At 63.7% G+C, this 54,938-nt stretch carries 52 protein-coding genes, 1 pseudogene and 1 riboswitch (2 of these 54 only partly in view); of the genes and pseudogenes, 19 read left to right on the forward strand and 34 right to left on the reverse strand.

Annotated features, from left to right (window positions below; genetic code table 11):
* From glcF to PspTeo4_RS03715, 10 genes are all read right to left on the reverse strand, one after another.
* Window positions 1-293 carry the beginning of a glycolate oxidase subunit GlcF gene (gene glcF, locus PspTeo4_RS03670; protein WP_322362366.1) on the reverse strand. It extends 943 nt beyond the left edge of the window, so 293 of the gene's 1,236 nt are visible here — the first part of the coding sequence; the start codon lies at window positions 291-293; its stop codon lies beyond the left edge, outside the window.
* A gap of 9 nt (window positions 294-302) precedes the next feature.
* Window positions 303-1,355: a glycolate oxidase subunit GlcE gene (gene glcE, locus PspTeo4_RS03675; protein WP_322362367.1), complete on the reverse strand. Its 1,053-nt coding sequence runs from the start codon at window positions 1,353-1,355 to the stop codon at window positions 303-305.
* Window positions 1,355-2,854: a glycolate oxidase subunit GlcD gene (gene glcD / locus PspTeo4_RS03680; RefSeq protein ID WP_322362368.1), complete on the reverse strand. Its 1,500-nt coding sequence runs from the start codon at window positions 2,852-2,854 to the stop codon at window positions 1,355-1,357. The genes glcE and glcD overlap by 1 nt, the downstream gene beginning before the upstream one ends.
* Window positions 2,855-2,957: 103 nt before the next feature.
* On the reverse strand, window positions 2,958-3,599 hold the full coding sequence (locus tag PspTeo4_RS03685; protein WP_322362369.1) for an RraA family protein: 642 nt from the start codon (window positions 3,597-3,599) through the stop codon (window positions 2,958-2,960).
* Window positions 3,596-3,985 carry a RidA family protein gene (locus tag PspTeo4_RS03690; RefSeq protein WP_322362370.1) on the reverse strand — a complete coding sequence of 130 codons (390 nt, stop codon included), beginning with the start codon at window positions 3,983-3,985 and terminating at the stop codon, window positions 3,596-3,598. Before PspTeo4_RS03690 ends, PspTeo4_RS03685 begins: the two co-directional genes overlap by 4 nt.
* A 58-nt stretch (window positions 3,986-4,043) precedes the next feature.
* Entirely contained in the window at window positions 4,044-5,351 is a 1,308-nt protein-coding gene (locus tag PspTeo4_RS03695; protein WP_322362371.1) for an OprD family porin, read from the reverse strand.
* Between the two features lie 66 nt (window positions 5,352-5,417).
* A complete protein-coding gene (locus tag PspTeo4_RS03700) occupies window positions 5,418-6,743 on the reverse strand; it encodes an MFS transporter (RefSeq protein ID WP_322362372.1) in 1,326 nt (441 codons plus the stop codon).
* Between the two features lie 140 nt (window positions 6,744-6,883).
* Window positions 6,884-7,813 carry a glyoxylate/hydroxypyruvate reductase A gene (locus PspTeo4_RS03705; RefSeq protein ID WP_322362374.1) on the reverse strand — a complete coding sequence of 310 codons (930 nt, stop codon included), beginning with the start codon at window positions 7,811-7,813 and terminating at the stop codon, window positions 6,884-6,886.
* A complete protein-coding gene (locus PspTeo4_RS03710; protein WP_322362376.1) occupies window positions 7,810-8,565 on the reverse strand; it encodes a class II aldolase/adducin family protein in 756 nt (251 codons plus the stop codon). The genes PspTeo4_RS03705 and PspTeo4_RS03710 overlap by 4 nt, the downstream gene beginning before the upstream one ends.
* 13 nt (window positions 8,566-8,578) lie before the next feature.
* Window positions 8,579-9,874: an MFS transporter gene (locus PspTeo4_RS03715; protein WP_322362377.1), complete on the reverse strand. Its 1,296-nt coding sequence runs from the start codon at window positions 9,872-9,874 to the stop codon at window positions 8,579-8,581.
* A 153-nt stretch (window positions 9,875-10,027) separates the two neighbouring features.
* On the opposite strand from PspTeo4_RS03715, the gene PspTeo4_RS03720 reads away from it, so the two are divergent.
* Window positions 10,028-11,011: a LysR family transcriptional regulator gene (locus PspTeo4_RS03720; RefSeq protein ID WP_322362378.1), complete on the forward strand. Its 984-nt coding sequence runs from the start codon at window positions 10,028-10,030 to the stop codon at window positions 11,009-11,011.
* 372 nt (window positions 11,012-11,383) lie between these two features.
* Here PspTeo4_RS03720 and PspTeo4_RS03725 read toward each other — a convergent pair whose 3' ends face one another.
* Window positions 11,384-11,701 (reverse strand): DUF2388 domain-containing protein, encoded by a 318-nt coding sequence (locus PspTeo4_RS03725; protein WP_322362379.1) that lies wholly within the window; start codon window positions 11,699-11,701, stop codon window positions 11,384-11,386.
* 100 nt (window positions 11,702-11,801) lie between these two features.
* Window positions 11,802-12,332, reverse strand: coding sequence for a GNAT family protein (locus PspTeo4_RS03730; RefSeq protein ID WP_322362380.1), 531 nt, complete (start codon window positions 12,330-12,332; stop codon window positions 11,802-11,804).
* A gap of 174 nt (window positions 12,333-12,506) precedes the next feature.
* Between PspTeo4_RS03730 and PspTeo4_RS03735 the strand changes: the two genes are divergently transcribed.
* Window positions 12,507-13,142 carry a glutathione S-transferase gene (locus PspTeo4_RS03735; RefSeq protein ID WP_322362381.1) on the forward strand — a complete coding sequence of 212 codons (636 nt, stop codon included), beginning with the start codon at window positions 12,507-12,509 and terminating at the stop codon, window positions 13,140-13,142.
* Here the strand turns inward: PspTeo4_RS03735 and PspTeo4_RS03740 are convergent.
* Window positions 13,132-13,383 (reverse strand): hypothetical protein, encoded by a 252-nt coding sequence (locus PspTeo4_RS03740; RefSeq protein WP_322362382.1) that lies wholly within the window; start codon window positions 13,381-13,383, stop codon window positions 13,132-13,134. The two genes, PspTeo4_RS03735 and PspTeo4_RS03740, sit on opposite strands and share 11 nt — an antisense overlap.
* A gap of 158 nt (window positions 13,384-13,541) precedes the next feature.
* On the opposite strand from PspTeo4_RS03740, the gene PspTeo4_RS03745 reads away from it, so the two are divergent.
* The 3 genes from PspTeo4_RS03745 (at window position 13,542) to PspTeo4_RS03755 (ending at window position 16,662) form a co-directional block, all read left to right on the forward strand.
* On the forward strand, window positions 13,542-14,204 hold the full coding sequence (locus PspTeo4_RS03745) for a VIT1/CCC1 transporter family protein (protein WP_322362383.1): 663 nt from the start codon (window positions 13,542-13,544) through the stop codon (window positions 14,202-14,204).
* 134 nt (window positions 14,205-14,338) lie between these two features.
* Complete coding sequence (locus PspTeo4_RS03750) at window positions 14,339-15,781, forward strand: DUF3300 domain-containing protein (RefSeq protein ID WP_322362384.1); 1,443 nt, start codon at window positions 14,339-14,341, stop codon at window positions 15,779-15,781.
* Complete coding sequence (locus PspTeo4_RS03755; RefSeq protein WP_322362385.1) at window positions 15,778-16,662, forward strand: DUF2950 domain-containing protein; 885 nt, start codon at window positions 15,778-15,780, stop codon at window positions 16,660-16,662. Before PspTeo4_RS03750 ends, PspTeo4_RS03755 begins: the two co-directional genes overlap by 4 nt.
* 36 nt (window positions 16,663-16,698) lie before the next feature.
* Here the strand turns inward: PspTeo4_RS03755 and PspTeo4_RS03760 are convergent, their stop codons facing one another.
* The 3 genes from PspTeo4_RS03760 to PspTeo4_RS03770 form a co-directional block, all read right to left on the reverse strand.
* Window positions 16,699-17,655, reverse strand: a complete 957-nt coding sequence (locus tag PspTeo4_RS03760; protein WP_322362386.1) for a helix-turn-helix domain-containing protein — start codon at window positions 17,653-17,655, stop codon at window positions 16,699-16,701.
* Between the two features lie 147 nt (window positions 17,656-17,802).
* Window positions 17,803-19,887, reverse strand: a complete 2,085-nt coding sequence (locus PspTeo4_RS03765; RefSeq protein WP_322362387.1) for a hydantoinase/oxoprolinase family protein — start codon at window positions 19,885-19,887, stop codon at window positions 17,803-17,805.
* Window positions 19,888-19,900: 13 nt separating this feature from the next.
* Complete coding sequence (locus PspTeo4_RS03770; protein WP_322362388.1) at window positions 19,901-21,646, reverse strand: hydantoinase B/oxoprolinase family protein; 1,746 nt, start codon at window positions 21,644-21,646, stop codon at window positions 19,901-19,903.
* A 347-nt stretch (window positions 21,647-21,993) separates the two neighbouring features.
* Between PspTeo4_RS03770 and PspTeo4_RS03775 the strand changes: the two genes are divergently transcribed.
* Window positions 21,994-22,887 (forward strand): PA4780 family RIO1-like protein kinase, encoded by an 894-nt coding sequence (locus tag PspTeo4_RS03775; RefSeq protein ID WP_322362389.1) that lies wholly within the window; start codon window positions 21,994-21,996, stop codon window positions 22,885-22,887.
* Between the two features lie 31 nt (window positions 22,888-22,918).
* On the opposite strand, the gene PspTeo4_RS03780 is transcribed toward PspTeo4_RS03775, so the two are convergent.
* The 4 genes from PspTeo4_RS03780 to lpxO all read right to left on the reverse strand — a co-directional run bounded on the left by PspTeo4_RS03780 (window position 22,919) and on the right by lpxO (window position 27,451).
* Window positions 22,919-25,039, reverse strand: a complete 2,121-nt coding sequence (locus tag PspTeo4_RS03780; protein WP_322362390.1) for a TonB-dependent receptor — start codon at window positions 25,037-25,039, stop codon at window positions 22,919-22,921.
* 108 nt (window positions 25,040-25,147) lie between these two features.
* A riboswitch (cobalamin riboswitch) is annotated at window positions 25,148-25,354 on the reverse strand.
* Between the two features lie 50 nt (window positions 25,355-25,404).
* Complete coding sequence (locus PspTeo4_RS03785; protein WP_322362391.1) at window positions 25,405-25,974, reverse strand: N-acetyltransferase; 570 nt, start codon at window positions 25,972-25,974, stop codon at window positions 25,405-25,407.
* 78 nt (window positions 25,975-26,052) lie between these two features.
* Complete coding sequence (locus PspTeo4_RS03790; protein ID WP_322362392.1) at window positions 26,053-26,397, reverse strand: carboxymuconolactone decarboxylase family protein; 345 nt, start codon at window positions 26,395-26,397, stop codon at window positions 26,053-26,055.
* Window positions 26,398-26,551: 154 nt separating this feature from the next.
* Window positions 26,552-27,451, reverse strand: a complete 900-nt coding sequence (lpxO, locus tag PspTeo4_RS03795) for a lipid A hydroxylase LpxO (RefSeq protein ID WP_322362393.1) — start codon at window positions 27,449-27,451, stop codon at window positions 26,552-26,554.
* Between the two features lie 169 nt (window positions 27,452-27,620).
* On the opposite strand from lpxO, the gene thpR reads away from it, so the two are divergent.
* A complete protein-coding gene (thpR, locus tag PspTeo4_RS03800; RefSeq protein ID WP_322362394.1) occupies window positions 27,621-28,163 on the forward strand; it encodes an RNA 2',3'-cyclic phosphodiesterase in 543 nt (180 codons plus the stop codon).
* Window positions 28,164-28,420: 257 nt separating this feature from the next.
* Here the strand turns inward: thpR and PspTeo4_RS03805 are convergent.
* A pseudogene (locus tag PspTeo4_RS03805) lies at window positions 28,421-29,325 on the reverse strand (AraC family transcriptional regulator N-terminal domain-containing protein).
* Between the two features lie 179 nt (window positions 29,326-29,504).
* Here PspTeo4_RS03805 and calA point away from each other — a divergent pair.
* A complete protein-coding gene (gene calA / locus PspTeo4_RS03810) occupies window positions 29,505-30,557 on the forward strand; it encodes a vanillin reductase (RefSeq protein WP_322362395.1) in 1,053 nt (350 codons plus the stop codon).
* A gap of 187 nt (window positions 30,558-30,744) precedes the next feature.
* Here the strand turns inward: calA and PspTeo4_RS03815 are convergent, their stop codons facing one another.
* Complete coding sequence (locus PspTeo4_RS03815) at window positions 30,745-32,061, reverse strand: hypothetical protein (protein WP_322362396.1); 1,317 nt, start codon at window positions 32,059-32,061, stop codon at window positions 30,745-30,747.
* 212 nt (window positions 32,062-32,273) lie between these two features.
* Here PspTeo4_RS03815 and PspTeo4_RS03820 point away from each other — a divergent pair, with 212 nt between their 5' ends.
* Window positions 32,274-33,473, forward strand: coding sequence for a sugar transporter (locus PspTeo4_RS03820; RefSeq protein WP_322362397.1), 1,200 nt, complete (start codon window positions 32,274-32,276; stop codon window positions 33,471-33,473).
* 112 nt (window positions 33,474-33,585) lie between these two features.
* Here PspTeo4_RS03820 and PspTeo4_RS03825 read toward each other — a convergent pair whose 3' ends face one another.
* The 3 genes from PspTeo4_RS03825 to PspTeo4_RS03835 form a co-directional block, all read right to left on the reverse strand.
* Entirely contained in the window at window positions 33,586-34,170 is a 585-nt protein-coding gene (locus PspTeo4_RS03825; RefSeq protein ID WP_322362398.1) for a LysE family translocator, read from the reverse strand.
* 49 nt (window positions 34,171-34,219) lie between these two features.
* Complete coding sequence (locus PspTeo4_RS03830; protein ID WP_322362399.1) at window positions 34,220-35,050, reverse strand: AraC family transcriptional regulator; 831 nt, start codon at window positions 35,048-35,050, stop codon at window positions 34,220-34,222.
* An 84-nt stretch (window positions 35,051-35,134) separates the two neighbouring features.
* On the reverse strand, window positions 35,135-36,025 hold the full coding sequence (locus PspTeo4_RS03835) for a LysR family transcriptional regulator (RefSeq protein ID WP_322362400.1): 891 nt from the start codon (window positions 36,023-36,025) through the stop codon (window positions 35,135-35,137).
* Between the two features lie 104 nt (window positions 36,026-36,129).
* On the opposite strand from PspTeo4_RS03835, the gene nfsB reads away from it, so the two are divergent.
* Window positions 36,130-36,783 carry an oxygen-insensitive NAD(P)H nitroreductase gene (gene nfsB, locus PspTeo4_RS03840; protein ID WP_322362401.1) on the forward strand — a complete coding sequence of 218 codons (654 nt, stop codon included), beginning with the start codon at window positions 36,130-36,132 and terminating at the stop codon, window positions 36,781-36,783.
* Window positions 36,784-36,872: 89 nt separating this feature from the next.
* Here the strand turns inward: nfsB and PspTeo4_RS03845 are convergent, their stop codons facing one another.
* The 3 genes from PspTeo4_RS03845 to PspTeo4_RS03855 all read right to left on the reverse strand — a co-directional run bounded on the left by PspTeo4_RS03845 (window position 36,873) and on the right by PspTeo4_RS03855 (window position 40,429).
* On the reverse strand, window positions 36,873-38,114 hold the full coding sequence (locus PspTeo4_RS03845; protein ID WP_322362402.1) for a hypothetical protein: 1,242 nt from the start codon (window positions 38,112-38,114) through the stop codon (window positions 36,873-36,875).
* Between the two features lie 71 nt (window positions 38,115-38,185).
* Window positions 38,186-39,340 (reverse strand): cysteine desulfurase family protein, encoded by a 1,155-nt coding sequence (locus PspTeo4_RS03850; protein ID WP_322362403.1) that lies wholly within the window; start codon window positions 39,338-39,340, stop codon window positions 38,186-38,188.
* Between the two features lie 162 nt (window positions 39,341-39,502).
* Window positions 39,503-40,429: a LysR family transcriptional regulator gene (locus PspTeo4_RS03855; protein ID WP_322362404.1), complete on the reverse strand. Its 927-nt coding sequence runs from the start codon at window positions 40,427-40,429 to the stop codon at window positions 39,503-39,505.
* Window positions 40,430-40,570: 141 nt separating this feature from the next.
* Here PspTeo4_RS03855 and PspTeo4_RS03860 point away from each other — a divergent pair, with 141 nt between their 5' ends.
* The 4 genes from PspTeo4_RS03860 (at window position 40,571) to PspTeo4_RS03875 (ending at window position 44,554) form a co-directional block, all read left to right on the forward strand.
* Window positions 40,571-41,791, forward strand: coding sequence for an acyl-CoA dehydrogenase (locus PspTeo4_RS03860; RefSeq protein ID WP_322362405.1), 1,221 nt, complete (start codon window positions 40,571-40,573; stop codon window positions 41,789-41,791).
* A 185-nt stretch (window positions 41,792-41,976) separates the two neighbouring features.
* Entirely contained in the window at window positions 41,977-42,630 is a 654-nt protein-coding gene (locus PspTeo4_RS03865; RefSeq protein WP_322362406.1) for an HD domain-containing protein, read from the forward strand.
* 144 nt (window positions 42,631-42,774) lie between these two features.
* Window positions 42,775-44,175 carry a PAAR domain-containing protein gene (locus PspTeo4_RS03870; protein ID WP_322362407.1) on the forward strand — a complete coding sequence of 467 codons (1,401 nt, stop codon included), beginning with the start codon at window positions 42,775-42,777 and terminating at the stop codon, window positions 44,173-44,175.
* A complete protein-coding gene (locus PspTeo4_RS03875) occupies window positions 44,168-44,554 on the forward strand; it encodes a hypothetical protein (protein ID WP_322362409.1) in 387 nt (128 codons plus the stop codon). Before PspTeo4_RS03870 ends, PspTeo4_RS03875 begins: the two co-directional genes overlap by 8 nt.
* Before the next feature lie 61 nt (window positions 44,555-44,615).
* Here PspTeo4_RS03875 and PspTeo4_RS03880 read toward each other — a convergent pair whose 3' ends face one another.
* From PspTeo4_RS03880 to PspTeo4_RS03890, 3 genes are all read right to left on the reverse strand, one after another.
* Window positions 44,616-45,968 (reverse strand): SPFH domain-containing protein, encoded by a 1,353-nt coding sequence (locus PspTeo4_RS03880; RefSeq protein WP_322362410.1) that lies wholly within the window; start codon window positions 45,966-45,968, stop codon window positions 44,616-44,618.
* Between the two features lie 196 nt (window positions 45,969-46,164).
* Complete coding sequence (locus tag PspTeo4_RS03885) at window positions 46,165-47,226, reverse strand: TerC family protein (RefSeq protein ID WP_322362411.1); 1,062 nt, start codon at window positions 47,224-47,226, stop codon at window positions 46,165-46,167.
* A 157-nt stretch (window positions 47,227-47,383) separates the two neighbouring features.
* Window positions 47,384-48,160: an IclR family transcriptional regulator gene (locus tag PspTeo4_RS03890; RefSeq protein WP_322362412.1), complete on the reverse strand. Its 777-nt coding sequence runs from the start codon at window positions 48,158-48,160 to the stop codon at window positions 47,384-47,386.
* A 165-nt stretch (window positions 48,161-48,325) separates the two neighbouring features.
* On the opposite strand from PspTeo4_RS03890, the gene PspTeo4_RS03895 reads away from it, so the two are divergent.
* From PspTeo4_RS03895 to PspTeo4_RS03915, 5 genes are all read left to right on the forward strand, one after another.
* On the forward strand, window positions 48,326-49,084 hold the full coding sequence (locus PspTeo4_RS03895; protein ID WP_322362413.1) for an ABC transporter substrate-binding protein: 759 nt from the start codon (window positions 48,326-48,328) through the stop codon (window positions 49,082-49,084).
* 63 nt (window positions 49,085-49,147) lie between these two features.
* Window positions 49,148-49,804, forward strand: a complete 657-nt coding sequence (locus PspTeo4_RS03900) for an amino acid ABC transporter permease (RefSeq protein WP_322362414.1) — start codon at window positions 49,148-49,150, stop codon at window positions 49,802-49,804.
* A complete protein-coding gene (locus tag PspTeo4_RS03905) occupies window positions 49,801-50,544 on the forward strand; it encodes an amino acid ABC transporter ATP-binding protein (RefSeq protein ID WP_322362415.1) in 744 nt (247 codons plus the stop codon). The genes PspTeo4_RS03900 and PspTeo4_RS03905 overlap by 4 nt, the downstream gene beginning before the upstream one ends.
* Window positions 50,541-51,827 carry an FAD-binding oxidoreductase gene (locus PspTeo4_RS03910; protein WP_322362416.1) on the forward strand — a complete coding sequence of 429 codons (1,287 nt, stop codon included), beginning with the start codon at window positions 50,541-50,543 and terminating at the stop codon, window positions 51,825-51,827. The genes PspTeo4_RS03905 and PspTeo4_RS03910 overlap by 4 nt, the downstream gene beginning before the upstream one ends.
* A gap of 18 nt (window positions 51,828-51,845) precedes the next feature.
* The gene (locus tag PspTeo4_RS03915; protein ID WP_322362417.1) at window positions 51,846-52,193 is read left to right on the forward strand and encodes a cupin domain-containing protein; all 348 of its coding nucleotides are present in this window, start codon (window positions 51,846-51,848) and stop codon (window positions 52,191-52,193) included.
* A 9-nt stretch (window positions 52,194-52,202) separates the two neighbouring features.
* On the opposite strand, the gene PspTeo4_RS03920 is transcribed toward PspTeo4_RS03915, so the two are convergent.
* From PspTeo4_RS03920 to PspTeo4_RS03930, 3 genes are all read right to left on the reverse strand, one after another.
* On the reverse strand, window positions 52,203-53,510 hold the full coding sequence (locus PspTeo4_RS03920) for a phosphate ABC transporter substrate-binding/OmpA family protein (protein WP_322362418.1): 1,308 nt from the start codon (window positions 53,508-53,510) through the stop codon (window positions 52,203-52,205).
* A 167-nt stretch (window positions 53,511-53,677) separates the two neighbouring features.
* Window positions 53,678-54,826, reverse strand: coding sequence for an ABC transporter ATP-binding protein (locus tag PspTeo4_RS03925; RefSeq protein ID WP_322362419.1), 1,149 nt, complete (start codon window positions 54,824-54,826; stop codon window positions 53,678-53,680).
* 19 nt (window positions 54,827-54,845) lie between these two features.
* Window positions 54,846-54,938: the end of an ABC transporter permease gene (locus tag PspTeo4_RS03930; protein WP_322362420.1), read on the reverse strand. It continues 717 nt past the right edge of the window; 93 of the gene's 810 nt are visible here — the last part of the coding sequence; the start codon falls outside the window, past its right edge; the stop codon is at window positions 54,846-54,848.

Consider the following 54,938-nt stretch of genomic DNA (forward strand, 5'->3'; position numbering starts at 1 on the left):
CCGATGTCCAGCAGGTCGTGGTATTTCACCCCCGAGGGGCAGGTGGTTTCGCAGTTGCGGCAGGTCAGGCAGCGGTCCAGGTGCTGTTGCGTGTGGGCTGTTACCGGGGCGCCTTCGAGCACCTGCTTGATCAGGTAGATACGCCCGCGCGGCCCGTCCAGCTCATCGCCAAGCAACTGGTAGGTGGGGCAGGTGGCAGTGCAGAAGCCACAGTGCACGCACGAGCGCAGGATGCTTTCGGCCTCATCGGCGCGGGCCAGGCGTTTGGAGGCTTCGCTCAGATTGGTTTGCATGGCGTGGCCTCACAGGTTCGGGTACAGACGGCCAGGGTTGAACACCCCCTGAGGGTCGAGCTGTTGCTTCAGGGCGCGGTGGTAGCGCATCAGCGCAGCCGGCAGTGGTGCGCTGCTGTCATCGCCCGTTGCATAGCCGGTGGCATGGCCGCCGACCTTGGCCACCTGCTCACGAATCAGCGCCGCTGGGGCGGTGGATTTGAGCCAGCGCTGCGCACCGCCCCAGTCGATGAGCTGCTCGCCCGGCAACTGCAGTTCACCAGTGGCAGTGGGCAGCGACAGGCGCCACAGCGGTGCCGGGGCCTTGAAGAAGGCCAGGCGCTGCTCACGCAGGTCGCTCCAGAACCGGCTGTCGAGCACCTCGCCACCCAGGCGTTGGCGGGCCGACTGCACCGAGCCTTTGCCGCCTTCCAGGCGCAGGTACAGCGCGTCGCCGTCGTGGCAGGCGGCGCTGATCGGCAGCGGTTGCTGGCCCCATTCGGCCAGTTCCGCCAGGGCCTGGTGGCGCGTCATGGGCAGGCGCAGGCTCAGGCATTGCCGAGGGCGTGGCAGCACTTTCAGCGACACCTCGGTAAGCAGGCCCAGGCAACCGAAACTGCCGGCCATCAGCCGTGAAACGTCGTAACCGGCAACGTTCTTCATCACTTCGCCACCAAAGCGCAGCAGCTTGCCGTGGCCGGTGATCACCCGTGTGCCCAGCACATAGTCGCGCACCGAGCCGGCCCACGGCCGCCGTGGCCCGGACAGCCCCGCCGCGACCATGCCGCCGAGGGTGGCTCCATCCCCCAGATGGGGCGGTTCGCAGGGCAGCATCTGCCCGGCTTCATGCAGCGCCGCCTCGATCTCGCGCAGTGGTGTGCCGGCCCGGGCGGTGAGCACCAGTTCGGTCGGGTCGTAGCTGACGATGCCGCGATGGCCACGGGTGTCGACGATTTCCCCGGCCACCTGGCGGCCAAGCATGGCCTTGCTGTTGCCGCCCTGGATGCTTAGCGCGGTGCCCAGGTTAAGTGCCTGGTTGACCTGCTCCAGCAGGTCCTGGCTGAGGTCGCGGTCCATGCTCATCAGAAACGCTCCAGTTCGGGGAAGGGCAGTTGGCCATGGTGCACATGCATCGCGCCGAATTCGGCGCAGCGGTGCAGGGTGGGAATGTTCTTGCCGGGGTTGAGCAGGCCCTTGGGATCGAACGCGGCCTTCACCGCATGGAACAGGGTGATTTCGTCGCTGTTGAACTGTGCGCACATCTGGTTGATCTTTTCCCGGCCCACACCGTGCTCACCGGTGATCGAGCCGCCCACCGCCACGCACAACTCCAGAATCCGTCCGCCAACGGCCTCGGCGCGCTCCAGCTCGCCCGGCAGGTTGGCATCGAACAGAATCAGCGGGTGCATGTTGCCGTCACCGGCATGGAATACGTTGGCCACGCGCAGGCCATACTCCCGCGACAGTTCGGCGATGCCCTTGAGTACCCGTGGTAGCTCGCGGCGCGGAATGGTGCCGTCCATGCAGTAGTAATCCGGCGAGATCCGCCCCACCGCCGGGAAGGCGTTCTTGCGCCCGGCCCAGAAGCGCACCCGCTCGGCCTCGTCACAGGCCAGGCGCACCTCGCGGGCACCGGCTTGTTCCAGCACGGCAGCGACGCGTTCGCAGTCGTCGTGCACGTCGGCCTCGACCCCATCGAGCTCGCACAGCAGGATCGCAGCCGCATCCACCGGGTAGCCGGCATGGATGAAGTCCTCGGCGGCGCGAATCGCCAGGTTGTCCATCATTTCGAGGCCACCAGGGATGATCCCGGCGGCGATGATCTCGGCCACCGCCCGGCCGGCGTCCTCGACGCTGTCGAAACTGGCCAGCAGCACCCGCGCCACCTGGGGTTTGGGCAACAGCTTGACGGTCACTTCGGTGACGATGCCGAGCATGCCTTCGGAGCCGGTGAACAGCGCCAGCAGGTCGAAGCCCGGGCTGTCCAGGGCATCGCTGCCCAAGGTCAGGCGCTCACCTTCGACGGTGAGGATTTCGACCTTGAGCAGGTTGTGCACGGTCAGGCCGTATTTCAGGCAGTGCACGCCACCGGCGTTTTCAGCGACATTGCCGCCAATGGAGCAGGCGATCTGCGAAGACGGGTCTGGTGCGTAGTACAGGCCGTGGGGCGCTGCCGCCTGGGAAATCGCCAGGTTGCGCACCCCGGGTTGGACCCGGGCAAAGCGGCCTTGGGGGTTTATTTCAAGGATGCGATTGAAGCGTGCCATCACCAGCAGCACCCCCTGGCTCAAGGGCAGGGCGCCCCCGGACAACCCGGTGCCCGCACCCCGTGCCACCACCGGCACACCCCGTTGGTGGCAGAGTTTGAGCAAGGTCTGCACCTGCTCCAGGCGCTCCGGCAGCACCACCAGCAGCGGTACGGTGCGGTAGGCCGACAGGCCGTCGCATTCGTAAGGTTTAAGGTCTTCGGGCTGGTGCAGCACCTCGAGGTCCGGCAGTGCCTCGCGCAAGGCCTGCAGCAGGGCCGGCTTGTCGATGACGGGCAGCGGGCCGTCGAGGCGTTCGTCGTAGAGGATGTTCATCGAGCGTACCCTGCGCAGTGCTTATTATTATGCCCGGTGTAGTGTGCGCATCCGGGGGGCTTGGCCCGGGGGTAAGGGTAGCTGCTCCTGTCCGTTGCTGGGTTTATGTGCGCCCCAGGTTTGGGCCGGGTGGCTGCGTCATTAGCACTTCAGCCAACGGGACTCCTGACCGAAGCCTCTGCAACAGTGCAGGTTCTGTCAGGTCCGACGCCAGCGCCCGTTCAATGACCGCAGCCAATGCGTCGGCGGGCAACGCCACCACACCATTGTCATCCGCCAACACCAGATCCCCCGGGCTCACCACCACATCCCCACAGTTGACCGGCACGTTCAGCTCGCTGGCCGTGCCGCCCACCAGCTTGGTGGTCAGCTGGCTGGTGCCTCGGGCAAACACCGGCAATTGGTCAGTGCGCAGTTCGTTGAGGTCGGTGACCACCCCATCGACGACGATGCCCACGGCCCCCGCACAGCGCGCTGCACATTGGGTCACAGCGCCGACACAGGCATGGGAATGGTCGCCGGCCATGTCGATCACCAGCACATCGCCCGGCACAAGGCTGATCAGCGCGCGGTTCACCGCACAGGCATCGGCTTCGGCCAGGCGCAGGGTCACGGCACGGCCGACAATGCGACCGCCCGGGACCATGGCGCGAATCTCATGGCTGACGAACCCACGTTCAAGAAAGTGCCCGAGGGTGGCAAAGCTCACTTCACGCAATTGGGCCATCAGGTGGTCGAGGTTCATTGTCCATTCTCCTTGGCGATCAGTTCGGCAACGCAGTCGATTTCCAGGCTCACGCCCCACAGTTGCACGCACACAGTGGTGCGGGCGGGCGGCGCGTGGCCGAGGATTTCGCGGTACACCTCGTTGAACGGCTCCAGCTGGGCCGGGTCGGTGAGGTAGGCGTTGACCTTGACGATGTGCGACAGGCTGGAGCCGGCGGTTTCCAGAATGGCGGCGAGGTTGGCAAAGGTCTGGCGCACCTGGCCCTTGAAGGACTCTGGTTGTTCGTCAAAGCTGCCAAGCGAAGGGATCTGCCCTGCGGTGAACACCAGATGGCCGCTGATGACTGCTTGGGAATAAGGCCCTACAGGGCTGATGGTACCGGGGGCTGCGTGGATGCGTTTCATGGTTTCTCCTTGTGTGGGTAGGGCGTACCGCCGCGCGCGACGGCGGCACGCGGCAGGGTCAGAACAGCGCCAGGCTGTAGCTGACGATCAGGCGGTTCTGTTCCTGGTTGGGGTCGATCTGCGAGTGCAGCAGGCCTTGGCGCCAGGCCAGGCCCAGGCCTTTGAAGGCGCCACTCTGGATCACGTAGTCCAGGCCCAGGTCGCGCTCCCACTCGGAGGCGTCATGGCCCGAAGTGGTGCGAATGTCGTCACCCTTGAGGTACATCAGCGAGAACTTCAGGCCCGGCACACCGGCTGCGGCAAAGTCGTAGCTGTACTGGGCGAAGGCGGTACGCTCGCCGGCGCGGTTGAAGCTGGCGAGCATGCGGTCGGTGTGCAGGTACAGGCTGGCGCCGCCCGAGCCCTTGCCGGCCAGCGAACCCTGGTTCGGCTGCACGAAGTTGCTGGCATCGGACACTTCCTGATAGCCCGCCATCAGGGCATGACCCTGAACGGCGTAGGTGAGGGCCGCGCTCCAGGTGTGGTTGTCGAGCTTGCCGTCACCATCGTCGGTGAAGCCGCCCACCCGGTAACCGGCCGCACGCCCGGCAGCGCTGTCGTTGGCGCCGTCGGCGGTGGTGCGGAAGTAGCGCAGCTCGGTTTTCAGTGTCTGCCCTTCGGCGAGGGGCAGGGTATGGATCAGGCCGAGGAAGTGCTGGTTGTAGTAGTCCTCGAGATTGGCGAAGTAGTACTGGGCGGTGAGCTGTTTGCCGATCTGGTAGTCGCCGCCGGCGAACAGGAACTGGTCGCTCTCGCGGCTGCCCCCGGCAATCGCCAGGCCCGTGCGGTCGCTGGAACCTCGCCCGGTGGCGCGGTTCAGGCGCCCGCCGGTCAAGGTCAGGCCGTCGAGCTCGCTGGAGGTCAGCTGGGTGCCTTCGAAGGTTTGCGGCAGCAGGCGGCCGTCGTTGTAGGTCAGCACCGGCAGCTTGGGCAGCAACGTGCCGTGGCGAAGCTCGGTGTTGGACACCTTCAGCTTGGCGGTCAGGCCCAGGCGGCTCCACTGGTTGGCGGCGCCGTCGCCGTCATCGGGGATCATGCTGCTGCCGCGATGGCGGCCTGCGCCGCTGTCGAGTGTCACGCCCATCAGGCCCAGGGCATCCAGCCCCACGCCCACGGGGCCGTCGGTGTAACCGGACTTGAAGTCGAGCACGAACGCCTGCGCCCATTCCTCGGTCTTGCTCTGCCCAAGGCTGCCGGCCTGGTCGCGAAAGTCGTTGCTGAAGTAGAAATTGCGCAGGCCCAAGGTGGCATGGCTGTCTTTGACCAGCTCGGCCTGGGCGAACGGGGACAGCGCAAGCGCGCCTGCGGTGATCAGGTACTTGTTCATCGATAAACTCTGCAAACGGAAAGTGAAGGGGCCCGCCCGCACGACGGGCACTCGGTTCGGGGCGGCTCAATGCCGCGCGGTGTCGATATCCCGCTTGAAGGTTTCGGTGAGCAGCAGCAGGGCGATCAGCGAGACGACCGCCGAGCCGATCATGTACCAGGCGATGGACGAGCCCTTGCCGGTCATCGACAGCAGGGCGGTGGTCACCAGCGGCGTGGCTGCGCTGCCCAGAAGGCCCGAGAGCATGTAGCTGATCGACAGCCCCGAATAGCGCACCCGGGTGCCGAACAGTTCGGCCAGGAAGGTGGCGATGGGGCCGTAGTTGGCGGCGAAGGCGGTCATCAGCAGCAGGTAGCCGGCGAACACCAGGCCCAGCACTTTGGTGTCCATCAGCCAGAACATCGGGAACGCCACCAAGGCTTCGGCGATGATCCCGCCGATGATGATCGGCTTGCGCGCGACCCGGTCGGACAGCGCGCCGAAGAATGGCAGCAGGGCGATGCAAGCCGCGCAGGACACCAGCACCACCGTGAGCATTTCGCCGCGGCTGAAGCCCAGGGTCTGGGTGCCGTAGGTGAGGCCGAAGGCCACGATCAGGTTATACGAGGTGCCGGTGGACATGGTCGCCACGCCGCCCAGCAGCACTTGCTTCCAGTACTTGCGCATCACCTCCAGCAGCGGCACCTTGACCTGCGTGCCTTTGTGTTCCACCGCCTTGAACGAAGGTGTTTCATGGATGTTCAGGCGAATGTACAGCCCCAGCGCGATCAGCAGCACACTGAGCAGGAACGGCACGCGCCAGCCCCAGTCCAGCAACTGCTCGTTGCTCAGGGTGGTGGCGAACAGCAGGAACACCAGGTTGGCCAGCATCGTGCCCGCTGGTACGCCAATCTGTACCCACGAGCCATACAGCCCGCGCTGGTGTTTCGGCGCATGCTCCACCGCCATCAACACCGCGCCGCCCCATTCGCCACCCAGCGCCAGGCCCTGGATGATGCGCAGGGTCAGCAGCATGATCGGCGCCCAGATGCCCACTGACTGGTAGCTTGGCAGCAGGCCGATGGCGAAGGTCGCCGCGCCCATGGTCAGCAGCGAGATCAACAGCATCGACTTGCGCCCCAGGCGGTCGCCGAAGTGGCCGAACAGCGCCGCGCCGATGATCCGCGCGCCGTAGGCCGAGGCGAAGGTGCCGAAGGCCAGCAGGGTGCCGACCAACGGGTCGAAGCCTGGGAAGAAGATCTTGTTGAACACCAGGGCCGAGGCCGTGGCGAAGAGGAACAGGTCATACCACTCGACGGTGGTACCGATTACGCTGGCCACCGCGACTTTTTTCATATCGGCGGTGCGTTGTGGTTGCACGTCGGCAACCTCGGTGTACGCAGGACTGGTCATTGCCATTTTCTCCCGAATGATGGGTTCTCGTTGTTCTTGGCAGTTGAAGGTGTCGCGTGTAGTTGTTGTTTTTCGGGCAAAGCGTGCCCGGGACGCCCGACGGTTCACGTTGTCGGGCGCCTGGGGTAGAGCAGGGGCGGTCAGTAACCTAAGGTGGGGTCGACCCGGTTCAGCAGCGGTTCGCCGGCCTCCAGGCGGCGAACGTTTTCAGCGACCTGCTGGGCGATGCAGGCGTGGGAGGCGCAGGACGCCATGTGTGGGGTGATGACGATGCCTGGGGTGGTCCACAGGCGATTGTCCAGCGGTAGCGGTTCCTTCTCGAACACATCCAGCACTGCGCCGCGCAACCGGCCGCTGCTGACTGCCGCGATCAGGTCGTCGGCCTGCAGGTGCTGGCCGCGCCCGCAGTTCACCACTGCCGCGCCCGGGGCCAGGGCCTGGAACGTATCGCGGCAGAGAATGCCGCGGGTGGCAGCGGTGAGTGGCAGCAGGTTCACCAGCAGGTCGAGGCCATCGAGGAAACCGTCGAACTCGGCCGGGCCGGCGAACGTGCGCACGGCATCCAGGCGTTTTTCGCTGCGTGCCCAGCCGCGAACCGCGTAACCGGCGGCGGCCAGCTCGGTGGCGATCGCACCGCCCAGCGAACCCAGGCCCATGATGCCTACATGGAAGTCGCCGGCCGGCCGTTGCGGGTGGCGCAACCACTGTTGGCGTTGCTGCTGCGCCATGGCCAGGTCGAAGTCGCGGTGGTAATGGGTCACGGCCCAGCGTACGTATTCGGCCATGCCCTGGCGGTGCGCCGGGTCGACCACGCGGCAGATCGGCAGCGCTGGCAGATGCGGGTCGTTGGCCAGGTGGTCTACACCGGCGGCCACCGAGTGGATCAGCTTGAGGTTGGGCAGCGCGCCCAGGCTGCCGGCCGGTGGGAACCAGCAGGCGGCCACTTCGGCCTCGCACGCAGCCGGGTCATCGGCCAGCACCACCGGCACCTGCGGGGCGCTGCGGGCGAAGGCCGACTGCAGTTGGCCGAGCAGCACCGGGTCGGTCGAGAGCAATACCAGCGGTTTCATGAGCAATACGACTCGCGTTGGTGTTCGATCAGGGTCAAAGCAGCATTCCAGCTCAAGTCGACGATCTGCGCCGACTCGTCGCGTTCAAACTGCGCAGCGGTGTGGCGGCACACTTCTTCGGACGGGTACACCAGCTTGCTGTTGCCAGCCAATGCCTGGATCTGCGCCTGGCAGGCGCGTTCGAGGAAGTGGATTTCATGAAACGCCGCCGCCACGCTGCTACCGCCGGCCAACAGGCCGTGGTTGCGCAGGATCATCGCCTTGTGTGGCCCCAGGTCGGCGATCAGCCGTTCGCGCTCGTCCAGCGACAGGGCAATGCCCTCGTACTGGTGGTAGGCCAGCTTGCCGTAGAACTTCAGCGCATGCTGGCTGATCGGCAGCAGCCCGTGCTCCTGGGCCGACACGGCGATGCCAGCGGCGGTGTGGGTGTGGATCACGCAGTGCATATCGGGGCGGGCCATGTGGATCGCCGAGTGGATCACGAAGCCTGCGGCATTTACCCGACGCTCGCCGAAGGCCTCGTCCACCACGTTGCCATGCTGGTCGATGCGCACCAGGTCGCTGGCCCGCATGCGGTCGAAGATCACTCCATAGCGGTTGATCAGAAAGTGATGCTCAGGCCCCGGAATACGCAGGGTGATGTGGGTGTCGATCAGGTCGGTCATGCGAAAGTGCGCGACCATTCGGTACAGCGCGGCCAGTTCGCAACGTGCCTGCCATTCGGCATCGCTGATGTTGTGTGGCTTGCTCATGAAAACTCCTGGTTTAGCGAGCGATGACGGCTTCGGGCTGTTGGCCTTCGCCGCGCAGGCGCGCGAGGCCACAGACACCGATCAGAGAAAGGGCGGACAAGAAGGTGAAGAACAGCGCCAACGGCATCCACTGGCCGGCGAAACGGTCCGCCAGCAAGGTGCCGATGATCGGCGTACTACCACCGGCCAGGGCGCAGATCAGCTGGTAGGCCAGGGAGATGCCCGAGTAGCGCAGGTGCGCCGGGAAGGCTTGGGACATGTAGCCGGCAATGACCGCGTACAGCGCCGAGAGAGTGACCACCGCCAAGGCGATGCCGAGGGTCATCAGCACCAGGTTCTGGGTGCCGACCAGCAGGAACATCGGGTAGGGCACGGCCATGCACAGCAGCGCCACCAGCTTGAGGAAGCGGCCCTCGCCGAGGCGCTCGGCCAGCAGCGCGGCCAGCGGCTGGGTCAGGAACTGCAGGATGGTCACCAGGAACAGGCAGTCGAGGATGGTCGACCGAGGGATACCCTGGTACGTGGTGACGTAGGTGATCATGAAGGTGTTGGTGAAGAAGAACCCGGCCGAACCGATGGTCACCGCCAGGGCGGCGAATACAATCTGCTTCCAGCAATCACGTACCACTTCCAGCACCGGGTACTTGACCACTTCCTGCTTGGCCTTGGCCGCCTTGAACTCAGGCGATTCTTCGGCACCGAAACGAATGGCCAGGCCGACCAGCATCAGCACACCGCTGGCCAGGAACGGCAGGCGCCAGCCCCAGCTGAGGAAGTCGTCCTGGTCGAGCATCGACACCAGGCGAAATGCGATCAGTGCCAGCAACAGGCCTGCCGGGCTGCCCAGCTGGGCGAACGAGGCGTAGAACACCTTGCGCTTGGCCGGGGCATGTTCGCTGGCCATCAGCACCGCGCCGCCCCATTCGCCGCCCACCGAAATACCCTGGATCAGGCGCAGCACGACCAGGCCGATGGGGGCCCAGATGCCGGCAGTGGCGTAGCTGGGTAGCAAGCCGATGCCGGTGGTGGCAAGGCCCATCAGCAGCATGGTCACCAGCAACATCTGCTTGCGCCCCAGGCGGTCGCCCAGGTGGCCGAACACCATGCCGGCCATTGGGCGGGCGATGAAGCCCACGGCGAAGGTGCCGAACGCCGCCAGGGTGCTGAGCAAAGGGTTGCTGCTGGGGAAGAAGACCTGGCCAAGCACCAGCGCCGCCGCCGTGGCGTAGATGTAGAAATCGTAGAATTCGATGGTGGTGCCGACGAACGCGGCCGCCGCCGCACGACGCGGCTGGTTGGAGGTTTGCATGCAAGGCCCTTCTTGGAGTTATAGGCAGGGTTCTGGTCTGGCTAAGCCGGTCGCGCTCTCTGGCGCTTTCGGGTTTTATCGCCCTGGGGCTATGATTAGTCAATTTGCTAATTCTTATCCGTGGTATTAGCAGCGCTACTACTAGAGGCCAGGATGAACCCACCGAACTCGCGATCTGACGCTTTGGTCAACAAATGGGAGGGCCGGCGATTTCTCAACGACCGCCTGGATTGGAACCTGCTGCGCACCTACCTGGTGATTGGCCAGGAAGGCAGCATCAGCCGGGCTGCGGCACGCCTGCACATTACCCAGTCGGCGGTGAGCCAGGCGCTCAGGAGGCTGGAGGAACAGCTGGAATGTGCGCTGATTTTGCGCCGTGGCCCGCGCTTTGACCTGACGGCGGCGGGCGAGGAAGTGCTGCGTATCGCCACCGACATCTATGGCGATGTATCGCGCATCAGCGCGGCGGTGGAGCAGCGCAGCGATGCCGTGGCGGGTAAGGTAAGGCTGCTGACCATCAGTCGGGTGCAGTCCGCGCTTTACGACGAGTTCCTGGCCGACTTCCACGAAGCCCATCCACGGGTGGAGCTGGAAATCGAGGTGCTGCGCAGTGCCGACATCATCAGCTCGCTGTTGCAGAAAACCGCTACCGCCGGCCTTGGCCTGTGCCGCATTCCCCAGCCCAAGTTGGAGCAACGCCAGTTGCTGCGCCAGCGTTACGCGTTCTACTGCGGCCGCCGCCATCGCCTGTTTGGCCGCACCGATGTGGCGCTGGAGGACATGCAGGGTGACAGCTTCGTGAGCTTCGTCAGTGATCAGCTGGGCGGCAACCTGTCGCCCCTGGCCATGTTCAGGGACCAGCAGGGTTTTACTGGGCGTATCGTGGCATCGTCGTCCAACTTCGAGGAAATCCACCGTTTGGTGTGTGCCGGTTTCGGCATTGGCTGCCTGCCCGAGCACCTGGTGCAGCGCGACATCGAGCAGGGGCTGCTGTGGCGTTTGCCGCCTGCCGAAGGCATCGTCGATGTGGATTTGCTGCTGCTGTGGAACCGCGAGCAGCGGCTCACGGTGGCTGAGAGCGTGTTTCTGGAAAGTTTCCAGCATCGGTTGGCGACGCTGGATGGCGGTACGGCCTGAAAAAACGCGGGGCTTGTCACACCATATTCGGTGCTTGGCAGATCGAGCGCCGCCCGCGCGGCGCATCGCGAGCAAGGCTCGCTCCTACGTTTGTTTCGGGCCAGTTATGCCTGCGCCAAATGCGCGCGAACGCTTTCGCGCATGGCGCGATATCGCGTCGTACAAACAAGGCGGTCGCGCGCGCCTGTCACAGGCGTTATTGGCCGTAAACAAACGTAGGAGCGAGCCTTGCTCGCGATGCGCCGCGCGGGCGGCGCTCGATCCACGCATCACCTCCAAACCCAAGGCAGGCACTTCGAAGCCCCTCCCAAGACTCCGTGAAGAACCTTTTTTGCGGACCACCGCTACCCAGTGTGATCTCGCCCGCGCCGGTCAATGATCGGCGACCGGGTCATCCTGGGACAGAATGGCGCGCGCCAGCTCTTCATCGCTGGCCTGCAGGCCAGGATGGTCCTTGCGAGCCTGTTCCAGCGCCGACTCCACATAGGCGCCGCGAATCGCGCCACCGCTGGCGACGAAGGCAGAGAGCTCGTCGCGGGCAGGGATGATCCGTTTGTCATCCTTGAAGGTCGAGTACAGCGAAGCGGAAATACCGGCCGAGGTGGCGACATCACCCGCATCGACTTTGGCCAGGGCGGCTCCGGCAGGCAGCAGGAGCAGCAGTGCAGGGGCAAGGAGTAGTTTGCGCATAGCGTGTTCTCCAAAAGCTTGAAGCCCAAAGGGATTGGCACTCAATCTTTAAGAGGGTTCAGGACCGGCAGTAGTTCCATCGCCCAGCGTGCCGAGCGATTCAGCGGCAACCGCTGCGCAGGCGTCGGTAAAGCGCGTGTGGCGTGCCCGGGTCCTGCCCGACGAGCACATCGCCTTCCCGTGTGAACCCCACGCGTTCGGCCAGCCGCTGGCTGGCGCTGTTGGCCAGGTCGGTGGTAAGCCAGACAGGCGAGTCCACTGCCTCCAGCAGGCCCGTCAGTGCCTCGCCCATCAAGCCTTGCCCGCAGTAGTCCTGGCTGGCCCAGTAACCCACTTCGTACCCATCCTGGCCTGGGCGAAGGCCGATGCAACCAACCACGTCGGCGCTGTCCGGGGTCAGCACGAAGTAGCGCTTTTCGGCAGCAGGGTCGAGAAACTGTTCAGCGCTCACCTCAAGGCTTTCGCGCACTTCCTCCAGCGTCCAGTCAGGCTTGGCCCAGGCCAGGAACGTCTGGTGCAGGGCGTAGCTGCGCAGCAACGCCTTGTGCAATTGGGGCGCGATGTCCGGTATCGGGCGGCAGAGGCGGGTGCGTTCGGTGGCAACGGTGCGGGGTAAAGAAGGGTAGGGCATGGGGCCATCCTGGCAGTGTGTGACGGTGAATCTAACCACAGCGTGGCGGTGCTTTTCACGTGGAGGTTCGCGAGCGCCACCGAGCATTGACGCTGGCGATCTGGACGTGATTTGCTCGCAAGCCTGGGTGCAGGCCCGGATCACCGATCATTCAAGGGAAAATGAAGGTCCGCCATGTCCGAATACAAGTTGCACTGCTTCGCTGAATCCGGCAACGCCTACAAGGTGGCGTTGATGCTTGAGTTGACCGGCCAGGACTGGCAACCGGTGTTCGTCGACTTCTTCAACGGCCAGACGCGTGACCAGGTCTGGCGGGACGAGGTCAACGAGCAGGGCGAAGTGCCCGTTTTGGAGCACGCTGGCCAGACGTTTACCCAATCGGCCCTGATTCTGGACTATCTCGCCCAACACACTGGCCAGTTCGGCGGCCAGGACGAAGACGAAAAACGCGAAATCTGGCGCTGGATGCTGTTCGACAACCACAAGTTCACCAGCTACTACGCGGCGCTGCGTTTTCTGTTCTGCCTGAAGAAAACCGGCGAAACGGACGTGACCCGGTTCCTGCGCGAGCGGGCAACGGCGGCGTACAAGATCGTCGATGCGCACCTGGCCACGACCCCGTTCATGGTGGGCGCACGCCTGACCATCGCCGACCTGTCATTGGCAGGCTATGTGTTCATGCCCGAAGACACCGGTATCGCGCTTGCCGAGTTCACCCACATCGAAGCCTGGAAAGCGCGCATCAAGGCGTTGCCAGGGTGGAAGCACCCCTACGAACTGATGCCCCAGAAAGCTCCGGTCAGCCACTGATCGCAGGCTGTGCGCCGGTCACTTCGGTTACCGCTTGCGGGGTGGCGGCGCGCAGGATCACCCGCCGACGCTGTTCGTACTCATCCATCGACAGGCCTTGGCGTTGCAGGCCCTCCAGCTGCAATTGCAGGGTTTCCTGCGCAGTGTATGGGCGCAGTTCGGGGTGGTTGGCACAGCCGCTCAGCAGGGCGACGCCGAGTGTGGTGAGGGCTGCGAGCAACAGGCGGGCGGTGGTGTTCATCGAAGGGCTCCAGGACTCGGCGTTCAGGTTGGTCGAATCAATGGGGCAAGGTTATTGGCTAGTATCTCCCGATAGAAATTGCTGTTCTCGATAGTGACTATCGAGCGCATCATGGGCATTCGAGGTGTGTACAACGGCGCTTGCTTCGGGAGTGCACCATGGACCACGACACGCACATGAAACACAGGGGTGTACTTGAGCCGATAGACCGCATCACCGAGGTGATCTTCGGCCTGCTGATGGCCATGACCTTCATCGGCTCGCTGAGTGTCGCCACGGCCGGTCGCGACGATGCCCGGCTCATGCTCATCGCCGCGTTCGGCTGCAATATCGCCTGGGGGTTGGTCGATGCCGTGATCTATCTGCTGCGCACCTGGACCGAGCGGACCCGCAGCAGAAACCTGTTGATGGGTTTGCAGCAGGATGCCGATGCGCAGCAAGGCCGTGAGCAGGTGGCGGCGGCACTGCCCGAACGCATCAGCCAGGCGCTGGAAAGCGGTGAGCTGGAGATGCTCCGGCGCCGCCTGGTGGACGACGCCAGCCGGCCGATGCCACCGCGTTTGGGCCTTGATGACTTCAAAGCAGCACTGGCGACTTTTCTGCTGGTGGTCCTGGCGACCTTCCCGGTGGTGATTCCGTTTCTGCTGATAGACACAACCTCCACGGCCATACGTACCTCGCATCTGGTGGCGTTGCTGATGCTCTACCTGTCGGGCTGGTTGCTGGCGCGTTACTCCGGCGGCCGAACCCAGTTGACGGGCCTGACCCTGGCATTGGTCGGGGCGGTGCTGATCGTCTCGATCATCGCTTTGGGCGGCTAACTGGATGAAAACAGCGCCTTTGCTAACCTTATTCCACGCCATCGAAAGCTGAGATCAGTGGCTTGTACAGTCGGCTTCAACTGTCCGGCGTCGTCTCACTCGTTTCACGCGGTATGACCACATGGGGAAATGCCATGCGCATTCCAATGTTTTGTGTCGTGTCGGTGGTGCTTTGCTTCAATGCCATGCCCGGCCTCGTGCAGGCTGCAGATGTGCCTGCGCCCGACCCGGCACCGGCAACCACGCCAGTGGCAGCGAAACAAGCGGTGTTCACGCAAGAGCAACTCGACCAGATGCTCGCCCCCATCGCGCTCTACCCTGATGCGCTGCTGGCCCAGGTGCTGATGGCGGCCACTTACCCAGGCGAGGTCACCGAAGCGGTGGCCTGGTCCAAGGCCAACCCCAAGGCCCAGGGCGATGAGGCTGTGAAACAGGTGGCCAAGCAGAGCTGGGACCCGAGCGTGCAGGCGCTGGTGGCCTTTCCGCAGATGCTCGCCACGCTCGGTCAGGACCCGGTTTGGGTGCAACGCTTGGGCGATGCGTTCCTGGCGCAACCCGACGATGTCATGAACAGCGTCCAGCGCTTGCGCCATCAGGCCCAGGCCGCCGGCAACCTGCAGAGCAACCAGTACCAGAACGTGACGGTCCAGGCGGCGCCGGCACCCAGTGGCGGGAGCAAGTCGAGTGCACCGGCGTCCAGCTCATCGTCCACCACCATCATCATCGAGCCGGCCGACCCGCAGGTGGTCTACGTGCCCAGCTACAACCCGACCACCACCTACGGCACCTGGGCGTACCCGGCCTCGCCACCGGTCTATTACCCACCACCGCCGATGTACTACGCAGGGTCTGCCTTGATCGCCGGCTTGGCGTTCGGTGCGGGAGTGGCAATCATCGATTCAGTCTGGGGCGATTGTGACTGGGGCGACAACGATATCGACATCGACGTCAACCGCTACAACAACATCAACGCCAACAACCGCATCACCAACAACCAGAACAAATGGCAGCACAACGCCGTGCACCGTGACGGTGTGCCTTACCGCGACAACCGCAGCCGCGAGCAGTTTGGCCGGCAGCTTGACGGCGCCAACCAGCGTGCGGCGTTCCGTGGCGACGATGCCCAGCGCGCGCAGGCGCGGGAAAAGGCCCGGGCGTCGATGGACCGGGCTGGCATCGAGCGCCCGGCCACCAGCAACCGCGAGGCCCGCGACCGGGTGCGCGAAACCCAGTCGGGCAACAACAACCTGGGTAACCGGATGCAGGCACGGCAAGACGCGCCACGCGCCACCGAACGCCGGCAGGAACTGCGCAACACGCGGGATGCGGGGCAAGCCCGGCCACGTGAAGGGCAGGCCCGGCAGGCCTTGCAGAAACGTCAATCGGCCAGCGCCGGGCGCGCACGCAACAATGCCTTCGATGGGGTTCGCTCGCCTTCGCGCAGCAACCTGCAAGCCAGTCGCGGTCGGACCAGTCAATCCTTCGCCCAGCGGCCCCAAGCCTCGCGTGCAGCGGGGCATCAGATTTCCCGGCCTTCCAGTGCGGGTGGGCGCCGTGGCGGAGGAGGCCGTCGATGAACGTCAAGGCAGCGGTGCTGGCGCTGGGCCTGGCCTGGTCCTGTTTGGCCACGGCGCAACAGGCGTTCCCCACGCCGGAAAAAGCGGTGGAGGCGTTTGTCGTGGCCTTGGGCGAAACCCGCGCCGATGAAGCGCGGCTGGCGCAGTTGCTGGGGGAAGACTGGCGAACCTACGTCCCCCGCGAGGGCGTGCAACGCAGCGATGTCGATGCGTTCTTGCAGCAGTACCACGAGCAGCACACTTTCGAGGCGCAAGGTGAGCGTAAAACCATTCTGGCGGTGGGCAACGAGCACTGGACCTTGCCTATCCCATTGGTAAAGGACTCGCAGGGTTGGCGGTTCGACCTCAAGGCCGGCAGTGCCGAAATCCGTGCCCGGCGTATTGGCCGCAATGAACTGGCTGCGTTGCAGTCGGTGCTGGCGTACCACGACGCACAGATGGATTACGCCTCCCAGGACCGCAACGGCAACGGTGCGCTGGAATACGCGCAGAAAATCTTCAGCACCCCGGGCAAGCATGATGGGCTGTTCTGGGAAGACGAGGACGATGGCCAGGTCAGCCCGCTGGGCCCACTGTTCGGCAATGACGTGGTGGGTGACGACTGGTACGGCTATCACTTTCGCATTCTCGACGCTCAGGGGCCTTCGGCTCCGGGCGGTGCCTACAGCTACCTGATCGGCAACCAGATGAGCCGGGGCTTTGCCCTGGTCGCCTGGCCTGCGAAGTACAACGACACCGGCGTGATGAGCTTCATGATCAGCCATGACGGCCAGGTGTTCGAGAAAGACCTCGGGCCGAACGGGGAGTCAGTGGCCAAGGCCATGAAACGCTTCGACCCGGACGACAGCTGGCAGGCGGTCGATGAAGACATGGGCGGCTGACGGTTCAACGTTTGGCGCGTCCTTGCGCCTGGGGCCTCAGTGCACGCGGCCAGCGCGGACCTCGCGGGCGGTGCAGCCGAACTGCTGACGGAAAGCCCGGGTGAACTGGGCCTGGTCGGCAAAACCCCAGCGAAACGCCAGTTCACCGATCGACATCAGGCAATGCGGGTCGCGCAATTGGCGGTGCACCGCCTCCAGGCGTTGCTGGCGCACCCATTCGCCGAGGGTGTAAGGGGTGGAGGCAAACAGCTTGTGCAGGTAACGCAGCGAAAGGCCGCAGGCGGTGGCGATGGCTTGCGGGGTAAGGTCAGGGTCGCCCAGGTGCTGGCGCACGTAATGCTCGACCCGTGACAGGTGCAGTGTACTCAGGTTGGAGCCTTCGCTACCCAGCACCCGTTCATCCTGTTGCAGGGCCAGCACCAGGGTCGACACCGCTTGCTCCAGCAGCAGATGGCGAGCCGCGTCAGGGCTTGAGTCGAAGTGCCGGGCGCACAGGTCCAGTTGTTCGACGAAGATGCGCCCCAAGCCTTGGTTGGCGTCGAAACAGAAGCGCGTGTAACGCTGGTGCCCGCGCAGGTGGCCCATGAATGCTCGTTCCGGCAGCTTCAGCACCCACAGGTCGTTTTGCGCACCGTAGTGGAAGCGGTACGGGGCGTCACCGCGCTCGACGATGAACCCGCCGGGGCTGCAGCTGAGCTGGTGGCCACCCTGTTCGAAGTGCACGTCGCAGCGGCTGGGCACCGTCACCAGGTAGAACGCGTCCTGGTCCTGCCCAACTTGCGCCTTGCTGCGCGAATAGCCCAGCTGGCTGGAGCGCAGGCGCGACAGGCTGAAGGGCGTGCTGGGTGTGCTCCAGCGTTGTAGGTGGCCATCGAACGGCTGGTCGCCGGCAAATTGCAGGCTCAACGGGAAGTAGGTGTCGCTGATGGCATCGGCCCAGCGCGCCTGGCGCTCGGGCTGCGCCCAGCTGTGGGTCGAAAGTTCCGTGGGCATGTCGGGTCCTTTTTCAAAGAGGGCAGCATTGAAAAAAGGAACTGCAAGCAAGCTACTCAAGCAGCTCTTGTTATTGTGCAAACGGCCCGGCAGCGCAATGCTGCCGGGCCGGTACCACGCCGATGATGGGAGTGGGCGAGCGACTTATCAAGCGCCGCGCGTCACGCGGTAGGTGGCCGACGGTTCGAGGCGCGCCTGCCAACCCGGCGGCACCACGATGTTGGTGGTGTCTTCTTCGATCACGCAGGGGCCGTGCACGGTCTGCCCGGGCAGCAGACGATTGCCGTTGAACACCGCGGTGGACTGCCAGTCGCCCTCGGCGCTGAACAGCATTGGCCGCAGGCTGTCAGGCACTGGCGCTGGCGGTTGTGCCGGGCCATGCAGCTCGGGTTGCGGCGGGCGCGGCAGGTGGCCGATCACCGAGCACTCCAGGTTGACCAGCTCCACCGGGCTTTGCGGCTCACTGTAGGAGTAGAGGGTCTGGTGGCGCTGGTGGAACGACGCGATCAGCTCGGCCAGGCCGGCACTGTCCAGGGCATGGCGTTCCAGCTCCACGCTGCACTCGTGGATTTGCCCCAGGTAGCGCATCTCCAGGGTGTAGTGGCAACTGCTGGCCTGGTCGCCGAAGCCGTCCTCGCGCAGGTTGGCCATGCCTTGCTGGCGCAGTTCGGCCAGGGCGTGGTTGAGCTGTTCGAGGTTCACATGCCCGGCGTCCAGGCGCATCGACAGGCTGGTGAGCTGGTCGTAACGCACATCCGAGAGTATCTGGCCGAAGGCGCACAGGCCCGAGGCCACCTTGGGGATCAGCACGGTGTGCATGCCGATTTCCTCGGCCAGGCGCACCACGTGCATGCCCGCCGCGCCACCGGCACCGATCAGGGCGAAGTCGCGGGGGTCATGGCCGCGTTCGATGGACACGCGGCGGATGCCGTTGACCATGTTCAGGTTGACCAGGGTGGTGATGCCGAAAGCTGCACGTTCGACACTGATACCCAGCGGGTCGGCGATCTTGCTGCGAATGGCATCCAGAGATGCCTGGCGGTTCAGGCGAATGCTGCCACCGAGCAGCGCGCCATCGGGCAGGTAGCCCAAGGCCAGGTTGGCGTCGGTCACCGTCGGCTCGGTGCCACCCTTGCCGTAGCACACTGGCCCCGGTTTAGCGCCGGCACTGCGCGGGCCGACCTGGAGCATGCCGAACTCATCGAGGTGGGCGATCGAGCCGCCGCCAGCGCCGAGGGTTTCCACCTGGATCATCGGCACGCCGATGCGCTGGCGCAGGAAGTCCACGTCCTTGCTGAAGTTGGTGCGTCCGGCGTTGGTCAGGGTGATGTCGAACGAGGTGCCGCCCATGTCCACGGTGATGACATTGTCGATGCCGAAGGGGCGGGCCACCGCCAACCCGGCCTGTGGCGCCGACGCCGGGCCTGAGTTGATCGCGTTCACTGCACGCTCGCGCATCAGGTGCCCCGGCGCCAGGCCACCGTTGGACTGGAAGTAGCGAACCGGCTGTTGCGCGCCCAGTTCTTCGAACAGTGCATCGATGCGCTGTACATAGCGCGCCATCACCGGGCTCAGGTAGGCGTTGACCACGGTGGTGGAGGTGCGGGTGTATTCGCGGATCTGCGGGAACACCTCGACACCGGTGCAGACGAACACGCCGGGCAGGGCGGCGCGCACCAGTTCGGCGGCACGCTGCTCATGGCTGGGGTTACGCACCGACCACAGGAAGGAAATGGCCACGGCCTCCACCCCTTCGGCGCGGAAGTATTCGATGGCGTCATGCACCGCGCGCTCGTCCAGCGGGCTGTGCTCGCGGCCGTCGCCGAGCATGCGCCCGCCAATGGGGCGGCGCAGGTGGCGTGGCGCGAGCATGTAGGCAGGTGGGTAGTGGGCGTCGTAGCGGTAGCCTTCTTCCTTATGGCCAAGGCGGATTTCCAGGCTGTCTTCATGGCCCTCGGTGCACAGCAGGCCGACCTTCACGCCGGTGTGCTCGATCAGTGCGTTGAGGGCGACGGTGGTGCCGTTGATGCACAGGTCGCAGTTGGCGATCAGCTCGGCTGGCGAGCGACCGGTGGCATCGGCGATCTGGGCCAGGCCGGCGCGGATCGCCAAGGTGCCATCCTGTGGGGTGGACGGGGCTTTGAACAGCTGCACGCCGCCGTCGCGGTCGGCCAGGATGAAGTCGGTGAAGGTGCCGCCGGCGTCGATGCCCAGGCGATATTGGTTGCGCATGTCGAATCTCCGGTCAGAGCAGGCCGCGGGCAGTGCGGGTGGCGGTTTCGTCGAGATGGCCATCGGCCGTCAGGATCACGCGGTACTCAAGGGCAGCGCCCTCGGGGGAAACCAGGCCGTTGCGCACGTCTTGCAGCACGGCGGCGACCGGGCGGCGCAGCGGGTCGCCGTAGCCTCCGCCACCGGGGTTGATGTTGATGATGCGTTCACCAGGCGCGACGGTGAGCATGGGGTTCTGGGTGTAATGGTCTTCCTGGCCGTCGGCGTGTCGATGGATCAGCCGGCCGAGCTTGGGTTCGAGCAGTGCGTTGCGTGCCCCGGCGGCGCCAGCGGTGGGCAATTGGCGGCCTTCGCCGAAGCCGACCACGGTCATCGCGTGAGCCAGCGGTTCGATTTCCAGGCGGGTGCCGGAACCGCCGCGGAATTCACCGGCACCGCCGCTGTCGGCCATCAGGCTGTAGCGGTGGATGAGCACCGGGTAGGCGTGTTCCAGCAGTTCGATGTCGCCGCTCATCAGGGCGCCGAAGCAGCACAGCGGGCCGCAGGCGTGCCAGCCGTCCATCACCTTGTTGGCGCCGGCGCCGGAAATGATCGAGGCCAGCACCATGGTGACGTACTCGCTGTTGCCGTTGCGTGGGTCGACACCGGCGATGTTGATGCCGCTGGTGTGCCCCCAGGAAGCCGTCACGCGCGCTGGCGACGCTTGTTCCAGCGCGGTGCGCACGGCGTCGGCCAGGGTTTCCATCGGGGTGGTGGTGCAGTTGACGTGGGGGGCCGGCTCCTGGGCGTTGCACAGGGTGCCCTTGGCGCCGACGTCGACCGTCACGCAGCGGTACAGGCCTTCGTTGTAGGGCGGGGCGACCTGGGCGAACATCATCAGCCCCAGGTACACGCCGGAGACCGAGTTGCCCTCGTAGGAGTTGATGAAGTAGGGCACCTGGGGCGGGCTTTCGATGCGCACGTGCGCCTGGTCGCCGCGAATCTCCACATGGGCGGTGATGGCCAGTTCGCCCAGGCCGTGGCCTGAGTCTTCCAGCACTGCGGTGCCGCTGTAGTGGCCGTCCGGAACGTCGCGCAGCAGGGCGCGCATATGGCGGTCGGCCATGTTCTTCAGTTCGGCGATGCATGCGCGCACCTGCTCGACGCCGTACTTGTCCAGCAATTCCAGCAGGTGGCGTTCGCCGACCTTGCAGGCACCGTACTGCGCGTTGAGGTCGCCTTCCTGGTAGGGGCGGGCGCGCATGTTGGTGAGCATGAAGTTGATCACGTCTTCACGGCGCTTGCCCTTTTCCCACAATTTGACCGGTGGAATGCGCAGGCCTTCGGCGTAGATTTCCTTGGCATCGGGGTTGTAGCCGGCGGGTACCGGGCCGCCGATATCGGTCAGGTGGCCTTTGCAAACGGTCCAGAACACCAGTTCGCCCTGGTAGAACACCGGTTTGTACATGCAGCAGTCGAGGATGTGGCTGCCTTTGTAGGCCGGGTCGTTGTGGTAAAGCACGTCGCCTTCGGCGATGTCGTCGCCGAAGAATTCGGCCACGCACTTCATCGCGGGTATCAGCGAGCCCAGGTGAATCGGAATGTCCTGGCCTTGCAGGATCATTTCCGGGAGGTGGTCGAACAGCGAGTTGGAGTAGTCGTGGGCCAGGTTGAACACGCTGGAACGGCCGGTTTTTTCCAAGGTCAGGGTCATTTCGCGCTGGGCGGTTTCCAGCGCACCCCGGACAACCGCAAGGGTGATCGGGTCAACTGTCTTCATAGGTCACCAAGGTTTTCTTCTTGTGCTTTGGGTGGGGCCGCAGGGGTGGGCCCTGGGTGACAGGCTACGGCGGGAGGGGTGCGGCTGGCTTGTCGCTGGGTGTACCGGTTGTTGCGTTTTGGCGCACTGGCCCAGGTTGTGTGCACAAGCACCTGTCTTGTGTTGCCTGTACCGGCCTGATCGCCGGCAAGCCGGCTCCCACAGGGACTGGGCAGATCCTGAGATAACTTGTAGGAGCCGGCTTGCCGGCGATCAGGCCCGTGCAGACAACCGAGCAATACGCATCAGCCTGTGAGAGGATGTCCACCCCGGCCATCCGGCCAGCCAGGACCCAAGAACACAGCCTGATGAAGACGCCAAAACGAATCGAACCACTGATTGAAGACGGCTTGGTCGACGAAGTACTGCGGCCGTTGATGAGCGGCAAGGAAGCAGCCGTCTATGTGGTGCGCTGCGCAGGTCAGATCCGCTGCGCCAAGGTCTACAAAGAGGCCAACAAGCGCAGCTTCCGCCAGGCCGCCGAGTATCAGGAGGGCCGCAAGGTCCGTAACAGCCGCCAGGCCCGGGCCATGGCCAAAGGCTCGAAATATGGCCGCAAGGAAGCCGAGGACGCCTGGCAGAATGCCGAGGTGACGGCCTTGTTCCGTTTGGCCAACGCCGGTGTACGGGTGCCCAAACCCTACGACTTCCAGGATGGCGTGTTGTTGATGGAGCTGGTGACCGACGCCGACGGCGATGCCGCGCCTCGCTTGAACGACGTGCACCTGGAACCCGAAGAAGCCCGCGAGCACCATGCCTTCGTCATCCGCCAGATCGTCCTGATGCTGTGCGCAGGCCTGGTTCATGGCGACCTGTCGGAGTTCAACGTGCTGCTCGGCCCGCAAGGCCCGGTGATCATCGACCTGCCCCAGGCGGTGGATGCCGCCGCCAACAACCATGCCTTCAGTATGCTGCAGCGTGATGTGGCGAACATGGCCAGCTATTTCGGGCATTTCGCGCCTGAGCTCAAAAGCACCCGCTACGCCGAGGAAATGTGGGCGCTCTATGAGGCCGGTGAATTGCGCCCGGACAGCCCGTTGACCGGGCAGTTCGAGGACGATGAGCACGACGCCGACGTACAGGGCGTGCTGCGCGAGATCGATGCTGCACTGTTCGACGATGCCCGTCGCCGCGCGGCGCGGGCCGAAGCCGAGCACGGGCCGCTCAAGGCGGCGGAGCCGACGCCGCCGTGGATGCAGTAACGGCGCCGGCTTGGTGTCGCGGGACTACGGTTCAGAAGCTGTAGTCCAGCGTCGCGAAGTACGACCTGGGCGTGCCCATCAGCCATTGCTCGCCACTGTAGGCCGAGGCCACGTATTCACGGTCGAACAGGTTGTTCAACTGCAAGCCCAGGCGCACGTCCGGCAGCACCTGCCAGCTGAGGTTGGCGTCGACCACGGTATAGCCGGGCACGCGCTGGCTGTTGGCGCTGTCGGCGTAGCGCTGGTCGACGTAACGCAGGCCCAGCCCGGCGTCCACAGCCTGGCCGAAGCCCTTGCTCAGCCACAGGTTGGCGGTGCGTCGCGGCACGTTGGTCGGGCGATTGCCTGAGCGGTCCTGGGCCACGCCGCCCACCACTTCATCGAAGTCGTCGTATTTGGCGCGCACCACGGCGGCGTTGGCCGAGACCTGCCACTGGTGGGGCAGGGCCAGTTCTAGGCTGGCCTCCAGCCCGTCGGAGGTCTGTTGGCCGGCCTGTTGTTTCTCGTGGCTGACAGGGTCGTCCACCAGCAACTTCTTCTTGACGATGTGGTAGGCCGCCAGGGTCCACTCGCCACGGCCTTCCCAGAAGCGTTGCTTGAGGCCCAGTTCGGTCTGTTTCGACTCGGTCAGGTCATAGTGCATCTGCGTGGGGCTGAGGCTGACCAGGTCGTTGACCCCGTCTTCACTGGTGGAGTACTGCCCGTACAGCGACAGCCCATCGTTCACCGCGAACACCAGCCCGGCGCGCCAGTTGCCGCCTTGCAGGCTGTGGTCGCTGCGAGAGCCGTCGACCAGGTTGTCGCGGTCGATATGGTTCTGGTCGCGGCGTACACCGGTCACCAGCGAGAGGCGGTCGGTGAGCTGCAGGCGGTTCTCGGCGAACAGCGCGAAGGTGTGGGTGGTGGACAACGTCTGCGGGCGCAGCGGCGAGTTGCTGTGGAAGACGCCGGGCGCCGGGTGCCACGGGTCGATGTAGTCGCCGCCGACATCGTCGTAGGGCGAGTTGCTGTCGACGTTGAAGCGGACCTTGTTGTACTCGGCACCGACCAGGGTGGTGCTGGCCAGGCCGAACAAGGTGTGGTCCAGGGTGAAGGTCTGGCGGTCGCCGAGCTGCTCCTGGTTGTGCTTGATCTGCAGGTAGCTCTGGCGCAGCAGTTGGTCGCGGTCGGGGTCCCAGCTGTAGGCCTCGGCATTGCGCCAGTGGCGGCGGCTCTTGATGTAGTAGAGCTGGTTGCTGGCGCTGAGCTGGTCGCTGAGGGTCCAGTCGGTGGTGAAGCGGGTCCACTCGTCGTGGTAGCGCTGCACGTCGTTGTCGATGTTGTAGTTCTTCTTGCCCAGGCTGGAACGGTAATGGCCGTCGATCAGCGGTGTACCGAAGTAGTTGGCTGGCTCGGCGTCGCTGCGTTCGTGGGCCAGGGTGAAGCTCAGGTCGTCGCTGGCGTCGAAGCGCAGCGCGGCGCTCATGGCCAGGCTGCGTGAGTCGGTGCGGTCGACCCAGCCGTTGCCGGCCTGGCGGTTCAGGGTCACCCGGTTGCTGAGGCGGTCGCTGAGGCTGCCGCCGCTGTCCAGGCCCAGTTGCTGGCGGTCCCAGGAGCCGTAGCCCAGGCGCAGGTGGTTTTGCACTTCGCCACTGAACGGCTTCTTGGGGATCACGTTGACCACCGCGCCGGTTGCGCCTTCACCGTACAGCACCGAGGCGGGGCCGCGGATGATGTCGATGCGCTCGACCAGCCACGGGTCCACCGGGAAGGTCTGGGTGCCGGCACCGGTGTACAGGCGCGCGCCGTCGAACAGGGTCATCACCGAGCCGTGTCCGGTAAAGCCCCGGGCCGAAAGGCCGGTGCCGCCGTCGCCGGGGGTGCCGATGAAGCTGATGCCAGGCGAGCGGCTGACCGCGTCCTGCACGGTGAGGTTGTTGCGTTGCTCGATCTGCTGCGCGCTGATGCTGCTGGTGCTGACCGGGGTTTCCAGGGCGCTGAGGTTCAGGCGCGAGCCGGCCTCGGTCGGGGTGGCCAGGTTCACGCTGGTGTCGTCGTGAATGCCGGTGATGGCCGTGGAGGGCAGGGCCAGGCTTTGCTGTTGCTCGGCCAGGGCAGGAACAGTCGCGGCCAGGCAGGCCGTCAGGGTGTGAAGCTTGAAGATACGGGACATGTCGTTCCACTGCTGCAGGAATGAATGGATCCCGGTGGAAAACACGCAAAGGCGAACCACGCACGCAGGCGCGCACGCGGAAACCGGCCTGCGCCCGCCCACCGCGGGTTGCCAAGTGAAGCTTCAGGCCGGTCTCCGGGCTTGCGAGGGTCATGAAGCCTTCACCTTCCCATGCGTGTGCACAGTGGTATGTCGAAGGGTTCGCTCGCTTACCGTTGCGGGGGCAGCGCCGGACTTGTCGTGGACCACGACGCACCGGCTTCCCGTTTCACCCTGCGCGCGGCGGCGCAGGACACCTGAAACTGGCGCGCATCTGACCATCGAAACGGCTCTGCGTCAATGGATTGCGCGGTTTTGAGGGGACGTTATCGACCCCGGCGGCGCGATACCCGGGCTTCGATGTTCTTGCGCCCGATCAGCAGCGGCGGTTTTTCCACCACCGGCTCATCGGCCAGCCATTTGTACATCACCAGGCAGTCCACCAGCCCCAGCCGGGCATGGCGGTACGCCTTGGGCAGGCGGCCGACGGTCTCGAAACCAAGTTTCTGCCACAGCGCCACGGCCACTTCGTTGCTGGCCACCACCGAGTTGAACTGCAAGGCCAGAAAGCCCTCCTGGCGCGCCAGCTTCTGCGAGTGTTCGCACATCAGCCGGGCCACACCACGGCCGCGTGCGGCTTCGCAGACCATGTAGCCGCAGTTGCCCACATGGGCGCCGGGGCCGGCTGCGTTGGCCTTGAGGTAGTACGAGCCGAGCAGTTCGTCGTTTTCTTCCGCCACCCAAGTGCGCAGAGGCAGTTCCAGCCACAGCTTTTGGGCTTGCTCGTAGCTGAGCGTGGGGTCGAAGGCATAGGTTTCGCGGGCCTGGACGACGGCCTGGAAGGTGGGCCAGAAGCGCTCGAAGTCTTCAGGGGTCATGGGGCGAATGTGGATCATGCGGGTTCCTGCAAGGGCTGAGGTGCCCAGTCTGAGTAACGCGGCGCCGTCGTGCAAGGGCGGCGGCGCCGCTTGGGCTCAACCTTCGGCCTTGCCCACGGCGTCCATCACCCGTGCCGAGTAGACCAGGGCGGCACCGGCATTCATGGCAACGGCCACGCCCAGGGCTTCGGCGATTTCTTCACGGGTGGCACCGTGCTTGACGGCTTGTTGCGAGTGCACGGCGATGCAGCCGTCGCAGCGGGTGGTGACCGCCACGGCCAGGGAGATCAGCTCGCGGGTCTTGGCGTCCAGGTGGTTGGTCTTGGCGCCCGCACCGCTGGCCGTCATGTAGCCGGCCACGGTGTCGGGGGAGAGTTGCTTGAGATCGCCGATGCCGGCCATCAACTGCTTACGGTAGGCGTCCCAGTCCATCATGCTCATTGTCTTCACCTTGTTGAGGTTTGGGCAGGAGCTTTCAGGCTAGTCGAAGATGGGGAAACGAGTGACGGCCTCTTCGCGGGTAAACCCGCTCCCACAGACTGGACTCAGTGCTGCTCTGTGTGGGAGCGGGTTTACCCGCGAAAGGCCTCTGCCGTCAGATATAGATGAACACCAGTACCAGGGCCGCGACAAAGGCCCACTTCTCCAGGTAGTAGCGGGTACGGTTGCGCTTTTTCAGTGCCTTGCCGCGCTCGCGGACCTTGTAGATGCGGGTGAACAGGCGGTTGATGCCGCCGGTCTTGTCGTTGGCAGTGTTCGGTGCGGCAGCCGCGGCCATGACATTGCGGCTGAACCAGCGGTTGAAGGCGGTCGCCCAGCGGTACTTGAGCGGGCGCTCGACGTCGCAGAACAGGATGATGCGGTTGTGATCGGTGGTGTTGGCCGCGTAGTGGATGTAGGTCTCGTCGAACACCACCGCTTCGCCATCGCGCCAGGAGTACTTTTCGCCGTCCACGTCGATGTAGCAGCCATCGTCGTTCGGTGTGTCCAGGCCCAGGTGATAACGGTAGGAGCCGGCGTATGGGTCGCGGTGGCGCACCAGCTTGGCGCCAGGCGGCAGGGTAGCGAACATCGCCGCCTTGACCGTGCCGATGCCTTGCAGCAATTCGGTGGTGCGTGGGCACAGGCTCATGGCCGATGGGTGGCTCTCGCCGTACCACTTCAGGTAAAAGCGCTTCCAGCCGGTCTTGAAGAACGAGTTGAAGCCGACGTCGTCATAATTCTCGGACTTCTTGATGGCACCGGCTTGCAGCAGTTGCTGGGCTTCTTCGCGAATCTCCTGCCAGTGGTCCTTCAGCGGTTGCAGTTCCGGGAAGGCTTCGACCGGCAGGTAAGGCTTGGCCGGGTGCTTGGAGAACAGGTAGAGGAAGCTGTTGATCGGGGCGAGGAAACTGGAGTGGTCGCCCAGCTGGCGGGTCAGCTTGTGACGTACCCGACCGCGTAGGTGAACATAGGCGATCGAGAAGACGAAAAGGAGTACGAGTGCAATTTTCATGGACGTTTACTTGTCGAAAAAATGGCCATGCGACATGGCATTAGCGGGCCAGCATAAACAATCATGTGGGGAGTTTGTACTTATTGTTACGTGAAATCAGGGCGACTTAGGTGTAATGGCCCATGCTTTGCGCAAACGTTTCAAGTGGATTCAGCCCCAAGGAGTTCCCATGCCCCAGGATGTTCGCCCCAGCGGCGCCCCGTTCAAGCGTCTGTTCTTCGCGCTGCCGGTCAAGGACAGCCAGCGCAGCGACATTGCCCAATGGCGACGTGGCCTGAACCTGCGCAGCGGCAAGCCGGTGCCCAGCGAGAACTTCCACCTGACCTTGCTGTTTCTCGGTGATGTGGACGCCGCGCAGGTACCGGCAATTTGTGCAGCGGTGGACAACCTGGCGCGGCCCGAGGCGCCGCTGCGGTTGCTGCTGGATCGATTGAAGGTCTGGAACCGCGCCAACGTGCTGGTGCTTGAACCTCAGGAAACGCCTGCGGCGATGCGTCAGTTGGTGTATGGCTTGCAGCAGGCGCTGTTGCCTCTGGGGTTCCAGGAGCAGGCCCGTGAGTACCGGCCGCACCTTACGCTGTCGCGGGATTTTCGCGGGCAGGTGCCCGAAGCGACCGTTGCGGCGGATTTCTTCATCGCGGCCAGGCATTTCACCCTGTACGAGTCGCGCAAGGGGCGTTACTGGCCGATTGCCGAGTGGCCGTTGGTGTAGAGTGCCCAGCGTTTTGTGGGAGCAATGGTCATGTGTTACCTGTACCTGCCTCATCGCCGGCAAGCCGGCTCCCACATGGACCGCGCTGATCTTGAGATCATTGCCATACCTGTGGAAGCTGGCTTGTCGTGGCGACGAACCGCAGCGATGAGGCCGGCACAGGCAGCGCAAGACAGTTGCCCCCACAGTTACACCTGCGCCCGGTGTGGGAGCCGGCTTGCCGGCGATGCAGGCGACATGGTGCATGGCAAGGGGCACTAAACCGGCAAACTCTGGTATGCCTGCTCATCCCCAGGGCTGCGGGCGAACTGGCGCTTGTATTCGCGACTGAACTGCGAGGTGCTCTGGTACCCCACCCGGTGCGCCGTCTGCGCCACCCCCAGGCCTTCGCCGATCAGCATCTGTTGCGCCTTGAGCAGGCGCAGGCGCTTGAGGTACTGCATCGGCGCCATGTCGGTGCAGCGTTTGAAGTGCTCATGGAAGGTCGACACGCTCATGTTGGCACAGGCGGCGAGGGCTTCGACGCTCAGCGGCTCGGTGTAGTGCTGGCGCAGGTGGGCGAGGGCGGCGCCGATGCGGGCGAAGTGGCCTTGCTGCTCGACCAGCGCCCGCAACACATTCGCCTGCGGGCCGCGCAGGGCGGTGTAGAGTACTTCCCGTACCCGCGCCGGGCCCAGCACCTTGGCATCCAGCGGGTTCTGCAGGCACTGCAGCAGGCGCTCGACACTGTCACGCATCGGCGCATCCAGGGCCGCCGAGGTCATCGATTGCGGGGTCTGCGCCTGCACCGCGGCGTCAGGGGGCAGGTCCATGCTTTGCACCAGCTCACCCAGCACGCCGCGATCGATGTCCACCGCCACGCCAAGCAAGGGCGCATCGGCGGTTGCGAAGGTTTCGCACATGAACGGCACCGACAACGCCTGCACCAGGTAGTGGCCCGCGCCGTACTCCAGCTTGCGCGGCCCCAAGCGTGCAAGCTTGCTGCCCTGGGCCAGGATCATCAGGCTCGGCTCGTAGATCTGCGGGCTGCTGGCCACATAGTGGTCCCAGCTCAGCACCTGGACCTGGGGCAGGGCGGTGGGCACGAAGCCCGGGCGCGTGGCCAGGCTGCGGATCAGCGTGCAGAGGGGGCGTTGGCGTCGACGTGGCGGGTCAGTTGCATGATGAACCAGGGCAGAGAATCAGACAGTTGCATCATCGCAGATTGATGGTCCAGCGCCAGGTCGCCCAAGGCAGTTTCGGAGAATCAGGCATGGATGCCGGAGAATCGATGGTGGGCGGTGGGGTTCGAGGCGCGCAAAATGCGTCGCCTGAATCGTTTCACTTCCAATGAGGTACCGCATGTACACCGCCATCGGTTACGCCGCCCAGACCCCCACCAGCCCCCTCGCACCCATGACCTTCGAACGCCGCAGCCCGCGCCCGGACGATGTGGCCATCGAGATTCTCTACTGTGGCGTGTGCCACTCGGACATCCACCAGGCGCGTAACGAGTGGGGCATCGCGGTCTACCCGCTGATGCCGGGCCACGAGATCATCGGCCGGGTCACCGCCGTGGGCGACAAGGTGACCGGGCACAAGGTGGGCGACCTGGTCGGCGTCGGTTGCATGGTCGACTCGTGCCGCCACTGCGAGGCCTGCGCCAAGGACCTGGAGCAATACTGCCTGGAAGGCCCGACCATGACCTACGCCACCCCGGACCGGGTGGACGGCAGCAACACCATGGGCGGCTACTCCAGCAGCATCGTGGTCAGCGAGCATTTCGTCGTGCGCATTCCGCAGGGTATGGACCTGGCCAGTGCCGCGCCGATCCTGTGCGCGGGCATCACCACCTATTCGCCGCTCAAGCACCATGGCGTCGGCCCTGGCCACAAGATCGGCATTCTCGGCATGGGCGGCCTGGGCCACATGGGCATCAAGCTGGCCAAGGCACTGGGTGCTGAAGTGACCCTGTTCACCCGCTCCCAGGCCAAGGCTGACGAAGCCCGCCGCCAGGGCGCCGACCATGTGATCGTGTCCACCGATGCCGAGCAGATGCGCGCCGCCGCCGGTCGCTTCGACTTCCTGCTCGACACCATCCCGGTGCAGCACGATCTGAACCCTTACCTGGAAACCCTCAAGTTCGACGGTGTGCACATTCTGGTCGGCTTGATCGAGCCTGTTGACCCGGCGCTGCATGCGGCCAACCTGGTGATGAAGCGTCGAGTGCTGGCCGGCTCGTTGATCGGTGGCATCGCCGAAACCCAGGAAGTACTGGACTTCTGTGCCGAGCACGATATTCGCTGCGACATCGAACTGCTGGATATCCGCAACATCAACCAGGCTTACGAGCGGATGATCGCGGGCGACGTGAAGTACCGGTTCGTGATCGACATGGCGACGTTGCAAGGCTGACATGATCGCCGGCAAGCCGGCTCCCACAGGTACTGCGGTGATCTCAAGGTCGGCGCAGGACCCTGTGGGGGCAACTGTCTTGTGTTGATCGTACCGGCCCCACGACAAGCCGGCTCTCACAGGTAATGCGGTGATCTCGCGGTCGGCGCAGGACCCTGTGGGAGCCGGCTTGCCGGCGATGCGGGCATTACCACATCAACGGCCTGTCCCAGCCTTTCCAGAACAGCCAACGGCGCAGCTCGCCATGCTCCCCATCGCCGATCTGCCACTGAGGCCGGCCGCTGTCCAGCGCAATCACCGAGATGAACCCAGCATGGCTGGCAGCTACCAGGGTGCGTCCGTCGGCACTGATGTCCATGGCGCTGATGGTCGAGCCGAGGAAGTGCTGCCAGTGCGCCTTGCCGTCCTCGCCAAAGGCGCGCAGGTAGCCATAGGCATCGCCGACGATGTACTCGCCGTCCCGGGCTACCCCAGCGTAAACCCGTGCGCCATCTTGCAGCAGGGGGGTGCGCGGGTCGTCACTGTAGTAGTCAGTGTCCAGGCCAGCCAAGTCGACAACGCGGACCCCGAGGGTGCCACCGTTGTAGAAGTGGCAGGCATTGAGCAACAGCTGATCACCCTGTTGGTTGAACATCGCAAAGTGCGGGTACTCGCTGCCCGGGCCGACCGCGGCCACAGGTTGCAGTTGCCCGTCCAGCACCAGGTGCCGGCCATCTTGTTGGCCCAGGGCGATCAGGTTGCCGTCGGGCGAGATCGCCGCGTGCTCCATGGACAGCCCCAGGTTTATATCGTCCGGGTCGGTGCCTTCGGCCAAATCTTCGATGATTTGCGCCTGGCACGGCAGCAGGCGCCTGGCGCCTTGGGCGGTCATGAGGAAGATGCCTTCGGCGCTCACCAGCAGCACCCGCTGGCCATCCGCAAACGGGATCAGCGCGGTGGGTGTCGGTGGCAGGTCGAAGGGGTCGAACGGGTAGCCTTTGGGCAGGTCTTCCAGGCCCGTAGGCCATGGCAGGCGCGCCACTTGCGGGCCGCCCCAGCCATCGGTCACCCGCACGCCTTCGCTATTGGCCAGGGCAAAGTAGCGCCGACGCGGACAGCGGCCGAAGTGCTCGATACCGATCACCGGCGTCACGCTGTTGCCGTCGATACGCACCACCTGGCCTTTTTCGTAGGGCATGCCGATACGTGCCAGCAGGCTGCCGTCGTCCAGCAGCAGTACGCAGGAGATACCCTGACCATGGCGTTCGAGCAGCGGTACCAGCGGCAGGTGCGCTGGCGGCCAGGCGCTGCGAAAGGCCTGGCGCTGGAGTTCGTCGCTGGCGGGGTGATTGGCTGCCCGCAGTGCCGCCTGCCAAGCGTCGAGCAGGTGGTCGGTGGCCGGCGCTTGCGGCTCTTCGAGGTCATCCCAGCCGTGCGCCTGGCCCTGTGCGACATAACGGTTGATGGCCTGGGCATAGGCGGTCACTGCCTGCTGCCACTGTTGCTGGGGGTGCTGCTTGTCCATGGGCGGATCGGGCTCCTTGTTCCGCGGTCTGCTGACAATGTGCCGGCATGGTACTCCCAATCCCGCCGTGGTTGCGCCTGCGGTTGTGAGGGGCTGGGTTGACGCGTACCATGCCGGCATTCCTTCCAATAACAAACCGTACGTCAGCACCGTGCAAACGTGTGCCAGGCGCGCTGACTGTTGCCTAGTTTCCGGAGTATCGATACCCACCCATGAACGGACCCATCCCCACCCACCTACCCAATACCACGGGTAATGGCAGCTGGTTGAGCGTCATTGCCCTGGCGTTGGCGGCCTTCATCTTCAACACCACCGAATTCGTCCCGGTGGCGCTGCTCAGCGACATCGGTCGCAGCTTCGACATGACCACCGCGCAGGTCGGGCTGATGCTGACCATCTACGCCTGGGTGGTGGCGCTGGCGTCATTGCCGATGATGCTGATGACCCGCAACATCGAACGGCGGCGCCTGTTGCTGCTGGTGTTCATGGTGTTCATCCTCAGCCACCTGTTGTCGTGGCTGTCGCAAAGCTTCGCCATGTTGCTGGTCAGCCGAATCGGCATTGCCCTGGCCCATGCCGTGTTCTGGGCCATCACTGCCTCGCTGGCGGTGCGCGTGGCGCCACCGGGGCAACAGGCCAAGGCCCTGGGCCTGCTGGCCACCGGCACCACCCTGGCGATGGTGCTGGGTATTCCACTGGGGCGCGTGGTGGGTGAAGCGCTGGGTTGGCGTATTACCTTCCTCAGCATTGCCGGCGTGGCGCTGGCGACCATGCTGTGCCTGATGAAGTCGTTGCCACTGTTGCCCAGCCAGAACTCCGGCTCGCTGCGCAGCCTGCCGATTCTGTTCAAGCGCCCGGCGCTGGTCATCACCTACCTGCTGGTGACGTTGGTGATTACCGCGCAGTTCACCGCCTACAGCTACATCGAACCGTTCGCCCTGCACGTGGCGCAGATCGGCGGCGAACGCACCACCCTGGTACTGCTGCTGTTCGGTGGCGCCGGTGTGTTCGGCTCCCTGCTGTTCAGCCGTTACAGCGACCGCTTCCCCCATGGTTTCCTGGTGGGGTCGATCGGCTTGCTGGCCGCTTGCCTGCTGCTGTTGCTGCCGCTGTCGGGCAACTTCTACCTGTTCGCGGTGCTGAGCATGTTCTGGGGTGTGGCGATTTTGAGCTTCAGCCTGTCGTTGCAATCCAAGACCCTGAAGCTGGCGTCCGACGCCACCGACGTGGCCATGGCGCTGTTCTCGGGTATCTACAACATCGGCATCGGTGGTGGTGCGTTGCTGGGCAGTATTGTCAGCAGCCAGATGGAGGTGGCGGATATCGGCCTGGTTGGCGGCAGTGTGGCTGTGGTGGGGCTTGTGTTGGCGCTGGCCAGTACCCGGCGCTTCCGGGAGGCGTTGGGAGGTTGAGTGGCAGGACCGGCCTCATCGCCGGCAAGCCGGCTCCCACATGGACCGCAACGCCCTCAAGATCACTGCAGTACCTGTGGGAGCCGGCTTGCCGGCGATGAGGCCAGAAACTTCAACCCAAAACAGCCAGCCACGCCGACACCAGCAACAACCCCGCCAGCCCCTGGTTGAACCAGCGCAGCCGCTGCGGCGACTGCAACCAGCGGGCACTGCCCACCCCCAGCATGGCCCAGGCGGTCATGCAGGGCAGGGCGATCAGCAGAAACACCAGCGCCAACTGCCACACCGGCAGTGACGGTGCGGCAAACACCCCGATCACCGCCACGGCCATCATCCACACCTTCGGGTTGACCACTTGCAACGATGCAGCGCTCCAGGCACTGAAGGGCTTGCCTGTGGCGGTGTGCAGAGGCTCGGCGGCGCTGCGCAGCATCTTCCAGGCCAGCCAGCTCAACCACAGCACACCGGCCCAGCTCATCACCTGCTGGGCCAACGGGTGGCGTGTCAGCCATTCACCCAACCCAAGGCCGACCATCAGCACCACCCCAGCGGCCGCGCCACACCCTGCCACGATCGGCGCCACGCTGGCGCGCAGGCCCAGGCGGGCACCGTGGGCCAGAATCAGCAGGTTGGTCGGCCCGGGGCTGATGCTGGCGACCAGGGCGAAGAGGATGAACGGCAACAGGGACGGCGACATGACAAGTACTCCAATGAATCGGAGCACCATCCTCGCTGCGTACGGCGTTTCAGTCTGGAAGCTTTGAGCAACGTCGACGGTAGTCGGCCGGTGTCAGTTGGTAGGCGCGGCGGAACCAGCGCCCCAGATGGCTCTGGTCGGCAAAACCCAGGGCCGAGGCCACCTCGGCAGGCGTCTGGCCTTTGGCAAGCAAACGTCGCGCGCGGGCCACGCGCAGCTGGATCAGGTAGGCGTGCGGCGCCAAGCCGAACGCGGCCTTGAAGGCGCGGGTGAGGCGGAAGCGGTCGACGCCGCAGACACGGGCCAGGTCGTCCAGGCCGATGTCCTGGTCCAGATGGGCATGCAGGTAGTCGCGGGCCACCTGGGCGACCAGGGGCAGGCGTGGGTCGGGGTTGATCCGCTTGCGCCAGTGCAGGTGCCGGGTGAGACAACTCAGCAAGTCATCGGTGGCGGTCTGGCGAACCATGCGCAGTTCTTCGCCGTGCAAGGCCTGGAAGGCGCGGTAGGTGGCAAGGGTCAGGTGTTCGTCGCGGCACAGCGTTCCTTTGAAGCTGGGCAGGCTGCCGGCTGGGGCTTGTTCGAACAACGCTCGCAGTTCGGCCTCCAGCCAGTTCGGGTCCAGGTACAGGGTCGAGTAGGTGAAGCCATCCTCGGTGGGGGCGTGGCCATCGTGAATTTCACCGGGTTCGAGCAGAAATACCTGCCCTGGCGTGCTGTTGTGCTGCTCGCGACGGCAGTTGAATTGCTGCACACCTTGTTCGGTCACGCCGACCAGGTAGCTGTCGTGCCAGTGCGGGTCGTAGGCATGCCCGGTGAAATGCGCACGAACCGACTCGATGCCGGTGTCGGCGTCCTGCTTGAGGTCGATCCAGTTGCCCATGGCCAGAGACTGCTGTGTAGATTGGCCTGTTACTGTAACCCGCCGGCCCGGCGCAGGCTTAGAACGTTTGTGCAGAAGGGCAGGTTATTGGGGTTCCAATGCCGCGAATCGCTCACGCAACCACAGATGCAGGCGCGACACTGCAGGCGACAGCTGCTTGCGATGCGGGCACACCAAGGTTACCGGGGTCAGTTCACCGGGGTGTTCGGGCAGCAGCACCTCCAGCTCACCGGCCGCCACATTGGCACGCACATCCAGCCACGATTTGTAGGCAAGGCCTTCGCCCATCAGCGCCCAGCGCCTTACCAGGTCGGCGTCGTCGCTGAACAGCGCGCCTTTGACCTGCACCGTGCGCTCGCCCAGGCGCCACTTGTCGAAGACACGCCCCTGCTGCGGGTACAACAGGCACGCATGTTGTTGCAGCGCTTCGGGTGTGGTCGGCCTTCCATGCCGGGCCAGATACGCCGGGGAGGCCACCACCACGCGGCGGTTCCACGGTGCCAGGGGCAATGCGATGTAGTTGGCGTCCTCGTTGAGCCCGTAGCGGATGGCCACGTCGACCGGGTCGCGGTAGAAGTCGGCGAGCTGGTCGGAGAGCAGGATGCGCAAGGTCAGGTCGGGGTGTTCACGGCGAAAGTCGGTGAGCCACGGCAGCAGCATGTTGCGCCCCATGTCCGAGGGGGCCGACACCTGCAGCACACCGCGCAGGGTGCTGTGGGCACCGTGCAGGTTGTCCCGCCCCTGGCGCAGGCTTTCCAGCACGTTGTGCGCGGTGGGCAGGTACAGCTCACCCTCGGCGGTCAGCCGCAAGCTGCGGGTGGTACGGGCGAACAGACGCACGTCCAGCTCGCGCTCCAGGCGCTTGATGGCGGCGGCCACCTGGCCGGGCAGCAAGCCGGCCTCCTGAGCGGCTGCGGTGAAACTGCCCAGCGCGCTGCTGCGCAGGAACAGTTCCAGATCGGCGATGCGCAGCATTTTCACTCCAAGGATGAAAGTGTTGCTGCATTGTGCCTGTTTTTCTTTTTCGGCGGACAGATAAGATGCGTGGCAAATCCCGTTCTGCCACCAGGAGTCGATTCATGGATACCGTTGCGCTCGCCAAACGCCGTTACACCACCAAGGCCTACGATGCCTCGCGCAAGATTCCGCAGGCCACCATCGACGCGCTGCTTGAGCAACTGCGCCACAGCCCGTCGTCGGTCAACTCGCAGCCCTGGCACTTCATCGTTGCCGACAGCGCCGAAGGCAAGGCCCGCCTGGCCAAGAGCACGGCCGAAGGCTTTGCCTACAACACGCCGAAGATCCTCGATGCCTCCCATGTCATCGTGTTCTGCACCCGCACCGAGATGACCGAAGCGCACCTGGATGACGTGCTTGACCAGGAAGCAACCAACGGCCGGTTCCGCGACGAGCAAGCCCGCGCCACGCAGAACCAAAGCCGCCGCCACTATGTGAACCTGCACCGTTACGACCAGAAAGACCTGCAGCACTGGATGGAAAAGCAGACCTACCTGGCCCTGGGCACCGCGCTGCTCGGCGCCGCCGCCCATGGCCTGGATGCCACGCCGATCGAGGGGTTCGACAGCAAGATCATGGATGCCGAGCTGGGCCTGCGTGAACGTGGATTCACCAGCGTGGTGGTGCTGAGCCTGGGTTACCACAGCGAGGCAGACTTCAATGCGGCGTTGAACAAGTCGCGCCTGCCGGCTTCGAAGGTGTTTACCTTCCTCTAAGTGGTGGATGGCGCTTCTGTGGACTTCGCCAAGCTAGCTGATTCCGATGAAGCTGCCTGACTGCTGTGGCCAGCAACGCATGCAAGTGTTCAGTAACCGGCGTCTGTGAAGTCCTTGCAGTGAAAGCCATCCATATCCCGTTTTATGCCATAGGGTGACCCTGGATGTTTGTGCCCGCAGGGCCCCTTGGTATCGATTTTGACGTACCACTCTCGCGTGACGGGGTGTGATGTGCGTTGCCCTTGCCAGTGCACGCAACTGGCACAGCGATGGGGTGTTGTCAGGCGGCCGATTTTGCGGTGCTTGAGTGTGAAGGTCGTGAGGTCGGCCGGTTTTTCAGCAGGCTCGGCACGTTCAGCACGGGTTCTGTCGTCACTGCGATAGGACGCAGCAGAAGCGCGGCGAGGCGCATGGTCAGAGGAGCTGCCTGGTCCATCGTAGGCTGCGCCGCCGGAGTAGGTGCCGCTGCTCAAGTAACGCCACAGTGCATAGACGCCTCCTAGGAACAAGAGTCCCAGCAGGAGCTTACCCAGCAGCGCTTTGAGAACCTGTGGCCAGGACTCTGCATACTCTTTTTCAAGCCGCGTGCGCTCCAACTCTGCGGCCGTGGCCTGACGCCTGGCTATCTCAGCCCAGCCTTGTTCTGCAATGGTTTGGAAGGCTTGGGGCTGATAAACGGCAGAAGACTGCTCGATGTTCTGGCGGGAGATGGGTGCCAGGCACTGTTGAACCTGCCGTTCAAAAGCAGGTCGAGTCAGGTTCAAGTTGTTCGTTCCTTCCACAGTCCCCCTCAGGCATGTGGTGAACTGCTGGAGTTCGGCCTGGTGCAGTTGTTGCAGATTCAGACCTTGCGCCGTTCGATAGGGCGTTTTTTGCGCCGGGTACCACGTGAATGGAACTGAATCAAGCTCTGCAAAGCGCGCATCGATTGATTTGGCCGTCTGATCAAACGAATAAGCGGTCGCGACTTTCGCCTTGGCAAACTGCTCGGCCAAGCCACTGGAGAACAGCCAAGTGCGGACTTTTTTGTCAAAGGCGACCCATTGCGGACGGGCCTGCTGATAGAGCTGGCTCTGTTCTCTCGTGAAGGTCACACCGTTGTAGTCACCTTGGTAGAGGGACTGCACCACTGGAAATTGTTTGCGGCAGTTGGCAACGGTGTTGCTGCGCCATTGATCAGAGTTGTATGCATTGCTCACGCATTGCATGTAGCCCTGTACATCGCGCTCAGCCTGTTCGATTGGAGGCGCTTCAGCCTGCACCAACGGGGCCGAGCCGCACAGCGCGGCAAAGGTGAACAGGCGTACAAAAAGAGTTCGAGAAGCGTTCATCCGTGGTCGTTAGCTCGTCAGACAATACAAATTGTTTCGGCATCGTCTGACGGAACTTTATGGAAGGCCTGTCACCACAAAGCGTTTGCTCCTGAAGTGATAGCCCTGGCGAACACCTCGATCGCCTTGTCCACCTCGGCCTCGGTGGTGAACCGCCCGATGCTCACCCGCACGCTCTTGCGGGCCTGCGCTTCATCCAGCCCCAACGCCAACAGCACATGCGACGCGGCATTGCTTGCCGAATTGCAGGCCGAGGTGGTCGACAGCGCCAGCTCACTGGCCAATGCCGTGCTGTTGAAACCTTTGGCCAGGATGCACAGGTTCAAGGTGTGGGGTATGCGCTGTTCGGCAGAGCCGTTCAGGCTGACGTCGGGCAGCGCCAGCAAGCCCTTGCGCAGGCGTGCGGAAAGTTGCTCGATGCGTTGGTGTTCGTTGTCGCCAGGCTGGCCGGCGAGGGCGAATGCGGTGCCCATGCCGACGATCTGGTGAGTGGCCAGGGTGCCGGAGCGCAGGCCCTGCTCATGACCACCACCGTGAATTTGCGCACGCATCAAAGCGCGCGCACGTGGCCCGACATACAGCGCCCCGATGCCTTTGGGGCCGTAGACCTTGTGCGCCGAGAAGGACATCAGGTCCACCGCCTGGTGGCCCAGGTCGATGGCCAGCTTGCCCACGGCCTGCGCCGCATCCACGTGCAGCAGGGCACCGTGCTCACGGACCCGCTCGCCGATGGCGGCGAAGTCGGTAATGGTGCCCAGTTCATTGTTCACGGCCATCAGCGACACCAGCCGGGTATCGTCACGCAGCGCTGCTTGCACCGCGTCAGGCTGGATCAGCCCGTCCGCGTCTGGCGCCAGTCGGGTGACCGACCAGCCCAGGCGTAGCAGTTCGGCAACGGTATCGAGCACCGCCTTGTGCTCAAGTTGGCTGGTGATCAAGTGACCAGGCTGACCCAGGCCCTGGGCAATGCCCTTGAGCGCGAGGTTGTTGGACTCGGTGGCGCCGGAAGTCCACACCAGATCGGCAGGTGTAGCACCTACACGTTCGGCCACCTGCTGACGGGCCATTTCAACGGCATCGCGGGCGGCCTGGCCGTAAGCATGTCCGCTGGAGGCGGGGTTGCCGAAATTCGCCTGGCGACCCAGGCAGGCGAGCAAGGTCTCGATGACCCGGTCGTCGACCGGGGTGGTGGCGGCGTAGTCGAAGTAGAGCGGGGCACTTGGCATTGGGGCGGGTCCGTTTCTGCCGCCGTGAATTCGGCGATCGTTGTAGAAAGCGTACCCGCCGCTGAGGGGATGTTTTTTCTTATTGTTTTGTCATGTCAGCTGATTTCGAGAATAATTTTCTATTTCTGATTGCATAGGTAGAAAATATTCTACTTTTTTACGTCAGGCCGATTGCAGCGCCTTTTCCTCTTCTATCACCACCCGCTCGCACAGCTCGATGATCTGTTCGCGCATCCAGCGGTTGGCCGGGTCCTGGTCGGTGCTTTCATGCCAGTACAGGTGGGTTTCCAGCGGCGGTACGTCAACCGGTAGCGGCTGATAGCGCAACTGATGGCGACGGGCGAAACGCTCTGGGACGGTCATGACCATATCGGTCTGTTGCAGCACCTGCGAGGCCATCAGGTAATGCTGCGAACGCAGGGCAACCTTGCGCTGCACGCCCATTTTGCCCAGCGCCAGGTCGACATAGCCCAGGCCGTTGCGGCGGCTGGAAATATGGATGTGGGTCATGCCCAGGTAATTGTCGAGGGTCAGCTTGGCGTCGGCCAGCGGGTGGCCCTGGCGCAAGGCGCAGACGTAGCGGTCCTGCATGAGTTTGACGTGGCGCACCTGCGGGTCGGTGTTCAGCGGTGCATCGACGGCAAAGTCCAGTCGCCCGGCGGCCAGCTCCTTGGTGGTGTCGCGGCGCTTGCACAGGAAGCTCTCGATCAGCACCGATGGCGCCAGGCGGCGCAGACGCTGGAACAGCGGCGGCAGAATCACCGCCTCGGTGAGGTCGGTCATGCTGATGCGGAAGGTCTTGTTGGCCTGCTGCGGGTTGAAGATGCGGCTTTCCTGCACCGAGGTTCGCAGCAGCGCCAGGGCATTGCGCACCGGGCCGATGATGTTCTGCGCCATGGGGGTGGGCACCATGCCCTGGGCGGTACGTACGAACAGTGGGTCGTTGAAGGTCTCGCGCAGGCGCGAGAGGGCATTGGACACCGCCGGCTGGGTGATGCCGACGATCTGCCCGGCGCGGGTCAGGTTGGCTTCGGTGTAGATCGCGTCGAAAACGATGAACAGGTTGAGGTCGACCTTGCTGAGGTTCATGGGCGCCGCTCTTTGTTGGAATTATGGGGCGATCATATATCGGTTATGAATGTTTATACACGTAGAAAATAGACTAGGTGGATTGAGACCGGCTGATCTAGGCTCTGGCCCCATGTACTTCGAACCGTGAAGGTAGCCCCGATGGATTTCGCCTATTCACCCAAGGTCCAGGCACTGCGCGAGCGCGTCACCGCGTTCATGGACGCTTATGTCTACCCCGCTGAACCGGTGTTCGAACGCCAGGTCGCCGAGGGCGACCGCTGGCAGCCGACCGCGATCATGGAAGAGCTCAAGGCCAAGGCGCGCGCCGAGGGGTTGTGGAACCTGTTCTTGCCCGAGTCGGAGTATGGCGCGGGGTTGAGCAACCTGGAGTATGCGCCGCTGGCCGAAATCATGGGCCGCTCGCTGCTTGGCCCGGAGCCGTTCAACTGCTCGGCACCGGACACCGGCAACATGGAGGTGTTGGTCCGCTATGGCAGCGAGGCGCAGAAACGCCAGTGGCTCGAGCCGCTGCTGCGTGGCGAGATCCGCTCGGCGTTCGCCATGACCGAGCCGGACGTGGCCTCGTCGGACGCCACCAACATGGCCGCCACCGCCGTGCGCGATGGCGACGAATGGGTGATCAACGGCCGCAAGTGGTGGACCTCCGGTGCCTGCGACCCGCGTTGCAAAGTGATGATCTTCATGGGCCTGTCCGACCCCGAAGGCCCGCGGCACCAGCAGCATTCGATGGTGCTGGTGCCGACCGATGCGCCGGGGGTGAAGATCGTTCGGCCGTTGCCGGTGTTCGGTTACGACGATGCGCCCCATGGCCATGCCGAAGTGCTGTTCGAGAACGTGCGGGTGCCGTACGAGAACGTGATCCTCGGTGAGGGCCGTGGCTTTGAAATCGCCCAGGGCCGGCTGGGGCCGGGGCGCATTCACCATTGCATGCGTTCGATCGGCATGGCCGAACGGGCGCTGGAGTTGATGTGCAAGCGCTCGGTCGAGCGCACGGCGTTCGGTCGGCCTTTGGCGCGGCTGGGCGGCAACGTCGACAAGATCGCCGACTCGCGGATGGAAATCGACATGGCGCGGCTGCTGACCCTGAAGGCGGCCTACATGATGGACACGGTTGGCAACAAGGTCGCGCGCAGCGAAATTGCCCAGATCAAGGTGGTGGCGCCGAACGTGGCGTTGAAGGTGATTGACCGGGCGATCCAGATGCATGGCGGGGCAGGGGTGAGCGGTGATTTCCCGCTGGCGTACATGTATGCCATGCAGCGTACCTTGCGACTGGCCGATGGGCCGGATGAGGTGCACCGGGCCGCGATTGGCAAGTATGAGATCGGCAAGTATGTGCCGGCGGGGATGTTGCGCTAGTCTGTGCTGGCTCTATCACCTTAATAGGAGCAAGCCGCTGCCCATGGGCCGCGCTGACGGCGCGACGCTCACCCTGTGGGAGCCGGCTTGCCGGCGATGCGGGCATTGTGGTCTATGGCACCGGCTTCGCCGGTGATCGCCGGCAAGCCGGCTCCCACAACGACCGCGCCATAGCCAGAATGCTTATGAACCCTTTACCTTTCGCCCCCCTCCAGCACTTGGCCGACTCGTTGCAGGCGCATTTGCCCGAAGCCTCGGGTGACGGCGCCCACGACCTGGCGCATATCCACCGCGTGTGGGCCAACGTACGCAAGATCCACGCCGTGGAGGGCGGTGACCTGGAGGTGCTGCTGGCGGCCACCGTGCTGCACGACTGTGTGGCCGTGGAAAAAAACTCACCGCTGCGTAGCCAGGCCTCACGCCTGTCCGCCGACAAGGCGGCAGGGATACTTGCTGACTTGAACTGGTCTGCGACTCGCATCGAAGCCGTCAGCCATGCCATCGCGGCCCACAGCTTTTCCGCCAACCTGCCTGCCAACAGCCTGGAGGCGAAGATCCTGCAAGACAGCGACCGCCTCGACGCCCTCGGCATGGTCGGCATCGCCCGCTGCTTCTATGTTGGCGGGCGCATGGGCACAGCCCTGTATGACCCCTGCAACCCAACCGCCAAAGGCCGCGACTACCAGGACCGGCAGTACAGCCTGGAGCACTTTCCCAACAAGCTGCTCAAGCTGGCTTCGGGTTTTCAGACCGCGGAAGGCGCCCGCCTGGCGGCTGAGCGGCATCAGCGACTGGTGTGGTTCGTGGAAGGGTTCTTGGACGAACTTGGTGGGTCTTGAGTCGATGCTGGTTTGCAAAAAATGACATTGCGCCGGGCGATTCTGCTTCTGTTGTAGGACATATCTCTTTCGCTTTGTAGAGGTAAAAAGGCCCTCTTGTAGCTGCTAGGTTCCGATGCATCTCAATGCAAAGGAATGTTGCTCATGCGCGTCAATATCGACGGTAAAGGCCAAGCGGTAGACGGTGATGTCACCACAACGGGTGCTATATGTATTGCGACAGGCGCCGGATACGTCAGTAACGGCCGGCTCGTCTTGCGCGAAGGAGACCCTACGACGCCCTGTCCTGATTGCGGGCAGGAGGGGACTGTTGCCGAAGGTGCAAGTCTGTTCATTTCCTGCGGCCGTCCGGTGGCAATAGATGGGGCGCTGGTCATCTGTGGTTGCCCGCCTGGCAGCAACCGGGTTATCGCTCCCCTCCACGAGCTCCCACCCTCCAGATCATCGGTTGCGAGAACAGCGGGCAGCCACGCTACCGGCCTGGCAAAAGACGTGATGCCTAACAGCTTTGCTCAGAGTGCAGTCAGTGCAGTACCCGGCACGTTGGAGCCGGGGTTCTATGTTGTTCCGCGAAGCATGTCGTTCGCGCAAGTGCTGATACGGTTATCAGAACACGACGCCACCTTGCCGATCTCCCGCCTGCAGCGCCTGAACCCCACGTTCCAACATGGCTTCAAAGCCGGAGAAATCTTCGTCATCGGCGACCCCGACAATGGCAATGCCTGCACCCGCGAGGAGGCCAAATTGATGGCCGCCGCCGAGCAGGCGCGACGTGCATTGGCGGTGCTGGATTTTGCCGAAGCGGATTTCATGATGGAGCATCAGGCCGAGATCGCGGGGTTGCTCGGTAATGCCAGCCTGTCGATGGGGGTGGGCAAGGACATGCTGGATCAGGGGCTCAAGCAAGTCAGTACTACCCTGACCCAGATCGAGCAACTGCATCAGCGAGAGTTCTTGCGCCATGGGCATTTAAACAGTCGAGAGTTTTTCAACGCGCGCCGTCAGTTGTTGCAGCAGTTGGATGGTCAGTTGAGGGTGGCTTTTCTGAACAAGCAGTTGGATCTGGGTAGTTATGAGCGGTTGCAGAAGAGCTTGAATATTTCGACCAAGAGCCTGGTGCATCATTGGTCGAAGGCGGGCGGGCCGGGGCAGATGCCGGGGTATGCGACGCATTTGGATAAGGTGGCGAAGCTGGGTAAGTATCTTAAATATGGTGGGTATTTTGCGATTGGGTTGGGTGGGGTTTCGTCTTATATGAAAGTTCAGGAGGTTTGTCGCGCCGGCGAAACTGGCGCATGCAAGAAAGTGCGTTTTACTGAAACGGGCACCTTTGCAGGTGGGTTGGGGGGAGGCATGCTGGGGGCCGAACTTGGGTTTGCCGCTGCAGCGATGTTATGCGGTGCTTTCGCGGTGGGAACTGGCGGGCTTGGTGCACCGTTATGTAGCATTGTCGTCGTTGGCGCTGGCTCTGCTGGCGGCGCTGTTGGTGTCGGAATGCTTGGAGAGAAGGCGGGAGAAGTGCTTTATGAGGTGACTGATGATTGAATTCGAAAGTTGGCCGCCGTTATTGAAGCTTGCATTTTTGATCATTCCATTCGTGGTTGGTCTGTTGGGTGTTGCAATTCATATTCAAATCTCAATGTCGCGGGATTATGATGTCGCCCTGTCGGCTATCAGAAGTAATCCCTATTTGGAACAGATGAAGCCTGTTTGGGGTGGGGGAAATCTGAGGTCGCGTTTTTTTTTGTTGAGCACCGTGAGCTCTTTGGTCACATTTCCCTGGCTGCATCTGCGTATGGGATGGTTGGACGAACAGGAGCTTAAACGCTTTCCAGTTAAGTTGAAAAAGAAAATGGGAATAGCATGGTGGCTGATTTTGATTGGTTCGCTGTGGTTGTTGGTCGCTTACTTTTTTATACAGTAGTGATTTAAAACTCAGGCATAGACGCAATCAGGGCTGCTGATCGGCAGCCCTGGTCCAGGCCTCACGGGGTCTTCAGGTCCACCATCAGATCCTTGGCTGCCTTGGTTGCCAGCACGCCCATCAGCTTGCTCATCTCATCCTGACGCCCAATACCGCCTTCCGCGCCGCCCATCATCACGCTTGGGACCGGTGCGGTTGCCGCCGCGCTGGCCCAGGCTCGGTTGATCTGCACCAATGCATCGAGCTTGGTCTGCAAGGCACCGTCAGCCTTGAGCGATGCCTCGCGGGCATAGGCTTCGGCGTCGGCGGTGATCTTGGTGGCTTCGGCGTTGACCCTGGCTTTGTCGCGTAGCAGTTCCGCCGTCTGCTTTTCGATCTCTGCACGGCGCTGTTCCCGTTCGGCATTGATCAACGTCAGCTGCTTCTCGGTCTCGGCTTCGGTGGTTCGTTCGATCTGCTGGCGCAGGCTTTCCTGACGCTTGGCCTCGACGTCCTTGGCGCCTCGGGCGGTTACCAGCTGTTTCTCTTCTTCCTCCTTGAGCCGGTTCTGCCTGGCCACCGCCAGTTCGGCCAGTGCCTGTTGCACCCTTACCATCCGCTCCTGGTATTGGGGGTTGGGGTCGATGTGCGTCACCCGGGCGTCGACGACCTCGACACCGAACAGGCGGAACTGTTGCTGCTTGCGTAGCTCCTGACCGTCCTTGTCGAGCTTCTTCTCGATGACGAAACGGGTCGAGGAATTGTCGCCAAAGTTGCCCTGCTCGGTGCCGGCCTGGAGGATGGCGGTCTGTGCCGGGTAGTTGTCGCGCTGCACGCGGATTTCCTTGCGGCTGGTCAGGTACAGGCCGTTGCGCAACTGGTTTTCGAACTCGGCGCCGAAGTGGCTGCGGTTACCCGCATAGTAGTCGTCGGCGCTCATCAACGAGGCTGTGGCCTGCAGGGTCTCCTTGACCGCCGGAAGCAGTGCGCGCTGCAGGAAGTTGTCTGGCGTGCGGTACTCATGGGCAATTTTCAGGAAGGCGTCGCCGGTGGGCAGGCGGAATTGGGTGCTGAACTCGGCTTTGGCGTCGACGTTGCCCAGAAACACGATGGGCAGGTTGTCGAGCGTTACCGCTGGATGCCCGCTTCGGGCGTCTTCCTGAAGGTCCGCCTGCAGGGCTGATTGAACGCCGATGGTGCGACGCCAGACGGTGCTGCGGCCAAACCATTTGGTGGCGTAACCAACGTCTTCGACCACTTTCTCCTCGCCGAACATGGTGCGTACGTGGGTCATCTGGCCCGCTTCGTTGTAGAAAAATACCCCGTTGAACAAAATTGCGAGGGCTCCGACGGCAAGTGTCGGTATTGCAATGGCGGCGATGATCTTGCGGTTGAAGCGGGGCAGGGCGACGTCAAGTTTCGGAAGCTGTTGCATGGGGCACTCCTTGTGCTGGGAGTGGGCATGCTGGCCAAGGGTGGTGCTTGTCGCAATTAGCTGAATTCAATCCAAGCTGTAGGAGCACTCCGAATAATTCAGGCGTATGTAGGACAAGGTGCCACTGAACATACAGCGCACTGCCGGGGCGCCAGACCGCTCGGAAAGGGCCGCAAAGCGGCCCTGGTCAGTTGCCTCAAACCCTCAATTGCGGATCCTCTTTCTTCTCGGCGTCCACTGTTTTGCCTGGCGCCTGCTCCGCTGGAGGCAGGGCAACCTCAGTAGCACCGCTGCGTGTCCTGATCAACGACAACACCACCCCACCCAGAAGCAACCCGAACGTCACCCCCAACGACAGCAACGCCGGTACCTTGCCCACCAACCCGTGGTAGAAGATCTTGCAGCCGATGAAGATCAGCACCAGCGCCAACGCGTACTTGAGGTAGACGAACCGGTGCATCAACGCCGCCAGCGCGAAGTACAGCGAGCGCAGGCCAAGGATGGCGAAGATATTGGAGGTGTAGACGATGAAGGGGTCCTGGGTGATGGCGAAGATTGCCGGCACGCTGTCCACCGCGAACACCAGGTCGGCCAGCTCTATCAGCACCAGGGCCATGAACAACGGTGTGGCGTAGCGCAACGCCTTGCTCTGCCCTGGCGGTGTCATGCGCACGAAGAAGTGCGAGCCGTGGATCTGGTCGGTGACGCGCATGTGCCTGCGTACGAACTTCAGCACTGGGTTGTTGGCAAGGTCCGGGTGGCTTTCTTCCTTCGACAGCGCCATCTTCACCCCGGTGAACAGCAGGAAGGCACCGAACACGTAGAGCACCCAGGCGAAGTTTTGCACCAGTGCCGCACCCACGCCGATCATGATCGCGCGCAGAACCACCACGCCGAGGATGCCCCAGAACAGCACGCGGTGCTGGTAACGGCGGGGGATGGCGAAGAAGCCGAAGATCATGGCCATGACGAACACGTTGTCCATGGACAACGATTGCTCGACCAGAAAGCCCGTGTAGAACTCAAGCGCCGCTTGCGACCCCAGCTCGAACCAGACCCAGGCCCCGAACATCACGCCAACGCTGAAGTAGCCCGAGTACAGCAGCAGGCTTTCGCGCATTTCAATTTCGCGGTCCTGGCGGTGCAGAACGCCCAGGTCGAGCACCAGCAAACCGATGACGATGGCCATGAACACCAGCCACAACCAGGTGCTGGTGCCGAGGAACGGAGTGGTGAGAAATGCTTGTAGAGCTGTCATGAGCCCCTCCTTGAATGTCGACGTTGCATGGCAACAGTGATCCGACATGGCGGCGCGGTAGCCGTCAGAGGGGCCCGGTATCACATGGTTTTGAGCCTAGACCCAATTCCCGGGGAAACCGAATGGTGTGCTGTTACATTTCTTTGCATCCCACCGCCTACAGCGCTCTGATCGATGTGCTGATGGCCCGGGCACACTCGAGCGCGGCGGGCGCCAGGCGGCGCTCGGCATCTTCCACCGTCCAGCGGCTGGTCGGCGCCACCACGTGCACGGACGCGACGGGACGGCCTTGGCTGTTGCGCACGGGGGCGGCCACGGCCATGTCACCGAGGAACAGTTCTTCGCTGTTGATCGCATACCCCTTGCGCCGGACTTCGGCGATTTCCTCAAGGATCTGCTCGGGGCTGGTCCGGGTGAGGTGGGTATGGCGGATGAGCTCGCTACCTGCAAGCAGCGCCTTGACCTCATCTTCTTCCAGGGCGCTCAGGTAGGCGCGACCGGAAGCCGTGCAGTACATGGGAATGCGACTACCGATCGGCAGGTGGATGGGGATGAACTTGGGGCCGACGAAACGCGCCACATAGAGCATGTCGGTGCGCACCGGCTCGGTCAGGTTGGTGGTTTCGCCAGTGGTTTGCGCCAGCTCCGCGAGGAAGGGGTTGGCCACATCGACCAGTGTATCGGCGGCGAGATAGTTGTAACCGATCTCCATCACTTCGGGGGTGAGCTGGAAGCGTTTGCTTTGCGGGTGCTTGCTGACATAGCCCAGGGCTTCGAGGGTGTGGATCATGCGCTGCGCCGAGCTCTTGTTGATGCCGGCGGCCTCGGCCACCTCCGCCAGGTTCATGGTACGGCGGCGGGCGTTGAAGGCGCGCAGTACGGCCAGGCCCTTTTCCAATGACTGATTGAACAGATTGCTTTCACTGTCGCTCATACGTCGAATCATCCATTTGCGCGTTATGCGTATCGATATGCGATATTTATAAATCTCTTTACGATTTTTGTAAATTGTTTATAGTGAAAAACATGCCTCCTGCCGATACCTGAGGCCAACCCTACGCATAAACACAATAAGTCGCGTGAAATGGGAGTGTTCAACATGTATCCACGTCTTCGTGCAGTCACCTACGCTCTGGCCCTGGTCGCCAGTTGCGCCACCTCCTTGGTCGCCCAGGCCGAGACCTACAAAGTCGGCGCAACCGCCACTGGCGTTCCGTTTACCTTCCTCGATGTGAAAAGCAACAGTATCCAGGGCATGATGGTCGACTCGGCCCAGGCCGTGGCCAAGGCTGCGGGCTTTGAAGTGGAGATCGCCCAGACCAACTTCGCGGCGTTGATCCCGTCCCTGACCGCACGCAAGATCGACCTGATTTCGGCGGCCATGCTGCGCACGCCTGAGCGGGAGAAAGTGGTGCAGTATTCGGACCCGGTGTTCGAGTACGGTGAGGGGCTGATGGTGCGGGCTGACGATGACAAGGCCTACACCAGCATGGATGACTTCAAGGGCGAGGTGGTGGGTGCCCAGGTGGGGACCATTTTCATCGACGAACTGAACCGGCGCGGCATCTTCAAGGAAGTGCGTGGTTACGATTCGCTCGCCGACCTCACCCGCGACCTGGCGCTGGGCCGAATCAAGGCCGGCTTCGGCGATCACCCGATCCTGGCTTTTCAGATGGCGCAGGGCACGTTGAAAAAAGTACGCCTGGTCGACAGCTACCAGCCGCACCTCAAAGGCCAGGTGTGCCTGATCATGCGCCAAGGCGACCCGCAGATGCTGGCGCAGGTCAACAAAGGCATTGCCAGTATCAAGGCCGACGGCACGCTGGCCGCCATCATCGACAAGTGGAAACTCGACTGACGGTCGCCACCCGGTGCCCGCCCTGGGCACCGTCTCTCTGATACACCCACCTCGGACACGCTTATGTTCTTCCAGAATGCTCTGGACTTCCTGCCCATTCTCTTGAATGGCGCGGTGGTCACCGTGCAGGTCACGATTGCCTCGTTCCTGCTCAGTTCCTTCATCGGCCTGGGCTTTGCCCTGATGATGGTGTCGAAGGTGCGCGCAGTCGCGCTGTGCGGCATCACCCTGGTCAACGTCATCCGCGGCCTGCCGATTATCGTGCAGCTGTTCTACATCTACTTCGTGCTGCCGGAATTCGGCATCCAGCTCAGCGCCTTGCACGCCGGCATCATCGGCCTGGGCATCGCTTATTCGGCGTACCAGGCGGAGAACTTTCGCGCCGGCATCCAGGCCATCCAGCAGGGCCAGATCGAGGCGGCCGAGTCCCTTGGTATGCGTGGGCCGATGATCATGCGTCGCGTGGTGCTGCCACAGGCGTTTCGCATCGCCTTGCCGCCCTACGGCAATACCTTGGTGATGATGCTCAAGGACTCGTCCCTGGTGTCGACCATCACCGTCGCCGAGATGACCCGCGCCGGCCAGCTGATCGCTTCGTCGACCTTCGAAAACATGACGGTCTACACCCTGGTGGCATTGCTCTACCTGTCCTTGAGCCTGCCGCTGTCGTATGCCTTGCGCCGTCTCGAGGCGCGTATCGCCACGAGGAAACACGCATGATCACGATTCAGTCCCTGCATAAAAGCTATGGCAGCACGCGAGTGCTCGAAGGCATCGACCTGAGCGTCGACAGCGGCCAGGTGGTGTGCCTGATCGGCCCCTCGGGCTCGGGCAAGTCCACCTTGCTGCGCTGCATCAATGGTCTGGAAACTTATGAAGGTGGCGACATTCTGGTCGAAGGCGAACGGGTGGACCGCAACGCCAAGAGCATCCACGCCATTCGCAGCCAAGTGGCCATGGTGTTCCAGCGCTTCAACCTGTTCCCGCACCGCACTGCGCTACAGAACGTCATGGAAGGGCCGGTGTATGTGAAGAAGGAAAACCCGCAAGCGGCCCGCGAGCATGCCCGTGCGTTGCTCGAGAAAGTGGGCCTGGCCCATCGCATGGACGCCTACCCGGACGAGCTTTCCGGTGGTCAGCAGCAGCGGGTTGCCATTGCCCGCGCACTGGCGATGCGGCCCAAGGCAATTCTGTTCGACGAGCCGACCTCGGCGCTGGACCCGGAGTTGGTAGGGGAAGTGCTGGCGGTGATGCGAAAACTGGCGGACGAAGGCATGACCATGGTGGTGGTGACGCATGAGATGGGCTTTGCCCGCGAGGTCGCCGACAAGGTGTGTTTCCTTTATGGCGGGCGGATCATTGAAGAAGGCCCGGCCCGGGAAGTGCTTGGGGCACCGCAACAGCAGCGCACCCAGGACTTCCTGCGCCGCTTGCTGACCAGTGACGGAGGCCAGGCATGAGTGCTGCGCAACTGGCATTGCCTCCTTCGTTGTGGGCGGCCACCGCTACGCCGGGTGTGCATACGCCGCCACTGGATGAAGATAAACAGGTGGATGTCGCCGTAGTCGGCGCCGGTTACACCGGGCTGGTCACGGCACTGCACCTGGCCCGCCAGGGTGTGCGGGTGTGTGTGCTGGATGCTGGCGAGCCAGGCTGGGGCGCTTCGGGGCGCAATGGCGGGCAAGTCATCCCTGGTCTGAAGCACGACCCGGACGACTTGCTGCGCCTGTTCGGCCCGGAGCAGGGCCAGCGCCTTATCGACGTGGCCGGTGGCGCTGCCGACGAAGTCTTCGAGCTCATCCGGCGCTACGACATTCAGTGCGACGCGACCCGCAAGGGCTGGATCCAGCCTGCAGCGACGCCGGCCGCCATGCGCGGTATCGAGCGGCGGGCCGAGCAGTGGCGCAAGCGTGGTGTGCCTGTCGAGATGCTCGACCAGAGCCAGGTCCGCCAGCGCATCGGCAGCGATGATTACCTGGGTGCCTGGGTCGACCCACGCGCTGGCAGTGTCCAGCCACTGAGCTATGTGCGTGGCCTGGCGCGGGCTGCATTGAGCGAAGGCGTGCAGATTCATGGGCATAACCGGGTGACCGGCCTGCGCCGCGACAGCCGCGGATGGACACTCACCACCGATACCCGGCGCGTGGTGACAGCTGAACGAGTAGTGCTGGCCACCAATGGCTACACCGACGACCTGTGGCCGAAACTGCGGCAAACCCTGCTGCCGGCGAACAGTTTCATCGTCGCCACCCGCCCGTTACCCGAGCAGTTGCGGCGCACTGTCCTGCCGGGGGGCGAAGTCTGCTCCGATGCCCGACGCCTGCTGGTGTACTTCAAGCAGGACGCCCAGGGACGGCTGCTGCTGGGCGGGCGAGGACCGTTCGCCGAACCCCGTGCGGCCAGCGACTGGAATCACTTGCGTAATTCGGTGGTGGGGTTGTTCCCGCAACTGAAGGGCGTCGAATTCGAGTACCAGTGGGCTGGTCGTGTGGCCCTGACCCAGGATTTTCTGCCGCACCTGCATGAGCCTGCACCAGGCCTGAGCATCCTGCTGGGCTACAACGGCCGAGGCATTGCGATGTCAACGGCACTCGGCCGTCACCTGGCCGAACGCCTGCTAGGGCAGGCCGAGCATTTTCCGTTTCCGGTAACGCCCATTCGGCCGATCCCGTTCCATGGCCTGCAGCGTCTGTATCTGGGTGTTGGCATTGCCTGGTATCGGCTGCTCGACGCCCTTTTCTGAGTTCAAGGAGTGTGTGCAATGCAACCTGTAGTGATCAAAGCCGTCGCCGAGGCGCAGTTCGGCCAGTCTGTCGCCGTCGGCAAGCCGCTGGGTGAGGTCATCGCCCATACCCGCAGCGCTGGGGAGCACAACCTGGAGGGGGCCGAGGCCGTTACCGGAATCTGGGAGTGCACGCCTGGTACGTTCCGACGCGAGGTGATGCAGGCGGAGTACAGCTACATCATCAGTGGGGAGGGGAGTTTCACCCCGGATCAGGGCGAAGCGCTGGAGTTTCGCGCTGGCGATACCTTGTGCTTTCCACCCAACAGTGAAGGGACCTGGGTCGTGCGCCAGACGCTGCGCAAAAGCTACGTGATATTTGGCTGAGCGCGGCCCTCAGTACACCCACACCTCAACCCTGCGGTTGCGCAAACGCCCCTGTTCCAGGTCGTTGCCGGCCACGGGCAGTTCGTCGCCCATGCCGGTCACTTCCAGCACTTCGACGCCGTCCCTGGCCAGCTCCCGTCGCACCGCCAGGGCCCGCAGCCGCGAGAGCAGGGCGGCGCGCCCCGGGGTTTCCTTGGGGTCGCCAAACCCCACCAGCACCGCCTTGCTTTGCAACTTCCCGTTTTGACGCAGGTAGTCGGCCACCCGCTGCACATCGCGCAGCGCTTTGTTGTCGAGGCTGGCACTGCCTTCCTGGAAGCGGAAATTGACGCTCAGCCGCTGGGCCTGTTGGGCCAGGGTGCGATAGCGCGGCGGCATGTCGGCATGGGGTGGTACTGGCTGGGCATTGACCTGCTGGGAGACAAACCCCTGCGCGGCGACGATCGCCTGGCCGCAGGGGCTCTGGGCAAAGTCGGCCAAGGCACGGGCTTGGGGCTTGGCGTTGGCAGGCAGGTAGAAGTACAACCTGCGTGACAGGGGGTAGTCTTCGTTGGCGACCAGGGCGCGGTCCGGCAGCATGGCTGGCGCATCGCCCTCGGCCACCGCCAGCACCTTGGCGCCGTGCACCGCTGCCAGGCTGCTGAAACCGATGGCCTGGCGGTCGGCTGCAACCTGGCTGGCCAGTTCGTCGCTGGACTCGAAGCGTTGGGTCTGCGCGGTCAGGCTTGCCTGGTGCGGCTCCAGTACCAGCGCCTTGAAGGTCTCGAACGTGCCGGAACGCTCGTCACGGGCATACCGGTGAATTTCGCCGCCGACCACCCCCAGCTGTTCCCAGCGCTGGATCTGCCCGGAAAAGATCTGCGCCAGTTGTTCGGTGGTCAGCTGCGGCAACGGGTTGTCGGGATGGACGATCACCGCCACGCCATCCAGGCCGATGACCTGTTCGGCGCTGGCGGCGCGCAGGTCACCCAGGGCCTGCAACTGGTGGGCTTCGGCGTCGCTGATAGGGCGTGAGGCCGCAGCCAGGTCTGCCTCGCCACGGCCAAGGGCGGTGAAACCGGTGCTGGAGCCGTGCGCGGCGATGTCGACCCGCAGGGGGCGACCTTGGGCGTCCTGTGCCTGGATCACGGTCTCATTGGCCACCGCTGCGGGGCGTTGCTCGATGGCCGTGGCGTGTTGCGCCTGCAGTAGCCCTTTGACCAGTGCCGGCAGCAAGGCCGCGCCGATGGTATTGGAACCCTGCACACGCAAGTGCGCAGGCTCAGCCAAGGCCATCAGCGGTAGCAACGGGATCAGCAGGATGAGCAGGCGACGCATGCCGGGGACCTTTGGCACAGAAGTGCCCGGCAGATTACGACAGTGGCGTGACCGAAATGTGACATCGAAGGTGTTGTTCAGCGGGGAGGGCTCTGCCCTCCAATCGCGACACAAGGCCGCTCCCACAAGGTGTAGCCCACCCAGCTGTGGGGGCGGCCGTCATCGCATCAATGTGCCCCAGCCGATTTGCTCAGGTCACTTTCGGCCCATTCGGTATAGATACAGGCATCCGCCACCGCCCAGCGTACTTTCACGGTGTCGCCCGGCTGCATCGGCATGCCTGCGGCAGACAGCGCCTTGACGGTCAGCTCGGTGCCGCCTGCCGTGACCACATGGCAGGTCTGGCTTTCGCCGAGGAACAGCACTTCCGCGACCTTGGCGCTGACTTCGTTCCAGCCCGCTGGCAACACTTCGCGGGTGGCCTGTTCAGCCGTCAGTGCCAGGGCTTTTTCAGGTCGCACCATGATCAGCGCGTCCTGCCCTGCGGCCAGGCCCGCGGTCAGGCGAATGGCTACGGGTTGGCCCTCGAAGCTGCCCGCGCCGTTGCTGCTGGCCTTGATCCGCAGGAAGTTGGAGTTACCCAGGAACGAGGCCACGAAGGCGTTCGGTGGGTTCTGGTAGAGGTCGTAGCCGGTGCCCAGGCCAACGATCTTGCCGTGGCTGAAAATGGCGATGCGCTGGGACAGGCGCATGGCTTCTTCCTGGTCATGGGTCACATAGACGATGGTGATGCCCAGGCGCCGGTGCAGTTGGCGCAGTTCATCCTGCAGGTCTTCACGCAGTTTCTTGTCCAGCGCGCCGAGGGGTTCGTCCATCAGCAGGATGCGTGGCTCGTACACCAGCGCCCGGGCAATCGCCACGCGTTGCTGTTGGCCACCGGACATCTGCGAGGGTTTGCGGTGGGCGAATTGTTCCAGTTGCACCAGCTTGAGCATGGCGTCGACGCGTTTGTTGGTCTCGGCGGCGCCGAGCTTGCGGATGGCCAGCGGGAAGCCGATGTTGTCGCGCACGTTCAGGTGCGGGAACAGCGAGTAGCGCTGGAACACCATGCCGATGTCACGCTTGTGCGGTGGCACGTTCACCAGCGACTGGCCGTCGACGAGGATCTCGCCGCTGCTGGGGGTTTCGAAACCGGCCAGCATCGACAAAGTGGTGGACTTGCCCGAGCCGCTGGAGCCGAGGAAGGTGAGGAACTCGCCGTCCTGGATTTCCAGGTCGAGGTTGTCCACGGCGGTGAAATCACCGTAGTGCTTGTTCAGGCCGCGCAGGCTGACCAGGGTCTTGTTGTGCGCGCTGTCTTTGATCACTGCACTCATTGTTGTTCTCTCCGGGCACTCAGGCGTTGACTTCGGTGCGCCGGCGCAGGGCGGCGGCAATAACCATGACAAGAAGCGACAGGCCGATCAGCAGCGTCGAGGCGACGGCAAT

The organism is Pseudomonas sp. Teo4 (assembly GCF_034387475.1).
Taxonomy (GTDB): domain Bacteria; phylum Pseudomonadota; class Gammaproteobacteria; order Pseudomonadales; family Pseudomonadaceae; genus Aquipseudomonas.

Bases quoted from the DNA above. Each gene is read 5' to 3' on its own strand.
- glcE (WP_322362367.1), bottom strand. From the start codon at position 1,355: ATGAGCATGGACCGCGACCTCAGCCAGGACCTGCTGGAGCAGGTCAAC.
- glcD (WP_322362368.1), bottom strand. From the start codon at position 2,854: ATGAACATCCTCTACGACGAACGCCTCGACGGCCCGCTGCCCGTCATC.
- PspTeo4_RS03685 (WP_322362369.1), bottom strand. From the start codon at position 3,599: ATGAACCTCGACCACCTGATGGCCCAATTGCGTGAAGTGAGCTTTGCC.
- PspTeo4_RS03690 (WP_322362370.1), bottom strand. From the start codon at position 3,985: ATGAAACGCATCCACGCAGCCCCCGGTACCATCAGCCCTGTAGGGCCT.
- PspTeo4_RS03695 (WP_322362371.1), bottom strand. From the start codon at position 5,351: ATGAACAAGTACCTGATCACCGCAGGCGCGCTTGCGCTGTCCCCGTTC.
- PspTeo4_RS03700 (WP_322362372.1), bottom strand. From the start codon at position 6,743: ATGACCAGTCCTGCGTACACCGAGGTTGCCGACGTGCAACCACAACGC.
- PspTeo4_RS03705 (WP_322362374.1), bottom strand. From the start codon at position 7,813: ATGAAACCGCTGGTATTGCTCTCGACCGACCCGGTGCTGCTCGGCCAA.
- PspTeo4_RS03710 (WP_322362376.1), bottom strand. From the start codon at position 8,565: ATGAGCAAGCCACACAACATCAGCGATGCCGAATGGCAGGCACGTTGC.
- PspTeo4_RS03715 (WP_322362377.1), bottom strand. From the start codon at position 9,874: ATGCAAACCTCCAACCAGCCGCGTCGTGCGGCGGCGGCCGCGTTCGTC.
- PspTeo4_RS03720 (WP_322362378.1), top strand. From the start codon at position 10,028: ATGAACCCACCGAACTCGCGATCTGACGCTTTGGTCAACAAATGGGAG.
- PspTeo4_RS03725 (WP_322362379.1), bottom strand. From the start codon at position 11,701: ATGCGCAAACTACTCCTTGCCCCTGCACTGCTGCTCCTGCTGCCTGCC.
- PspTeo4_RS03730 (WP_322362380.1), bottom strand. From the start codon at position 12,332: ATGCCCTACCCTTCTTTACCCCGCACCGTTGCCACCGAACGCACCCGC.
- PspTeo4_RS03735 (WP_322362381.1), top strand. From the start codon at position 12,507: ATGTCCGAATACAAGTTGCACTGCTTCGCTGAATCCGGCAACGCCTAC.
- PspTeo4_RS03740 (WP_322362382.1), bottom strand. From the start codon at position 13,383: ATGAACACCACCGCCCGCCTGTTGCTCGCAGCCCTCACCACACTCGGC.
- PspTeo4_RS03745 (WP_322362383.1), top strand. From the start codon at position 13,542: ATGGACCACGACACGCACATGAAACACAGGGGTGTACTTGAGCCGATA.
- PspTeo4_RS03750 (WP_322362384.1), top strand. From the start codon at position 14,339: ATGCGCATTCCAATGTTTTGTGTCGTGTCGGTGGTGCTTTGCTTCAAT.
- PspTeo4_RS03755 (WP_322362385.1), top strand. From the start codon at position 15,778: ATGAACGTCAAGGCAGCGGTGCTGGCGCTGGGCCTGGCCTGGTCCTGT.
- PspTeo4_RS03760 (WP_322362386.1), bottom strand. From the start codon at position 17,655: ATGCCCACGGAACTTTCGACCCACAGCTGGGCGCAGCCCGAGCGCCAG.
- PspTeo4_RS03765 (WP_322362387.1), bottom strand. From the start codon at position 19,887: ATGCGCAACCAATATCGCCTGGGCATCGACGCCGGCGGCACCTTCACC.
- PspTeo4_RS03770 (WP_322362388.1), bottom strand. From the start codon at position 21,646: ATGAAGACAGTTGACCCGATCACCCTTGCGGTTGTCCGGGGTGCGCTG.
- PspTeo4_RS03775 (WP_322362389.1), top strand. From the start codon at position 21,994: ATGAAGACGCCAAAACGAATCGAACCACTGATTGAAGACGGCTTGGTC.
- PspTeo4_RS03780 (WP_322362390.1), bottom strand. From the start codon at position 25,039: ATGTCCCGTATCTTCAAGCTTCACACCCTGACGGCCTGCCTGGCCGCG.
- PspTeo4_RS03785 (WP_322362391.1), bottom strand. From the start codon at position 25,974: ATGATCCACATTCGCCCCATGACCCCTGAAGACTTCGAGCGCTTCTGG.
- PspTeo4_RS03790 (WP_322362392.1), bottom strand. From the start codon at position 26,397: ATGAGCATGATGGACTGGGACGCCTACCGTAAGCAGTTGATGGCCGGC.
- lpxO (WP_322362393.1), bottom strand. From the start codon at position 27,451: ATGAAAATTGCACTCGTACTCCTTTTCGTCTTCTCGATCGCCTATGTT.
- thpR (WP_322362394.1), top strand. From the start codon at position 27,621: ATGCCCCAGGATGTTCGCCCCAGCGGCGCCCCGTTCAAGCGTCTGTTC.
- calA (WP_322362395.1), top strand. From the start codon at position 29,505: ATGTACACCGCCATCGGTTACGCCGCCCAGACCCCCACCAGCCCCCTC.
- PspTeo4_RS03815 (WP_322362396.1), bottom strand. From the start codon at position 32,061: ATGGACAAGCAGCACCCCCAGCAACAGTGGCAGCAGGCAGTGACCGCC.
- PspTeo4_RS03820 (WP_322362397.1), top strand. From the start codon at position 32,274: ATGAACGGACCCATCCCCACCCACCTACCCAATACCACGGGTAATGGC.
- PspTeo4_RS03825 (WP_322362398.1), bottom strand. From the start codon at position 34,170: ATGTCGCCGTCCCTGTTGCCGTTCATCCTCTTCGCCCTGGTCGCCAGC.
- PspTeo4_RS03830 (WP_322362399.1), bottom strand. From the start codon at position 35,050: ATGGGCAACTGGATCGACCTCAAGCAGGACGCCGACACCGGCATCGAG.
- PspTeo4_RS03835 (WP_322362400.1), bottom strand. From the start codon at position 36,025: ATGCTGCGCATCGCCGATCTGGAACTGTTCCTGCGCAGCAGCGCGCTG.
- nfsB (WP_322362401.1), top strand. From the start codon at position 36,130: ATGGATACCGTTGCGCTCGCCAAACGCCGTTACACCACCAAGGCCTAC.
- PspTeo4_RS03845 (WP_322362402.1), bottom strand. From the start codon at position 38,114: ATGAACGCTTCTCGAACTCTTTTTGTACGCCTGTTCACCTTTGCCGCG.
- PspTeo4_RS03850 (WP_322362403.1), bottom strand. From the start codon at position 39,340: ATGCCAAGTGCCCCGCTCTACTTCGACTACGCCGCCACCACCCCGGTC.
- PspTeo4_RS03855 (WP_322362404.1), bottom strand. From the start codon at position 40,429: ATGAACCTCAGCAAGGTCGACCTCAACCTGTTCATCGTTTTCGACGCG.
- PspTeo4_RS03860 (WP_322362405.1), top strand. From the start codon at position 40,571: ATGGATTTCGCCTATTCACCCAAGGTCCAGGCACTGCGCGAGCGCGTC.
- PspTeo4_RS03865 (WP_322362406.1), top strand. From the start codon at position 41,977: ATGAACCCTTTACCTTTCGCCCCCCTCCAGCACTTGGCCGACTCGTTG.
- PspTeo4_RS03870 (WP_322362407.1), top strand. From the start codon at position 42,775: ATGCGCGTCAATATCGACGGTAAAGGCCAAGCGGTAGACGGTGATGTC.
- PspTeo4_RS03875 (WP_322362409.1), top strand. From the start codon at position 44,168: ATGATTGAATTCGAAAGTTGGCCGCCGTTATTGAAGCTTGCATTTTTG.
- PspTeo4_RS03880 (WP_322362410.1), bottom strand. From the start codon at position 45,968: ATGCAACAGCTTCCGAAACTTGACGTCGCCCTGCCCCGCTTCAACCGC.
- PspTeo4_RS03885 (WP_322362411.1), bottom strand. From the start codon at position 47,226: ATGACAGCTCTACAAGCATTTCTCACCACTCCGTTCCTCGGCACCAGC.
- PspTeo4_RS03890 (WP_322362412.1), bottom strand. From the start codon at position 48,160: ATGAGCGACAGTGAAAGCAATCTGTTCAATCAGTCATTGGAAAAGGGC.
- PspTeo4_RS03895 (WP_322362413.1), top strand. From the start codon at position 48,326: ATGTATCCACGTCTTCGTGCAGTCACCTACGCTCTGGCCCTGGTCGCC.
- PspTeo4_RS03900 (WP_322362414.1), top strand. From the start codon at position 49,148: ATGTTCTTCCAGAATGCTCTGGACTTCCTGCCCATTCTCTTGAATGGC.
- PspTeo4_RS03905 (WP_322362415.1), top strand. From the start codon at position 49,801: ATGATCACGATTCAGTCCCTGCATAAAAGCTATGGCAGCACGCGAGTG.
- PspTeo4_RS03910 (WP_322362416.1), top strand. From the start codon at position 50,541: ATGAGTGCTGCGCAACTGGCATTGCCTCCTTCGTTGTGGGCGGCCACC.
- PspTeo4_RS03915 (WP_322362417.1), top strand. From the start codon at position 51,846: ATGCAACCTGTAGTGATCAAAGCCGTCGCCGAGGCGCAGTTCGGCCAG.
- PspTeo4_RS03920 (WP_322362418.1), bottom strand. From the start codon at position 53,510: ATGCGTCGCCTGCTCATCCTGCTGATCCCGTTGCTACCGCTGATGGCC.
- PspTeo4_RS03925 (WP_322362419.1), bottom strand. From the start codon at position 54,826: ATGAGTGCAGTGATCAAAGACAGCGCGCACAACAAGACCCTGGTCAGC.